Annotated in this window: 52 protein-coding genes (2 of these 52 running past the window's edge); 24 read left to right on the forward strand and 28 right to left on the reverse strand. The window is 50.2% G+C overall.

What is annotated here, in order from left to right; all coding sequences use genetic code 11:
• Together QCB45_RS08315 and QCB45_RS08320 are read right to left on the reverse strand one after the other, a co-directional pair.
• Positions 1-358, reverse strand: the 5' portion of a protein-coding gene (locus tag QCB45_RS08315) for a hypothetical protein (protein ID WP_279420458.1). 167 nt of this gene lie to the left of the window's left edge; only the first 358 of its 525 coding nucleotides appear in the window; the start codon lies at positions 356-358; its stop codon lies off the left edge, out of view.
• Positions 358-1,200 (reverse strand): MipA/OmpV family protein, encoded by an 843-nt coding sequence (locus QCB45_RS08320; RefSeq protein ID WP_279420459.1) that lies wholly within the window; start codon positions 1,198-1,200, stop codon positions 358-360. The genes QCB45_RS08315 and QCB45_RS08320 overlap by 1 nt, the downstream gene beginning before the upstream one ends.
• A gap of 273 nt (positions 1,201-1,473) precedes the next feature.
• Here QCB45_RS08320 and purU point away from each other — a divergent pair, with 273 nt between their 5' ends.
• Genes purU through QCB45_RS08365 form a run of 9 tightly spaced genes read left to right on the forward strand, consistent with a single transcriptional unit; the run spans position 1,474 to position 11,534 of the window.
• Complete coding sequence (purU, locus tag QCB45_RS08325; RefSeq protein ID WP_279420460.1) at positions 1,474-2,325, forward strand: formyltetrahydrofolate deformylase; 852 nt, start codon at positions 1,474-1,476, stop codon at positions 2,323-2,325.
• A 12-nt stretch (positions 2,326-2,337) separates the two neighbouring features.
• Positions 2,338-3,579 (forward strand): FAD-dependent oxidoreductase, encoded by a 1,242-nt coding sequence (locus QCB45_RS08330; RefSeq protein WP_279420461.1) that lies wholly within the window; start codon positions 2,338-2,340, stop codon positions 3,577-3,579.
• Between the two features lie 11 nt (positions 3,580-3,590).
• The gene (locus QCB45_RS08335) at positions 3,591-3,860 is read left to right on the forward strand and encodes a sarcosine oxidase subunit delta (RefSeq protein ID WP_279420462.1); all 270 of its coding nucleotides are present in this window, start codon (positions 3,591-3,593) and stop codon (positions 3,858-3,860) included.
• A complete protein-coding gene (locus QCB45_RS08340; protein WP_279420463.1) occupies positions 3,850-6,744 on the forward strand; it encodes a glycine cleavage T C-terminal barrel domain-containing protein in 2,895 nt (964 codons plus the stop codon). Before QCB45_RS08335 ends, QCB45_RS08340 begins: the two co-directional genes overlap by 11 nt.
• On the forward strand, positions 6,741-7,214 hold the full coding sequence (locus QCB45_RS08345) for a hypothetical protein (RefSeq protein ID WP_279420464.1): 474 nt from the start codon (positions 6,741-6,743) through the stop codon (positions 7,212-7,214). Before QCB45_RS08340 ends, QCB45_RS08345 begins: the two co-directional genes overlap by 4 nt.
• A 3-nt stretch (positions 7,215-7,217) precedes the next feature.
• Positions 7,218-8,552: a type III glutamate--ammonia ligase gene (gene glnT, locus QCB45_RS08350; RefSeq protein WP_279420466.1), complete on the forward strand. Its 1,335-nt coding sequence runs from the start codon at positions 7,218-7,220 to the stop codon at positions 8,550-8,552.
• Between the two features lie 12 nt (positions 8,553-8,564).
• On the forward strand, positions 8,565-9,464 hold the full coding sequence (locus QCB45_RS08355) for a glutamine amidotransferase family protein (protein ID WP_279420467.1): 900 nt from the start codon (positions 8,565-8,567) through the stop codon (positions 9,462-9,464).
• Positions 9,465-9,496: 32 nt separating this feature from the next.
• Positions 9,497-10,174: a protein glxC gene (locus QCB45_RS08360; protein ID WP_279420468.1), complete on the forward strand. Its 678-nt coding sequence runs from the start codon at positions 9,497-9,499 to the stop codon at positions 10,172-10,174.
• Between the two features lie 37 nt (positions 10,175-10,211).
• A complete protein-coding gene (locus QCB45_RS08365) occupies positions 10,212-11,534 on the forward strand; it encodes an FMN-binding glutamate synthase family protein (protein WP_279420469.1) in 1,323 nt (440 codons plus the stop codon).
• An 86-nt stretch (positions 11,535-11,620) separates the two neighbouring features.
• Here the strand turns inward: QCB45_RS08365 and QCB45_RS08370 are convergent, their stop codons facing one another.
• The 9 genes from QCB45_RS08370 to QCB45_RS08410 all read right to left on the reverse strand — a co-directional run bounded on the left by QCB45_RS08370 (position 11,621) and on the right by QCB45_RS08410 (position 20,373).
• Complete coding sequence (locus tag QCB45_RS08370; protein ID WP_279420470.1) at positions 11,621-12,070, reverse strand: GNAT family N-acetyltransferase; 450 nt, start codon at positions 12,068-12,070, stop codon at positions 11,621-11,623.
• Positions 12,071-12,224: 154 nt separating this feature from the next.
• Positions 12,225-13,478 carry an ammonium transporter gene (locus QCB45_RS08375; RefSeq protein WP_279420471.1) on the reverse strand — a complete coding sequence of 418 codons (1,254 nt, stop codon included), beginning with the start codon at positions 13,476-13,478 and terminating at the stop codon, positions 12,225-12,227.
• An 18-nt stretch (positions 13,479-13,496) separates the two neighbouring features.
• Positions 13,497-13,835, reverse strand: coding sequence for a P-II family nitrogen regulator (locus QCB45_RS08380; RefSeq protein WP_279420472.1), 339 nt, complete (start codon positions 13,833-13,835; stop codon positions 13,497-13,499).
• Between the two features lie 219 nt (positions 13,836-14,054).
• A complete protein-coding gene (locus QCB45_RS08385; protein ID WP_279420473.1) occupies positions 14,055-14,654 on the reverse strand; it encodes a helix-turn-helix domain-containing protein in 600 nt (199 codons plus the stop codon).
• Positions 14,655-14,874: 220 nt separating this feature from the next.
• Positions 14,875-15,522, reverse strand: a complete 648-nt coding sequence (gene adk, locus QCB45_RS08390; RefSeq protein WP_279420474.1) for an adenylate kinase — start codon at positions 15,520-15,522, stop codon at positions 14,875-14,877.
• A gap of 95 nt (positions 15,523-15,617) precedes the next feature.
• Positions 15,618-16,511 (reverse strand): fructosamine kinase family protein, encoded by an 894-nt coding sequence (locus QCB45_RS08395; RefSeq protein ID WP_279420475.1) that lies wholly within the window; start codon positions 16,509-16,511, stop codon positions 15,618-15,620.
• Positions 16,512-16,544: 33 nt separating this feature from the next.
• Complete coding sequence (locus tag QCB45_RS08400; protein WP_279420476.1) at positions 16,545-18,956, reverse strand: penicillin-binding protein 1A; 2,412 nt, start codon at positions 18,954-18,956, stop codon at positions 16,545-16,547.
• Positions 18,957-19,144: 188 nt separating this feature from the next.
• The gene (locus QCB45_RS08405; protein ID WP_279420477.1) at positions 19,145-19,360 is read right to left on the reverse strand and encodes a hypothetical protein; all 216 of its coding nucleotides are present in this window, start codon (positions 19,358-19,360) and stop codon (positions 19,145-19,147) included.
• 143 nt (positions 19,361-19,503) lie between these two features.
• On the reverse strand, positions 19,504-20,373 hold the full coding sequence (locus tag QCB45_RS08410) for a YicC/YloC family endoribonuclease (protein WP_279420478.1): 870 nt from the start codon (positions 20,371-20,373) through the stop codon (positions 19,504-19,506).
• 147 nt (positions 20,374-20,520) lie between these two features.
• Here QCB45_RS08410 and rdgB point away from each other — a divergent pair, with 147 nt between their 5' ends.
• Positions 20,521-21,123: an RdgB/HAM1 family non-canonical purine NTP pyrophosphatase gene (rdgB, locus tag QCB45_RS08415; RefSeq protein ID WP_279420479.1), complete on the forward strand. Its 603-nt coding sequence runs from the start codon at positions 20,521-20,523 to the stop codon at positions 21,121-21,123.
• 101 nt (positions 21,124-21,224) lie between these two features.
• On the opposite strand, the gene QCB45_RS08420 is transcribed toward rdgB, so the two are convergent.
• Both QCB45_RS08420 and QCB45_RS08425 read right to left on the reverse strand, forming a co-directional pair.
• Entirely contained in the window at positions 21,225-22,622 is a 1,398-nt protein-coding gene (locus QCB45_RS08420) for an MBL fold metallo-hydrolase (RefSeq protein WP_279420483.1), read from the reverse strand.
• A gap of 87 nt (positions 22,623-22,709) precedes the next feature.
• Positions 22,710-23,108, reverse strand: a complete 399-nt coding sequence (locus QCB45_RS08425; RefSeq protein ID WP_279420484.1) for a hypothetical protein — start codon at positions 23,106-23,108, stop codon at positions 22,710-22,712.
• Positions 23,109-23,381: 273 nt separating this feature from the next.
• Here QCB45_RS08425 and hemW point away from each other — a divergent pair, with 273 nt between their 5' ends.
• Positions 23,382-24,530 carry a radical SAM family heme chaperone HemW gene (gene hemW, locus QCB45_RS08430; RefSeq protein ID WP_279420485.1) on the forward strand — a complete coding sequence of 383 codons (1,149 nt, stop codon included), beginning with the start codon at positions 23,382-23,384 and terminating at the stop codon, positions 24,528-24,530.
• Positions 24,527-26,881 (forward strand): AsmA family protein, encoded by a 2,355-nt coding sequence (locus QCB45_RS08435; protein ID WP_279420487.1) that lies wholly within the window; start codon positions 24,527-24,529, stop codon positions 26,879-26,881. Before hemW ends, QCB45_RS08435 begins: the two co-directional genes overlap by 4 nt.
• 47 nt (positions 26,882-26,928) lie before the next feature.
• Here QCB45_RS08435 and trmB read toward each other — a convergent pair whose 3' ends face one another.
• A complete protein-coding gene (gene trmB / locus QCB45_RS08440) occupies positions 26,929-27,657 on the reverse strand; it encodes a tRNA (guanosine(46)-N7)-methyltransferase TrmB (protein ID WP_279420489.1) in 729 nt (242 codons plus the stop codon).
• A gap of 113 nt (positions 27,658-27,770) precedes the next feature.
• Between trmB and mutY the strand changes: the two genes are divergently transcribed.
• From mutY to QCB45_RS08455, 3 genes are read left to right on the forward strand one after another with little or no spacing between them, the layout of a single operon-like run.
• Positions 27,771-28,850 (forward strand): A/G-specific adenine glycosylase, encoded by a 1,080-nt coding sequence (gene mutY, locus QCB45_RS08445; RefSeq protein WP_279420490.1) that lies wholly within the window; start codon positions 27,771-27,773, stop codon positions 28,848-28,850.
• Positions 28,816-29,085, forward strand: coding sequence for an oxidative damage protection protein (locus tag QCB45_RS08450; RefSeq protein ID WP_279420491.1), 270 nt, complete (start codon positions 28,816-28,818; stop codon positions 29,083-29,085). Before mutY ends, QCB45_RS08450 begins: the two co-directional genes overlap by 35 nt.
• Before the next feature lie 32 nt (positions 29,086-29,117).
• Positions 29,118-30,320 (forward strand): HDOD domain-containing protein, encoded by a 1,203-nt coding sequence (locus tag QCB45_RS08455; protein WP_279420492.1) that lies wholly within the window; start codon positions 29,118-29,120, stop codon positions 30,318-30,320.
• Between the two features lie 68 nt (positions 30,321-30,388).
• Here QCB45_RS08455 and hemE read toward each other — a convergent pair whose 3' ends face one another.
• The 5 genes from hemE to trxA form a co-directional block, all read right to left on the reverse strand.
• A complete protein-coding gene (gene hemE / locus QCB45_RS08460; protein ID WP_279420494.1) occupies positions 30,389-31,453 on the reverse strand; it encodes a uroporphyrinogen decarboxylase in 1,065 nt (354 codons plus the stop codon).
• A gap of 156 nt (positions 31,454-31,609) precedes the next feature.
• Positions 31,610-32,422: a thermonuclease family protein gene (locus QCB45_RS08465; protein ID WP_279420495.1), complete on the reverse strand. Its 813-nt coding sequence runs from the start codon at positions 32,420-32,422 to the stop codon at positions 31,610-31,612.
• Positions 32,423-32,640: 218 nt separating this feature from the next.
• Entirely contained in the window at positions 32,641-32,889 is a 249-nt protein-coding gene (locus QCB45_RS08470) for a type B 50S ribosomal protein L31 (RefSeq protein WP_028485686.1), read from the reverse strand.
• 171 nt (positions 32,890-33,060) lie between these two features.
• Entirely contained in the window at positions 33,061-34,317 is a 1,257-nt protein-coding gene (gene rho / locus QCB45_RS08475) for a transcription termination factor Rho (RefSeq protein ID WP_279420497.1), read from the reverse strand.
• 128 nt (positions 34,318-34,445) lie between these two features.
• Entirely contained in the window at positions 34,446-34,760 is a 315-nt protein-coding gene (gene trxA, locus QCB45_RS08480; protein ID WP_279420499.1) for a thioredoxin TrxA, read from the reverse strand.
• Between the two features lie 394 nt (positions 34,761-35,154).
• Between trxA and uvrD the strand changes: the two genes are divergently transcribed.
• From uvrD to fetB, 3 genes are read left to right on the forward strand one after another with little or no spacing between them, the layout of a single operon-like run.
• Entirely contained in the window at positions 35,155-37,401 is a 2,247-nt protein-coding gene (gene uvrD, locus QCB45_RS08485) for a DNA helicase II (protein ID WP_279420500.1), read from the forward strand.
• Positions 37,402-37,418: 17 nt separating this feature from the next.
• The gene (locus QCB45_RS08490) at positions 37,419-38,030 is read left to right on the forward strand and encodes an ATP-binding cassette domain-containing protein (protein ID WP_279420501.1); all 612 of its coding nucleotides are present in this window, start codon (positions 37,419-37,421) and stop codon (positions 38,028-38,030) included.
• Positions 38,027-38,821, forward strand: a complete 795-nt coding sequence (gene fetB, locus QCB45_RS08495) for an iron export ABC transporter permease subunit FetB (RefSeq protein ID WP_279420502.1) — start codon at positions 38,027-38,029, stop codon at positions 38,819-38,821. Before QCB45_RS08490 ends, fetB begins: the two co-directional genes overlap by 4 nt.
• A 4-nt stretch (positions 38,822-38,825) precedes the next feature.
• On the opposite strand, the gene QCB45_RS08500 is transcribed toward fetB, so the two are convergent.
• Together QCB45_RS08500 and QCB45_RS08505 are read right to left on the reverse strand one after the other, a co-directional pair.
• Positions 38,826-40,073, reverse strand: a complete 1,248-nt coding sequence (locus QCB45_RS08500) for a diguanylate cyclase (RefSeq protein ID WP_279420503.1) — start codon at positions 40,071-40,073, stop codon at positions 38,826-38,828.
• Positions 40,074-40,265: 192 nt separating this feature from the next.
• Complete coding sequence (locus QCB45_RS08505) at positions 40,266-42,002, reverse strand: lysophospholipid acyltransferase family protein (RefSeq protein WP_279420504.1); 1,737 nt, start codon at positions 42,000-42,002, stop codon at positions 40,266-40,268.
• 152 nt (positions 42,003-42,154) lie between these two features.
• Between QCB45_RS08505 and QCB45_RS08510 the strand changes: the two genes are divergently transcribed.
• Positions 42,155-43,438, forward strand: a complete 1,284-nt coding sequence (locus tag QCB45_RS08510) for a TlpA disulfide reductase family protein (protein WP_279420505.1) — start codon at positions 42,155-42,157, stop codon at positions 43,436-43,438.
• Between the two features lie 106 nt (positions 43,439-43,544).
• Here the strand turns inward: QCB45_RS08510 and QCB45_RS08515 are convergent, their stop codons facing one another.
• Positions 43,545-44,456, reverse strand: a complete 912-nt coding sequence (locus QCB45_RS08515) for a patatin-like phospholipase family protein (RefSeq protein ID WP_279420506.1) — start codon at positions 44,454-44,456, stop codon at positions 43,545-43,547.
• A 5-nt stretch (positions 44,457-44,461) separates the two neighbouring features.
• The gene (gene pgm, locus QCB45_RS08520) at positions 44,462-46,102 is read right to left on the reverse strand and encodes a phosphoglucomutase (alpha-D-glucose-1,6-bisphosphate-dependent) (protein WP_279420507.1); all 1,641 of its coding nucleotides are present in this window, start codon (positions 46,100-46,102) and stop codon (positions 44,462-44,464) included.
• A 165-nt stretch (positions 46,103-46,267) separates the two neighbouring features.
• On the opposite strand from pgm, the gene QCB45_RS08525 reads away from it, so the two are divergent.
• The 5 genes from QCB45_RS08525 to sppA all read left to right on the forward strand — a co-directional run bounded on the left by QCB45_RS08525 (position 46,268) and on the right by sppA (position 52,353).
• Positions 46,268-46,561 carry a hypothetical protein gene (locus tag QCB45_RS08525; protein WP_279420509.1) on the forward strand — a complete coding sequence of 98 codons (294 nt, stop codon included), beginning with the start codon at positions 46,268-46,270 and terminating at the stop codon, positions 46,559-46,561.
• A gap of 89 nt (positions 46,562-46,650) precedes the next feature.
• Positions 46,651-48,843 carry a TonB-dependent receptor gene (locus tag QCB45_RS08530; RefSeq protein WP_279420510.1) on the forward strand — a complete coding sequence of 731 codons (2,193 nt, stop codon included), beginning with the start codon at positions 46,651-46,653 and terminating at the stop codon, positions 48,841-48,843.
• Between the two features lie 224 nt (positions 48,844-49,067).
• Entirely contained in the window at positions 49,068-49,985 is a 918-nt protein-coding gene (locus tag QCB45_RS08535; RefSeq protein ID WP_279420511.1) for a J domain-containing protein, read from the forward strand.
• Positions 49,986-50,142: 157 nt separating this feature from the next.
• Positions 50,143-51,258 (forward strand): TRAP transporter substrate-binding protein, encoded by a 1,116-nt coding sequence (locus QCB45_RS08540; protein WP_279420512.1) that lies wholly within the window; start codon positions 50,143-50,145, stop codon positions 51,256-51,258.
• 102 nt (positions 51,259-51,360) lie between these two features.
• Positions 51,361-52,353, forward strand: coding sequence for a signal peptide peptidase SppA (sppA, locus tag QCB45_RS08545; protein WP_279420513.1), 993 nt, complete (start codon positions 51,361-51,363; stop codon positions 52,351-52,353).
• Positions 52,354-52,359: 6 nt separating this feature from the next.
• Here the strand turns inward: sppA and QCB45_RS08550 are convergent, their stop codons facing one another.
• From QCB45_RS08550 to QCB45_RS08570, 5 genes are all read right to left on the reverse strand, one after another.
• Positions 52,360-53,127: an OmpA family protein gene (locus QCB45_RS08550; RefSeq protein ID WP_279420514.1), complete on the reverse strand. Its 768-nt coding sequence runs from the start codon at positions 53,125-53,127 to the stop codon at positions 52,360-52,362.
• A complete protein-coding gene (locus tag QCB45_RS08555; RefSeq protein ID WP_279420515.1) occupies positions 53,127-53,924 on the reverse strand; it encodes a MotA/TolQ/ExbB proton channel family protein in 798 nt (265 codons plus the stop codon). Before QCB45_RS08555 ends, QCB45_RS08550 begins: the two co-directional genes overlap by 1 nt.
• Before the next feature lie 218 nt (positions 53,925-54,142).
• Positions 54,143-55,858, reverse strand: a complete 1,716-nt coding sequence (locus tag QCB45_RS08560) for a methyl-accepting chemotaxis protein (RefSeq protein WP_279420516.1) — start codon at positions 55,856-55,858, stop codon at positions 54,143-54,145.
• 139 nt (positions 55,859-55,997) lie between these two features.
• Complete coding sequence (locus QCB45_RS08565; RefSeq protein ID WP_279420517.1) at positions 55,998-57,017, reverse strand: ChaN family lipoprotein; 1,020 nt, start codon at positions 57,015-57,017, stop codon at positions 55,998-56,000.
• A 32-nt stretch (positions 57,018-57,049) separates the two neighbouring features.
• Positions 57,050-57,540: the final stretch of a malic enzyme-like NAD(P)-binding protein gene (locus tag QCB45_RS08570; protein ID WP_279420518.1), read on the reverse strand. 757 nt of this gene lie beyond the right edge of the window; 491 of the gene's 1,248 nt are visible here — the last part of the coding sequence; its start codon lies off the right edge, out of view; it ends in the stop codon at positions 57,050-57,052.

Consider the following 57,540-nt stretch of genomic DNA (forward strand, 5'->3'; position numbering starts at 1 on the left):
CAATAAAAGACAATGTGTCCAGGTGTTGTGTCAGTTGATTTTCCAGACAGGCCTGTTGAAAAAACAGGGAATCGATTTTGGCGAACAGAATCCACGTCAGCAGCACGACCCACGCCCAGGTGACTTTTCGAGTGTAGTTCAGTTCCTCTTGTCCGATGGTTTTATCCATCAGAATGGCGTAACGGCTGATCAATGGCGTGCTGTTCGGTAACAGGCTGCCGGCAAAGAGTCCGTAGACGATGACCAGAATCATGAGGGTTATGAGTTGCAACAGCCAGTTTAGCCAGCCGGATGAAAAGTTCAGCAGTAGGAGTATCGAGAGAATGACCGTGCCGGAGACGAGTTGTTTTGTCGGCATCACTCCAGTCCTTTGACCGTTTCTTTTGAGGTATAGAAATTCCAGGTGACCACCAGACCGAAAGTCTCCGAGCGCCAGGTTTCCATTAAGGGACTGTCTTCATAAACGGCATTGTGCATATCTTTTAGTCTGTAGAAACCGCCAACCCAAAAGTCGTCGATGTGCCAGTTCATTCCCAACGTATAGGTGAAACCGGACAGACCTCCCTGCGCTTTGTAAGCAGGGCGGGTGGTGGTGGCTTCTGCTTCGGAAACACCATAGAAGTAATCATGGAACCGGTCGGTGCCGAAATTCGCGGCGGCGCCGAAAGTGAGTTTCAGTCTTTGACGTTTGGTGAAGTTCTGGCGGTAGTAATAGTAGATCCCGGGATCGGTCACCCAGCCCTCTTCATGTATCGAGCGAAAGTCGGAAGCGATGACCCAGCGTACAGGCAGCTCGAATTGAACGTCATTCAGTTCATGGCTGTAGAGGCGGTAACTTACGACCGGACCAAGGCCTATGGAGGCGTCCAGGTCGTCCATCCCTTCCCGGAGCCGGTTGTCTTTGCTGGAAACCGGTACGGAACCGGTGGCACTCAGGTCTAGTGTCAAACGTCCGGAACGGAATAGTGGTTTAGTGACCTCTTTCTGTTCAATCGAAAACTCTTCGCCACGATAAGTGATGTACGGAAAAGGCAAAATCAGGTTGTTCTGTTCTTTCGAGCCGGGATAGTCCGGATAGGACAGTAATGACGGCCCCAACCCAAATTCCCATTTTGGGAGGTTTTGTGTCTGCTCTTCGGCGAAACAGGATGTGGAACCGGCGATCAGGAATAAAGCCAGAATTCTCGTAAATACATACATTGAAGGTGAACCTTTAATCGATGCGATTATCTTAGCGTGTTTTGTTTCGATTGAATACGCGTCTGTTTCTCATTGTGCCATTCTTTAGGTTTTTCCTGCCTTGGCTATGTTGAATAAATTTCATCGCTGTCAGTGCATTCCTAGATCGTATTCTGATGCCGAATAAGCAGGCCTGCCCAAAAAACTCTTTGTTCTTTTTATGAATAAAAAGTTCTTCCAAAGAATTTTGAATGCTGATATTATGTGTAAACAAAGTTTCTTGGAGAGAAATAAATGCGAACAGGTTCTTATGTTTTGACCATTTCTTGTCCCGATAAAATCGGGATTGTGGCCAAGGTTTCAAAGTTTTTGGCAGATCGCGATTGCCTGATCACTGAGGCGAACCATCATGCGGATGCGGCGTTGGGGTGGTTCTTTATGCGCAACGAGATTGCCGATATTCATATGGACGAGTCCCAGTTCGAAAAAGAGTTTTCAGTGATTGCCGAAGAGTTTGAAATGGAATGGAAGCTGACCTCTCCGAAACGCAAGAAACGGGTTCTGATTATGGTGAGCAAGCAGGACCATTGTTTGGCTGACTTGCTGTACCGTTGGAAAAGCGGCGAGATCGATTACGAAATTCCGGCCGTGATCTCCAACCACTCCGATCTTAAGGATTTCGTCGAGTGGCACGGTATTCCGTACCACCATATTCCGGTGACACCGAACAACAAACCTCAGGTGTTTGCGGAGATCAATCGCTGGATTGAGCACTACCAAGTGGACACCATCGTTCTGGCGCGTTACATGCAGATTATCCCGCCTGACCTGTGCGACAAATATCCGGGACAGATCATCAACATCCATCACAGTTTCCTACCTTCCTTTATCGGTGCCAAACCATACCATCAGGCTTATGAGCGTGGTGTGAAATTGATTGGGGCGACCTGTCATTATGTGACCAAGGATTTGGATGCCGGGCCGATTATCGAACAGGATGTCAGCCGCGTCAGTCACAGCGAGTCCGCCGAAGAGATGGTGGTGCTAGGGAAAGACGTCGAGAAGAACGTTCTGGCCCGCGGGCTGAAATATCACCTTGAAGACCGCGTTTTGGTACACGGCAACAAGACCATTGTGTTTGCGTAAGGAGCGATCGAGATGCCTTTGAGATTGTTGAAATATGCTTGGAAGAAGCCGGAAGAGGAACCTCGCTTCTTCCCCGACGAAAAGCCGTTGAAGAAGGCATATGATGTCGTCATTATCGGTGGCGGCGGCCACGGTATGGCGTGCGCCTATTACCTTGCAAAAGAGCACGGCATCACCAATGTCGCCGTACTGGAGCAGGGTTACATCGGCGGCGGAAACACCGGCCGAAACACCACCATTGTCCGTTCCAATTATCTGACGGCAGAAGGGGTCAAGTTCTACGATCAGAGTGTGAAACTGTTTGAAGACCTGAGTGATGAATTTGACCTGAATATTTTCTATTCCACCCGCGGACATTTCACTCTGGCACACACTGACAGTGCGATGCGCACCATGCGCTGGCGTGCCGAGGTCAACAAGCATTACGGCATCGACAGTGAAGTGGTGGATGTCGAAACCATCAAGAAAGACATTCCTTATATGGACGTTCAGTGTAACGGTCAACATCCGGTCATGGGGGCGCTTTACCATGCGCCTGGATCGGTGGCGAGACACGATGCGGTGGCCTGGGGTTATGCCCGCGGCGCGCAGATGCGCGGTGTTGAGATTCACCAGAAAACCCAGGTGACGGAAATCAAAACCCAGGACGGTAAAGTGAAAGGTGTGCAGACCAATCGCGGGTTCATTGAGGCGTCTAAAGTGATCTCGATGGTCGCGGGATCGACACCGAGAATCACCAAGATGGTCGACATGCAGACACCGATTGAAGTCTTTCCTTTGCAGGCTTGCGTGACCGAACCGGTGAAGCCGTTTATGAACACCATTGTCGTATCAGGCAGCTTACACGTTTATGTCAGCCAGTCATCGCGCGGCGAACTGGTCATGGGGGCGTCGGTCGATCCGGCCGAATTGCACTCTACCCGTTCAACTTTGGATTTTGTCGAAGGTCTGACCGACCAGATGATGGATCTGTTCCCGTTCACCAGCCGTTTGAAGATTATGCGCCAGTGGGCCGGGATGAGCGACATCACGCCGGATTTTGCGCCGATCATGGGCAAGACCGATCTGGAAGGGTTTTATCTGGATGCCGGTTGGGGAACCTGGGGGTTCAAGGCCACTCCGGTCAGCGGAAAAACCATGGCGTATACGGTTGCCAATGACCGCGATCACGACTTGATCAAACCATTCAGCCTTTCGAGGTTCGAGGAGTTTGCTCTGGTTGGTGAAAAAGGCGCCGCATCGGTCGGTCATTAGGAGGGGATTGCATGAAATTTGTCACTTGTCCGCATATCGGCAAACGAGCGTTGAGCGAATTCACCTATGGTGGCGAATTGCGCGTCGAGCCGGATATCGAAACCGTCTCCGACAAACAGTGGACGGATTATGTGTTCCATCGCCACAGTGAGCCGAAAACCCAGCAGGAGTGGTGGTACCACCGTCCGACCGGCATGTGGTTCATCTTTACCAGAAACACGCTGACCGATCTGATCAGTCAGGTTAAAGTCGCAAGCAGAGGGGCTTTACATGAAGCTTAGATTGTCGCCACAGCCATATGAATGGCTTGACCGCAAACAGATCATCGAATTTGAATTCGAGGGTGAGGTCTACGAGGGATTCAAGGGTGACGTGATCAGTGCGGCTTTATGGGCCAATGGCGTGAAAACGCTCGGCAGAAGCTTCAAGTATCACCGCAGAAGAGGCCTGTTGAGTTTAGCGAACCACGATATCAACGCCTTGTTCCAGTCAAAAGATTATCCGAACATCCGTGGCGACGTCACTCCGATTGAAGATTACATGAGCGTCCGTGCCGTCAATACGTTCGGTTCTTTGAAGCATGACAAGGGAACCCTGGTCGAATGGATCGGCAAGTTCCTGCCCGTCGGATTCTACTACAAGGCGTTCTATTCACCGAAGTTTCTGTTCCCGAAATGGGAGTCTCTAATTCGTACCATGGCGGGATTGGGAACGGTCGATACCGACTGGACCGAAGAGCGTAAACCAAAGCGTTACCTGCATTGCGACGTGGCCGTGATCGGTGCCGGTCCGTCCGGTATGGCGGCAGCGTTGAAGGCGGCTGAACAGGGTGTGGACGTTTGTCTGATCGATGAGAATCCGGTTATCGGCGGTTCATTGGATTACCAATTTGCCAACGAGCCGGATTTGGGTGCAGAGCGTAAACGTCTCAAGAAAGGCATCGCTTCCCACCCTAAAATTCAGGTCATATCGTCTGCATACGTGGCCGGATATTACGGTGACCATTGGCTAGCGGTGAATACCCCGCAAGGGTTGATTAAAGTCTCAGCACAAGCGGTTGTTGTGGCGACCGGTGTGTTCGAACAGCCTGCGGTATTCCGGAACAACGACCTTCCCGGTGTGATGAACGCCAGTGCCGCACAACGTCTGATCAGCCGCTATGCGGTGAAGCCTTGTAATACAGCGGTGGTGTTGACGGCCAATGCCGAAGGCTATCGTGCCGCTCTGGATATGAAGAAGGCGGGCATTGAAGTCAAAGCGATTCTTGATACCGGAGAACGCCATTGCCGTTGTGTGCAAGAAGCCGAAAAAAACGGACTGGTGATCTATCACAACGCCGAGATGGTTGAGGCAACCGGAAAGCAGTCACTACAAGGCATCGTATTTAGGGAAAGCGGCCATGAAAGAGCTTTGGAGTGCGATGGCTTGTTGATGAGTGTCGGCTGGGCTCCGGCAGGTGCACCAATCTATCAGGCCGGCGGAAAGTTTTCTTACGATGAAAGGCTTGAACAGCTTTTACCAAGTCAGTTGCCGGACGGCGTTTTCGCCTGCGGACGGATCAACGGGGTGTTTGATATCGAACATCGTATCCAAGACGGCGAGCAGGCCGGTTTGAATGCTGCACTGTATGCATCGGACGAGCCGGTACCTGATTCGATGGATTTGCGAGCGACACAGGCGCACTCGCACCCGTACCCGATCTGGGAGCATGAGAAAGGTAAGAATTTTGTCGATTTCGACGAAGATTTGCAGCTTAAAGATTTGAAGGGCGCCATCGCCCAAGGGTTCGATAACATCGAACTGATGAAGCGTTTCTCCACCATCGGTATGGGACCGAGCCAGGGGAAACACAGCAATATGAATGGTATCCGCATACTGGCAAAAGCGCGCGGTCAGTCAATCGACGAAACCGGATCGACCACCGCACGCCCGATGTTCCACCCGACGCCGGTATCGCATTTGGCGGGCATGCGTTTCAGACCGGAACGGTTGACGGCGATGCATACGTTCCATCAGCGTTATCAGGCTAAATTCATGGAAGCGGGTCCGTGGCTGAGACCGGAATACTACCGAACAGGCCTGCCGAGAAAGATGTGTATCGAATCCGAAGTCAATTCGGTGAGAACCTCTGCGGGATTGATTGACGTGTCTACGCTGGGCAAGTTGGAGGTGTTCGGTAAGGATGCGGCGGAATTAATGGACCGTCTCTATACCATGCGTATGTCGAACATGAAAGTGGGCGCAAGCCGTTATGCCTTGATGGTCGATGATTCCGGCGTGGTGATCGATGACGGTGTCGCGATCCGCTACAGCGAAGAACATTTTTATGTAACCACAACGACAACCAGTTCCGACAATGCTTACCGAATGATTCAGAAGAAAGTCATCGAATGGGGCTTGAGTGTAACGGTTCTAAACCGTACCGGACAGTTGGCGGCGATGAATCTGGCCGGGCCGAACAGCCGCAAGATTTTGGCGAAATTGACCGATCTGGATTTGAGCAGTGAGGCGTTCCCTTATCTGGCGATGCGCCAGGCGACGGTTGCCGGTTATCCGGTCACGTTGATTCGCGTTGGTTTCGTTGGGGAATTGGGGTATGAGATTCACGTCGACTCCGCTTACGGTTTGCGGGTGTGGGAAGCGATCATGAAAGCCGGCGAAGCTTTCACAATCAAGCCTTTCGGTGTCGAGGCCCAGCGTCTGTTGCGTTTGGAGAAAGGGCACATCATCGTCGGTCAGGATACCGACGGCCTGACCAATCCGTATGAAGCGGATATGGGTTGGGCGGTTCATCTGAAGAAGCCGTATTTCATCGGTAAGCCGAGTCTCGCGAAATTGAAAGAGATGCAGTCGCGTACTCTGGTCGGATTCGAATTTCTTTCGGTGCAGGCGGAAGACGTGCCTTTGGAATCGAATCTGGTCATCGAAGACGGTGAAATGGCGGGCCGCATCACCAGTATCGGTTATAGCCCGGTGCTTGGTAAGCACATCGGCTTGGCGATGGTGGACGTCGCGCTGAAGGAAGTTGGAACGTCGCTTCAAATCCGTTTGAGCAACGGCAGAATGGTGAAGGCCAAAGTGGTCGAAACGCCATTCTATGATCCGCAAGGTTTGTTACAAATACCACAAGATCCAGAAGAATTGTCGCAGGAGAGTGTCGCATGAGCTTGGCCTTGAGATTGAAAAGTTCTGAAAACCTGTTGCACCTTAGAGGTGCGAATCTGTACGAAGTGTTGGCACGTTTTGAGGCGTCGGATCTGGAAATGTTTCGCTATAAAAATTTAGCGAAAGATCAATTTATTGCAAAACTCGGAATGGAAGAACTGTTGATCTGTTCCGAAATCGACCTGTCGGACTCGCTTGAGTCGGGTCAATACGCATTCCAAAGAGGGGATGCCATGTTTGAGCTGTCGGGAGACTGGAAGGCACTGATGTCGGAGGTATGTATCTACGATTTCAGACAGAGTCGTCCGGGCGATTTCCTGATGGCTTCAGTGGCCGGTGTGTCGGTCTGGATGTTGCTACCTGAAGCGGATGAACCGCTGATTTTGGGTTGCGATCCAACTTACGGCCATTACTTGTTGAGTACGCTGCAACGACAGCTGGAAGAATCCCCTTTTTTAAATATGGAGTGAACAATGACAATCGAAGAAGCTAAGGCGTTTTTGGAAGAAAACCAAATCAAATTTATTCTGGCGCAGTTCGTGGATATCCACGGGGTAGCCAAGACCAAATCGGTGCCGGTGCATTGCCTGGAATCGATTGTCGAAGACGGCGCCGGGTTCGCCGGGTTCGCTGTTTGGGGCTTAGGCTTGGAACCGCATCAGGACGATTACATGGCGAAGGCCGATCTGAGTACGTTGAGCATTGTTCCTTGGCAGCCGGGTTATGCCCGCGTCGCTTGTACCGGTTATGTCAAAGACGAGCCTTATGAATACGACACGCGTCATATCATGGAGAAGCAGATCGCACGATTGTCCGAGATGGGCTGGACTTTGAATACCGGTATTGAGCCGGAATTCAGTCTGTTGAAGCGTGACGAAAGCGGCCATGTGGTGCCGTTCGACGACACTGATACGCTCGACAAGCCTTGTTACGACTACAAAGGTATGTCGCGTTCACGCGCTTTCCTGGAGAAGTTTGTTGATTCCCTGCAGCAGGTCGGTTTCGATGTCTACCAGATCGACCATGAGGACGCCAACGGCCAGTTCGAGATCAACTACACCTATTCAGATGCGAAAACCTCGGCGGACCGCATCACGTTCGTAAGAATGGCCGGGGGCGAAATCGCCAACGATATGGGCATGATCTGTTCGTTCATGCCGAAGCCGAATGCCAACCGTACCGGTAATGGATTGCACTTCCACCTGTCGATCACCGACGACAAGGGCAACAACCTGTTCAGTGACGATTCCGACAGCAACAATTTGGGATTGTCAGAAATGGCTTACCACTTTCTTGGCGGCCTGATCCACCACGCCAAGGCGATCTGTGCCTTCGCCGCACCGACTGTTAACTCTTATAAGCGTCTGGTGGTTGGGCGTTCGCTTTCCGGAGCGACCTGGGCGCCGGCATTCATCAGTTACGGCGACAACAACCGCTCGGCGATGGTGCGAGTGCCTTACGGTCGTCTTGAATTCCGTCTTCCGGATTCAGGCTGTAACCCTTACTTGGTGACGGCGGCAATTATCGCAGCGGGTATGGACGGAATCGCCAAGAAGCTTAGCCCGGGTGAACCACGAAACATTAACCACTACGACCTGTCGTTCGAAGAGTTGAAAGAGATGGGTATCGATACCCTGCCGCAGTCTTTGTTTGAAGCGTTGAATGAATTGGAAGCGGATTCCCTGTTTGTCGAACAGTTCGGTGAGAACTTCATCGAAGAATTCATCAAGATCAAACGTATGGAATGGGTCGAGTATCAGAGACACGTATCGGATTGGGAATTGAACCGTTACGTCGAATATTTTTAAAGGAGAGCGAGTATGTGCGGAATAGTTGGACTTTATTTGAAGAACCCGGACATGGAAAGTCAGCTCGGTGAGATGTTCGAGCCGATGCTGCTGGCCATGACCGACCGGGGGCCGGACAGTGCCGGTTTTGCAATCTACGGTGACGAGGTCTCTACAGACATGATCAAGTTCACCCTGCAGCATGCCGACGAGCATTATCCGTGGCATGACCTGGCCGGTAAGCTGGAAGAAGAGTTCGATACGCCGGTGTCGGTACTGCACAACGCGAATGCCGCAGTGCTTAAATTTGAAGCGGAAGAGATGGCGGCCCGTGAAGCGATCGAGAAGTTCGCGCCAGACGTCAAGATCATGAGTGCGGGTCGTTCGATCGAGATTCTTAAGGAAGTCGGTCTGCCGGAAGTGATTGCCAAGAAGTTCAACCTTAAGGGCATGAAAGGCTCGCACATCATCGGTCATACACGAATGGCGACCGAAAGTGGCGTTTCCATGGAAGGGTCACACCCGTTTTCGACCGGTAAGGATTTGTGCCTGGTGCACAACGGCTCTTTGTCCAACCATAACCGCTTGCGTGAAGAACTGAAGAAGAAAGGCATTCACTTCGAAACCGAAAACGATTCCGAAGTGGCGGCCGGTTATCTGACTTGGCGTCTGCGTGAAGGCGCCAGCGTCGAAGAAGCGTTGGAAAGTGCTATCGAGGATTTGGACGGGTTCTTTACTTTCACCGTAGGGACTCAGAACGGATTTGCCGTGGTGCGTGATCCAATCGCCTGCAAGCCGGCGGTCATCGCCGAGACCGATGACTATGTTGCGATGGCATCCGAATATAACGCTCTGTCTACCTTGCCGGGTGTCGAATCGGCGAAATTGTGGGAACCGGAACCAGGCAAAGTCTACTTCTGGGGCAAAGGCTGATAAACAACCCGTTTAAGCAATGAGGAAAAATCATGGAATTCGATTTAAAAAAACAAACCGTTAGAGAGTTGAATCAGGCCTTGCACGATTTGCCTGAAAACTCCCAGGAAACGGTGGTGGTAAATAACTTGAGCGGAGAACACAACGTGGCGGTCGGAATGGACAGGCCTGCTCAGGTGACAATCAACGGTCATGCGGGTTATTTCTGTGCGGGCATGAACCAGAAAGCAGACATTACCATCAACGGTAACGTTGGGCAGGGTGTGGCTGAGAACATGATGTCCGGCCGGGTTCACGTCAAGGGAAATGCTAGCCAGTCGGCCGGTGCGACCGCGCACGGCGGACTGTTGGTGATCGACGGCGATGCAGCGGCTCGTTGCGGGATTTCGATGAAAGGCATTGATATCGTCGTTAAGGGTAACGTCGGCCATATGAGTTCTTTCATGGGTCAGTCGGGCTGTCTTGTGGTGTGCGGAGATGCGGGCGAAGCCCTAGGTGATTCGCTGTATGAAGTGCATATCTACGTTAAAGGCGAGGTGGCTTCCCTGGGTGCGGATTGCATCAAGAAAGAGATGCGTCCTGAGCATATCGAAGAATTGAGCGGGTTGCTTGAAGCGGCCGGTTGCGAAGACAAGCCTGAAGATTTCACCCGATACGGATCCGCAAGACAGCTTTATACCTTCAAGGTGGATAACGCGTCCGCTTATTAATGGCGTTAAATCAAAAGAATACGAAAAGGAGTCAGACATGACTGTTAAACAACCAGGATTGATTGAATCGGCAACCTTCTCCCGTGACGTTATCCATGAAATTCAACGCGCGGCCGAGACCGGTATTTATGACATTCGAGGATTCGGTGCGAAGCGTAAAGTCCCGCATTTCGATGACTTGCTGTTATTGGGTGCGAGTATGTCGCGTTACCCATTGGAAGGTTACCGTGAGAAATGTGGAACCGATGTGGTTTTGGGGACGCGTTTCGCTAAGAAGCCGATCAAGCTAGACATTCCAATCACCATTGCCGGGATGAGTTTCGGGGCGCTTTCCGCCAATGCTAAAGAGGCATTGGGGCGCGGTGCAAATATGGTCGGAACCAGTACCACAACCGGTGACGGCGGTATGACGCCGGAAGAGCGTGGTAATTCAAAAACGTTGGTTTACCAGTACCTACCTTCACGTTACGGGATGAACCCGGACGATTTGCGTAAGGCGGATGCAATCGAAGTGGTATTGGGTCAAGGTGCCAAGCCGGGCGGTGGCGGAATGCTGTTGGGCCAGAAGATCACCGACCGTGTCGCCAAAATGCGTGACCTGCCGAAAGGGATTGACCAGCGAAGCGCCTGCCGTCACCCTGACTGGACCGGTCCGGACGATCTGGCGATTAAGATCCAGGAGCTGCGAGAGATCACCGACTGGGAAGTTCCTATTTACATCAAGATCGGTGCGACTCGTACCTATTACGACGTCAAGTTGGCGGTGAAAGCCGGTGCGGATGTCATTGTTCTTGACGGTATGCAGGGTGGTACGGCCGCGACGCAGGATGTATTTATCGAGCACGTCGGGATTCCGACGATGGCAGCCATTCCTCAAGCTGTGAAAGCGTTGCAGGAAATGGACATGCACCGTAAGGTCCAGCTGATCGTTTCAGGCGGTATTCGCAGCGGTGCCGATGTGGCTAAGGCGATGGCGCTGGGTGCCGATGCGGTGGCGATCGGTACGGCGGCTTTGGTTGCTCTTGGGTGCAACCACCCTAAATGGAGCGAAGAATATCAGAAGATCGGTTCGGATGCCGGTTTCTACGACGATTATCATGAAGGTAAGTGTCCGGCGGGGATTTCAACACAGGATCCTGACTTGATGGCTAGATTGAACCCGGAAGAAGCGGGTAAACGTTTGGCGAATTACCTTAATGTCTTAACGATGGAAGCTCAGACTTTGGCGCGTGCTTGTGGGAAGTCTCATTTGCATAACCTGGAGCCGGAAGATTTGGTGGCCTTGACGGTTGAATCGGCTGCGATGGCTGGCGTGCCTTTGGCGGGTACCGATTGGATTCCGGGGCAGGTTCGTTATTAATTTTTACCTCAGAAGGTGTTTCAGCCGGTAAGTTCCAGCCGGTTTTTTAGGGCGGATAAGCGAAATGTTTTTCCGCCCTTTTTTTGTTATTTAATATTGTATTTAAATACGCCCAGATTGGTGGATTGCCAGCCTAGGTGTTCATAAAAGCCGATGGCCGCTTTGTTATCGAGGTCGTAGACCAGTTGGGCGCGAGTGCATCCTTGGCTTTTACACCATTCCAGAATGCTTTCAAGCAGTTGCTTTCCTACTTGTTTCCCGCGAATGTCGACAGCGACCACAAGATCCTCTATCCAGGCTGACTTTGCCCCTTCCGCCGTTGAATAAACCCACTGCGCACTGCACATACCTACAACGCTTCCATCGTATTCGGCCACCTGAAAACGGCAGTTGGGATCGTCAAGAAGCATGCGTATGCCTTTCATCTGTTTGTCGGCTTCAAAGGTGAAATCTTCTTCCAGTGCAAACAAGGAGCCAAGCAGTCCGACCATTTGCGGTATGTCTCTGGTGTTGGCGGGTCTGATGTTCAAGTTCATGTTTTGTTTTGTATCCTTCTCAAAAATGTTTAATCGACCAATCCGGTTTCGTCAGGCCTGGTTGATTAAGCATATCTGTTGTATAAGTCATCTAAATTAAAAAAGCCGCAATAAATTGCGGCTTTTTCGATTTGCTATTCTCTTTCCAGAGTGATTAGTTTTTATTAGCAAACTCAGGGTATGCTTCCATACCGCATTCTTCAACGTCAAGACCTTCAAGTTCTTGATCTTTTGAAGGACGAAGCCCCATCGTTTTCTTAATGATGTATAGAACAACGAAAGAAGCGATGAACATCCATGCGAAAGTAGCAACCGTACCGATCAACTGACCCATGAAAGTCGCGTCGGAGTTACTGAATAGAACTGCGAAGATACCCCAGATACCCGCTGTACCGTGTACAGAGATCGCACCTACAGGATCATCCAGTTTCATCTTATCGATAGCGATAACAGACAATACTACGATCAGACCACCTACGATACCGATGAACAGAGCCAGACCAGGAGTCGGAGCCAAAGGTTCAGCAGTGATCGATACAAGACCGGCTAGTGCACCGTTGATCGTCATTGTAAGGTCAGTCTTACCGAAGATAGCACGGCCAAGCAATGCAGCAGCGATCATACCACCGGCAGCAGCAGCGTTGGTGTTAACGAAAACAGCCGCTACAGCGTTTGCTTCATCAACGTTCGAAACCATAAGTTCTGAACCACCGTTGAAACCGAACCAACCCATCCATAGGATGAACATACCCAATGTCGCCATTGGTAGGTTAGCACCAGGAATCGCGCGGATTTCACCATTTTCGCCGTATTTACCAATACGAGGACCGACTAGGATAACCGCAGCCAAAGCAGCCGCTGCACCAGCCATGTGTACAACAACGGAACCAGCGAAGTCTTGGAAGCCTAGCTGATCCAACCAGCCGCCACCCCATTTCCAGTAACCTTCCATCGGGTAGATGAATGCAGTCATAACAACCGCGAAGATAAGGAAAGGCCAAAGCTTCATACGTTCTGCAATTGCACCGGAAACGATAGACATCGTAGCCGCAGCGAATACTGCCTGGAAGATGAAGTCAGACATTGCTGAGTAGTAAGGAGCACCTTCACCACCGGCAACAACAGCGTCAACAGTATGGTCAGCACCCAACATGAATGAAATGTCAGGGAAGTATGCACTAACAGGATCGCCAGGGTACATGAAGTTGTAACCGACGATTAAGTACATCGTACATGCAACGCTGTAAAGCAACGCGTTCTTAGTTAAGATTTCAACTGTGTTCTTGCTTCGAACCAGACCCGCTTCCAGCATTGCGAAACCGGCGGCCATCCACATTACAAGCACAGCGCTCATTAAAAAGTAAAAGGTATCCAGTGCGTAGGATAACTGTAATAAATTTCCTTCCATAATTTACTCCAAATTCGCTTATAAAGCTTCTTCCCCTGTTTCTGATGTACGCACTCGAATGACCTGTTCTAATGGCAAAACAAAAATTTTCCCGTCACCGATCTTTCCTGTACGTGCTGTTTCCGCAATGCAAGTGACAACCTTTTCCAAGGCGTCGTCTGACACTGCAACCTCGATCATAATCTTGGGTACATAGGAGATTTCATACTCCGCCCCTCGATAGATCTCTTTTTGACCTTTTTGGCGACCATAACCCTTAACTTCGATCGCAGTAAGCCCGTAAGTACCTAATTCAGACAGGGCATCACGAACATCGTCCAACTTATAAGGGTTTATGATCGCTTTAATTAAATTCATATACGATCTCCTCCGACAAATGAAAATAATGAAAAAGAGCCAACTTACTGATTGAAAAAGTAATTTGGCTCTAGATGGGTATGGAACAAATACCCGCAACTGACAAGATAATTTAATGCCAGTAAAAAAATATCTATAATAAACAACAGGTTGTTGTTATTTGGAGGGGATTTGCGTATTGAGGAAGGATTTTATGCACCAGAATGACGGGTATAAATATTACTCTGGTGCATTGTTGTCATAATGAATGATATTCAAAAAACGGATTGGCACTTCGATCAGTTCTTCCGGTCCGTGTGAGATTTGTGCGTTATAGGTTAAAGAGTCGCCGGGTTTCATGTGATAGGTCTGTTTACCGTGACGATAGATCATTTCACCTTCGAGTAGGTACATGAATACCGTTCCTTCATGACTGAAAGCGGGAAAGATTTCACTTTTGTTGTCGAGAGAAATCAGGAAGGGTTCGAAGGTTTTGCGCGGACCGGTGTCATAAGCCAGTAACTGATAAGTATGCCCGACTTTGGTGCCTCTGCGAACTACTTCCAATGCTTCGTCAGCTTTGACTAGTTGGGCACCGCCTTCTTCTTCGGAGTCGAATTCTTTGAAGAAAGATGAAATGGGAACACCAAGGGAGCGCGAGATTTTTAGTAATGAGTCCAAACTTGGAGAGACTTGAGCGTTTTCGATTTTGCTTAACATTCCACGGCTGATACCGGATTGATCCGAGACTTCGGCGATGGTTAGGCCTTGTTTTTTTCTGACTTTATTGACGACTTTACCGATGTAGACATCGAGAGATTGATTCTGCTTTACGCTCATAGAGTAATTGCCTTAACACAGTTTTTTGTTATTAAGTTAAGTGGGATTATACAGAAAATGACGCAGGGGCTTAATAAAAGATACTTGAAAGATGCTTGAAGGGTAAACCGGAACCGGTTAGTTGTTTGATTTAGAGAGAATAATGGTGTTTTGAGCGGATACAGGGATGGAATAATTTGGTCGTAACCTGTATGAGATAGTTACGACCAAATTTAAGGAATTAGTCTAAAGCGGTCAAGATCGCTTTTTCAACATCCGCAATGCTTTGGGTGCCGTCTACTTTGACGTATTTCAAAGAGGCATCAGCTTCCGCCATTTTGGTGTAGTAGTCGATCAGAGGCGCAGTCTGTTCATGATAAACATTCAAACGGTCTTTCACGACTTCCGGCTTGTCATCATCACGTTGAACTAGCTCTTCACCGGTAATATCGTCTTTACCTTCCTCTTTAGGCGGGTTGTAAACGACGTGATAGGTTCTGCCAGAAGCCAGGTGTGCACGACGACCGGACATACGGTTAACGATCTCTTCATCCGGTACGTCGATTTCAACGACGGCATCGATGTCCACGCCTGCTTCTTTCAAAGCGTCGGCTTGAGGGATGGTGCGAGGGAAGCCATCCAGTAGGAAACCGTTTTTGCAGTCGTCTTCAGCGATACGGTCCTTAACCAATCCGATGATGATTTCATCCGTGACCAGCTTACCGGCGTCGATAAATTCTTTTGCCAGTTTACCCATTGGCGTGCCCGCTTTGATCGCGGCACGCAGCATGTCGCCAGTCGAGATCTGTGGAATATTGAATTGTTTGGTTAAGAATTGAGCCTGAGTGCCTTTACCGGCTCCCGGTGCGCCAAGAAGAATGAATTTCATTGGAATTTCCTGAGGTTAAGTGAATAATCGGTTCAAAATATGCGGCATATTATACGGCTATACGACGAGAATTAAAGTGCCGTAGATCATGTGTCCTAAACGGCTGACGGATTTGATGACAAGAGTTGCGTAATCATCTTTTCTGCCTGGTGTTCGTAATGGCCGCCGAATAGGTTGAAGTGGTTCAGAATGTGGTAGAGGTTGTAGAGCGGTTTTCGCTGTTGATAGCCTTCGTCGATTGGAAAGACTTCGTTGTAGCCAATGTAGAACTGGCTTGAGAATCCACCGAACAGTTCGGTCATAGCCAGATCGGTTTCACGGTCACCGTAATAGCAGGCCGGATCAAAAACCACCGCATCGCCCTCGGTGGTGAAGGCGCTGTTACCACCCCATAAGTCTCCGTGTAGCAGTGATGCTGCAGGTTGATAGTTGTGGAACCACTCCGGAAGTTTCTCAATCAACTGAACCCCTTGGTCGTACAAAGAACGGGATGCGCCGCGTAATTGCGCCAGTTCAAGTTGTGGGCGAAGACGTTGTTCGCCGTAGAATCCGATCCAGTCTGAGTGCCAGTGGTTGGATTGTAGGGTATGGCCGATGTAGTTGTCTTCAAACCATCCGAAAGGTTGCGGTTTGTGATTGATATGGTGGTGCATCAGTGCCAAATCGCGTCCCCGCTGTGCATCGTCACCGTGCGATGTAAGTTGCAGATGTTCCATTAATAACCAGGCCTGTTCATTATGCAGTCCATAACCGATTGGCTTTGGGCACAGAAAGCTGTGGGAGTGTGTGATAGCTTCGAGGTTGTGCGCTTCGGTTTCAAACATAGGCAGGGATTGAGCGCGATTGAGTTTGAGGAAATAGTTGCCCTCGGAGGTATGCAGCTGATAGGCCTGGTGAATATCACCGCCGGCCACTGGCGCGGCGGTTTGAATTTGGATTTCACGCTTTAGGGTTGTGCTTAAGGTGTTGGAAAATTCGGACCAATCCATCTGCTTGTCTCCCTTCTGGTGTGTTTGGCTTCGCTACTCGAAAAGTTCTTCGGTAATCTGACGAATCTTGGTTTGGGTGATGTCCGGAACCTCAGGGGCGTTGTCCGCTTTGAACACCTCGAAGAACGCACCCGGAGTATCCGCCGGAACCGCTTCACCGGTATCCGGATTGATCGGCACATTGACCAGTCCGTCCGGACGGGCAAACGGCACGTTCGGGGAATCGGCCAAGGCGACTCGCATATAGTCGATCCAGATAGGCAAGGCCGCGCGTCCGCCGACCTCGCGGCGTCCCAATGTCGAAGGCTTATCGAAACCTACCCAGACCGTGGTCACGACATCGGGATTGAAGCCGGAGAACCAGGCGTCTTTCTGCTCGTTGGTGGTTCCGGTTTTACCGGCGATGTCTTCACGTTTTAATACGTTTGCTTTGCGGCCGGATCCGTAACGGATAACGTCTTGCATCAAAGACGTGGTCAGATAAGCGGTTTGCGGACTGATGACGCGCGGTGCGCTGTTCGGATCGTCTTCCATGCACTGTACCGCACAAGCGGTTTTCGGTTGTGCTCGGTAGATGACGTCGCCGTTGAAATCACGCACTTCTTTGATCAGGTATGGCGTGATCTTATAGCCGGTATTGGCGAAGGTCGCATAGGCCTGCACGATTTGCCAAGGCGTGAACTGTGCGCTTCCCAAGGCCAAAGACAGATCGCGGTGTTTGTTCATTTCTTCCTCTGGCAGCCCGAACCGTTGGACGTAATCGATGGTGTAGTTGATACCGATACGTCTTAATAGTCGGATAGACACCAGGTTACGTGAATAGGCCAGCGCTTTTCTCAATCGGGTCGGGCCATAGAAACGCCCCGAATAGTTTTCCGGACGCCAGACATCTTCAAGCGCCCGGTCATGGAATACCACAGGCGCATCGTTGATGACGGTCGCAGGTGTCAGACCCTTATCGAAAGCAGCCGTGTATAAGAAAGGCTTAAAGTTCGAACCGGGCTGACGCTGTGCCTGAACCACGCGATTGAATTTACTGCGGAAATAGTCGAAACCGCCTACTAGGGCAAGAATCTGCCCATCTTTAGGTGCTACGGAAATCAAAGCTGCTTCCGTCAGCGGATCCTGAGCCAACTGCCAGCGGCCATCTAGTTCCTGTAGGTAAATAATGTCGCCGACTTTCAGGACATCTTCCGGTTTGCTCGGTTTGGGCCCCATTTTATTGACGTCAATATAGGGGGAAGCCCACTCCATTGTTTCGAAAGGAATGCTGACGATCTTGCCGTCCTGCATCATTACTTCGGTATCGGTTTTGGCGAAACGGGTGACGATTCCGGTTTCCAGGTGCCCGTATTTCGGAATTTCGTTGAGCGTGTCCAGCATCTGAGTCTGATCCGTCATTTCAGTCGGTGTCAGGTGTTTGACCGGCCCGCGGTAACCGTGGCGACGCTCGTATTCCTGTAAGCCGTTGCGAACCGCCTGGTTCGCTTCGTTTTGCAGACGGCTGTTGATGCTGGTGACGATGGTCAAACCTTGTTTGAGTGCATCTTCCCCGAAGTGTTCGATTGCGAAACTGCGGGCCATTTCGGCAACGTAACCGGCTTCAATGTCAATGCGTGCGCCGACGCGTTTGGCATGGACTTCGACGTTTTGGGCCTCGTTCATCTCTTCTTCAGTGATGAATCCTTGTTCATACATGCGGCGCAACACATAGTTGCGGCGAAGCTTGGCGCGTTCGGGATCGGCAATCGGGTTGTACGCGGAAGGTGCTTTTGGCAACCCGGCGATCATCGCATATTCGTCAAGCGATAGTTCGTTGATAGGTTTTCCGTAATAGGTCTGTGCCGCGGCCGCTACTCCGTACGAACGGTAGCCTAGAAATATCTTGTTAAGATAGAGCGCCAGGATTTCCTGCTTGCTGATCTCATGCTCGATTTTATAGGCGAGAATGATTTCGTTGAGTTTACGTAAATAGGTCTTTTCCTTGGTCAGAAAGAAGTTTCGTGCAACCTGCATGGTAATGGTCGAGCCCCCGGATTTCTTGCTTCCGGTGGTGACTAACTCATAGACGGCTCGCGCCAAGCCTTTGAAATCGACCCCGCCGTGTTCAAAGAAGCTCTCGTCTTCGGCAGAGATAATAGCTTGGGTCATGCGTTCCGGAATTTCGGTATAGTCAAGCGGGATTCGTTTCTTGGTACCGATTTCGCTGATTAATTTGCCGTCTTCACTGACAATACGAAGCGGTACCTGGTAGGTAACGTCTTTCAGGGAGGTGGCATCCGGAAGGGTTGGATAGACTGTGAACACATAGAATGTCATCGCCAACAAAGGTGTAACGATGAAGCTGAAAAAAGCGGATAGCCAAAGGAAGCGTTTGAGTTTACGTTTCGGTTTTTTTGGGGCTTGCTGCTGTGATTCAGGTGGTTGAGGGGTCGTGTCGCTCATAAGTGCTCTGGTTGTGGCGTTTTAGCTTGGTTATTAATTAGTTAGACCTTTAAACAAGTCGTCATTATACCTATTTATTGCCCGAAAAGGCATTTGCGGCGCTAAAAGTAATCCTTTGCCAGAACGCAAAAACCCAGCGTTTGCTGGGCTTTTTAAACTCGACTTGGCTCTGTTACAGAGCTGGGTACTTAAGAGTTTTTGCTGTAACGACCGGTTTTGATGTCGCTCCACATCATATATAGGTTTCCGACTACGATGAAAGCAATAGCAGAAACGACACCGATCACACCGATAGCAACCTGTAGGGATTGAGGAAGAATATCAGCCCAAATTCCTAGTAGGACAGCCAAAGGAATGACAACCGCTACAACGATGGTCAATAGCATTTTTGTTAAATTACTCATAGTAATGCGCCTCAGATAAATATTATTGGTTTTATAACAGTTGGAACTATACTTTTCTTAAGGTCGAATTTCAAATAAAAATGATTGATTTCAATCAAGAAACGTTACTGATCAAATCTTGGTTTTGAAAACAAATTATTTGATTATTCAATATTTTGCACCTGTTCTCTCATCTGTTCGATCAGCACTTTGAGTTCGACGCTGATTTGTGAGGTGCGGCTGTCTGCAGACTTGGAACCCAGTGTATTGGCTTCGCGATTGAGTTCCTGCATCAGGAAATCCAATCGGCGGCCGATGGCGTCTTTCGATTCCATCACGTGGCGGACTTCGGTCAAATGCGTGCGCAGGCGATCCAGCTCTTCTTGCACGTCCAGTTTCTGGGCCAAAATGGCAACTTCCTGATGCAGTCGCATTTCGTCGAATTCTTCCACTAAGGTTAAGATGCGTTCCCGTAGCTTTTCGGTCTGGGTTGCGATGATTTCGGGTAATAAGCGTTGAGCTTCGTCGACATAATGGGCGATGGCGTCGCAGCGTTCCAGAATGATTGCTTTCAGGGCGGAACCTTCTCGCAGGCGGTTTTCGTTCAGAGCGTTCAGGGTGTTCTGTAAGCCTTCGAAAAGTTCCGCTTCCTGTTGCTCCAGAGCGGATTCATCCACTAGTTCACTGCCGAGCACGCCGGGCCAGTTCAGAACTTCCAAAGGATTGACCTGAGTGGCTTCCATTAGAGTCTGTTGCACTTCACATATTGCTTGGGAGAGGGGCTGCAAAACCGATTGGTTCACCTTAAAGGCTTGTTGGGATTGATTGTCGGAAACTCTAAGGGTGACTTCGACTTTGCCTCGGTGCAGATTGTGTTTAATCTGCTCGCGGATTTTCATTTCCAGATGACGCTGGTTCTCCGGCAGCTTGAAATAGGTCTCCAAGAATCGTTGGTTGACCGAGCGGATCTCCCAACTGAAATTGCCCCAGTCTGCTGTATTTTGCGTGCGTGCGAAAGCGGTCATGCTTTTCATCGGATAGACTCCATCGTCTTACTCACGAATAACTCGTTGGTTTATAATGCGATTCATTCTACCGCTTATCGGGGGAAGTAAACAGTGGTAGCGCTTATCGAAACCGGTAATCGTTTTAGGGTTAATGTGAACAGGCAGGAGTAGTGAATGAATCAGGTGGTGTTGGCGACCGGTAATGCGGGCAAGATCAAAGAGATGTCGGAAATCCTTCAGCCTTTGGGCTGGGGTGTGAAGCCTCAATTTGAGTTCTTTGAAGGTGAAGCGGACGAAACAGGCCTTTCGTTCATCGAGAACGCGATTTTGAAAGCGCGCTTTGCCTGCGAACAGACCGGCTTGCCGGCAATCGCCGACGATTCCGGTATTGAGGTTTCGGCGCTACAAGGGCGTCCAGGTATCTATTCCGCCCGTTATGCGGGAGCGAAAGCCAGTGACGAAGAGAATCTTCAGAAGTTGTTGGCTGATATGGATGAGGTGCCGTCGTGTATGCGTCAGGCGAGTTACTATTGCGCGATGGTGTTCTGCCGTCATGCCGCCGATCCGACGCCGTTGATTGGTCTGGGTCGTTGGAAGGGTGAAATTGGTCACGAACCGAAAGGCGATGGCGGATTCGGCTACGACCCGATATTTGTACTGCCGGAATTTGGAAAAACGGCGGCGGAAATCTCCAAGGAAGAGAAAAACAGTGTCAGTCATCGAGCCCAAGCGTTGAATGCGCTGGTGGAGCAGATTAAAGAGCTGGGGCATTATTAGGATTTGATCGGGAATCTGTTTTCAAAACTGAACAGGCCTGGTCGGAATGATTCCGACCAGGCCTGTTTGTTTTTACGGATTTTTTGTCTTCGTTTTTTCGTCTATACCCAAACTTCTTCGGCGTATTCGACGATGTGCACGGTTTTGCGCATCTGTTCTTCGATGACTTGTTTGAAGATCTCCTGTTTGTCGCGTTCACCGTGAATCAGGAATACCTTGCCAAGGTGTTCGAATCCTTCCATCCATTGCAATAGTTCGCTTTGGTCGGCGTGCGCGGAGAAACCGTTGATCATGTGGATCTTGGCGCGTACCTTGATCTTTTCATGATAGATTCGGATCTCTTCCGCTCCGTCGACCAGAAGCCGTCCAAGAGTGCCTTCTGCCTGATAACCGACAAACAGTACACTATTTCGCTGGTTCCACAACCGGTGTTTGAAGTGGTGAAGGATGCGTCCGCCACTGCACATACCGCTGCCGGCAATGATGATGCAACCGCTCTCTTCGTCGTTGATGCGCATGGAATCCGCCGCTTTATGGCTGTATTCCAGATAAGGAAAATCGAAAACCGATCCATCACGCATGAAAAGTGCTTGGGCAGACTCATTAAGATCGTCATGGTATCGGTTGTAGATTTCAGTGGCGCGGATCGCCATAGGGGAATCCACATAAACTTTGCAAGGCGGCAGTTCGTCGTTGTAATACATCTGCTTGAGCGTTACCAGAATCTCTTGAGTTCGCTCAATCGCGAAAGACGGAATCATCACGTTGCCCTGGTTGATCAGGGTTTCGTTGATCGCCTGTTTGAACTCTTCGAGGCTGGATTCCAGACTGCGGTGGTTGCGGTCACCGTAAGTCGATTCGATGTAGAGCGAATCGGCGTATTTAACGTTTTGCGGAGCTGGCATGACCATATCTTTTTGGTTTCCTAGGTCACCGCTGAAAACCACGGTTTTGGACTCTCCGTTTTCTTTGAAATCAATCTGGATGCTGGCGGAGCCTAGAATGTGTCCGGCATTGCGAAAAGTTACTTCCACGTCTTTGGCGACCTGAATCGACTTGCCGTATTCGGCGTATTGGATGTTGAGATCGAACACGTCGCGAACGTCCTCGCTGGTGTAGAGAGGGTCCTTAACTTGATCTTCCTCGCCGCGACGTTGGGCTTTTTTCAGTGCGGTCTTGTAATCTTCTTCGGCAATCTTGGCGCTGTCGAGCAGAACCACTTCCGCCAGTTCCATTGTGGAACGCAGGGCTATGATACGACCGTCAAAGCCGTCCTTGACCAGTTTCGGAATGCGTCCGACATGGTCTAGGTGGGCATGGGTAATGAGAAGGATGTCTACGTCTTTGGGATTGAAATCGAATTGTTCGAAAGATCGTTTTTCGGCGCGGCCCTGAAACATGCCGCAGTCCACAAGAATCTGCGGCCCTTGCTTTAGTTGCAGAAAGTGGCAAGAGCCCGTCACGGTCTCCGCCGCACCGAAAGATTGAATGGGTGTCATAAGCTGTTGTTCCTGACGTTAAGTGATATAGCGTCACTATACCATTAGCCTTTGTATCAAGTCTTGAGCTAAATCAACCGGTTTTATTTATTGGTAATCCAGTGTGACGCTAACCCCTTTGTTGGTGATTAGGTAGTCACGACCCATACCGCTGTTGGCCATGGTGCCCTTGATGTTGTGCTGTCCGCGGACGACATGTCCGACCGGGATGGTCTGGCCGTTTTTGACGCATTCTGTTGAAGTTAGATTGTATTCGTAGCGTAAGCGACGTTGGTTAAGAAAGGCGTCGGCTTCGAAGATGCATCCTTCTGCCTGGCCTTCTGTGACCATTAATGAGACTTTTTGCGGGTTGCTCGGACTGATCTCGCCTACTACGGGATTAAGCAGGACGGCTCTGGTGGCCTGGTCTGCGTATGCAGGTAGAGTGGCGGTTGCGATCAGTGCTGTGAAGATTGGCTTTAAGGGCCGGATACGTAGATTCATCATTACTTACCTCCGCTAAATTCGTTGGCTGTTATGACAATTCAGCAAGACTTATCGATTGTCTTGCATGAGGCAATATATGGAGAGATCTTTTTCTCTTTAACCATATATTGATTGTGAGTATCTCTTAACATCTTAGTAAAAACAAGAATTAATTTTTATTTTGGGGTTATAAGTATAAATAATAGCTTTTTAAAATAGGGTTATTGCCCTTATGAAAGGGGGTAGAATATCGGCATAAACGGCAGGCCTGTTGATTTTATTTGAGAGTGTTTTGTGAATTTTACCCAGCCCATCCCATTGAGTTTGTATGTGCATTATCCGTGGTGTATCCAGAAGTGCCCGTATTGTGATTTCAATTCCCACACTTTGAAACAGAATGTGGACGAAGTAGCCTATATCGAGGCGCTATTAAAGCAGTTGGAGCAAACTTTACCGCAAATCTGGGGGCGGCCGATCAAATCGATTTTTTTTGGCGGCGGTACGCCAAGTCTGATTTCCGAAGCCGGTTTGAACCGTTTTCTTTCCCAAGCGCGCGCCTTGTTGGGATTTGGGCCGGAGATTGAAATCACTTTGGAAGCCAATCCAGGTACGGTCGATTTCAACAAGTTCGCAGGGTTTCGTGACGCGGGCATCAATCGCCTCTCAATGGGCATCCAGAGTTTTGCGGATGACAAACTTCAGGCACTGGGAAGAATCCACAGTTCCGCGGAGGCTCGAAAAGCAATCGAGGCCGCTCGCAATGCCGGATTCGAAAACTTCAATCTGGATCTGATGTTCGCCTTGCCAAACCAGAGTTTGGAAGAAGCGATCGCAGATATCGAAATCGCTATCGATTTTGAACCCCCTCACCTATCCCATTATCAGCTGACTTTGGAACCGAATACTCCTTTCTATAAACAGCCACCGGTTTTACCGGACGAGGATTTGGCGTGGGAAATGCAGCAGGCCTGCCAGAAACGTCTTGCGGATGCCGGATATGAGCATTACGAAGTTTCCGCATACGCACAACCTAATCGCGCTTGCCGACATAATATGAACTATTGGCAGTTCGGCGACTACATCGGTTTGGGAGCGGGGGCGCACGGTAAAATTACTTCACCGCCGGAAGGCAAGATTTGGCGAACCCAGATGCCGGCCTCGCCGGGTGGCTACATTGAGGAGATGGCTCGACCGAATCCCGGACGTACGACCTTGGTCGGTGATGAGGATGCGGTGTTTGAGTTCATGCTTAACGCGCTGCGTTTGCAGGATGGCTTTGATCTGGATTTATTCAATCTGAGAACCGGGTTGCCGTTGAGTTTGGTCCAGACACAAGTGGATGAGATGAAATCGAAAGATTGGGCGCGGATCGAAAATAACCATTTGCGATTGACCTCATTGGGTCAACAATATTTGAATGATGTGGTAGGGTTGTTTCTATGAGTTCACACGATGATACAAAACCAATTTCTTCCGAAAATATGGTTGATACCGAAGCGCCTGTAAAAGCGAACCACACCGCCAAGCTACTCAAGTGGTCGAGCCGCCTGACGATGGTGGGGGCGATTATTCCGATTTTGTTGTTTCTCGGGTTCGCCGCTGCAATCAGCCTGATCGATTTTAATCAGTACAAGCCACAGATTGAGCAGGAAGTGGCTCAACGGAGTGGGCATGAACTGAAAATCGACGGATCGATTGAAGTTTCGATGTTCCCTTTCACTTTTAGCATCGGCGACGTGGCTTTGAAGAACGAACCGGTTTTTGCCGAGGAGTTCGGTCAGCCGAACCTGATGTCGATCAAGCAGGTACGAGTCGAAGTTTCGTTATGGGATCTGTTCATTCATAAGCAGTTGTCGATTGTTGGTTTGGAGTTAGTCGAACCAAGTGCGGTGTTGCTGATTGATAAACATGGCAATAATTGGCATCGTCTGGCACAACGTATTGTACCGGGTTCCAAATTTGCAGAAGCGACTGTTCAGCGCCGTTTTGCGAATGCGACTTTAGAGGATCTGCCGAAGCTGTTTCGAGTGGCACAGGATCCGGCTATTGGAAACGCTCAAAAAAAAGCCGTTCCGACAGCAGAGGATTTAACGGGTGATGCAATGACCGGTGCGACGCCATCTGATTCGAACGCAAAAACGGCATCGATGACCGATACGGAAACCGGTGATGAAGAGGGGTTGTTCCGTTGGCATTTCGACAGTGTGGTGGTTACGAAAGGGCATTTTGAAGTGCAGGATTCGGTCGTTAACCATCAGGCGGTTATTTCCGATCTGAATTTGATGGCGTTTGACGTGACCCTTGGCAAGCCCTTTCAGGTGCGTACCGACTTCGCTTATCACAATACACTTCGTGAACGTCATTACGAGTTTGATCTGACGACGTATTTGGATATTAACAAGGAGTTTTCACGTTGGCGGGTGACCGATTGGCAGGGGGTTTTCAAATTGAAATTGCCTGAAAAGTACAAGGTGCCTGAAATGCGATTGGTGACCAAGGGGAAAGAGTTCAGTTTGAACTTGATTGATAATCAGATTCAAGTGAATCAGGCGCAATTAGACGCTTTGGGGTCGAGAATCACCACTTCGTTTTCAGGACAATATGGCGGCGAAGCGAACCTATACGGCGCGATGACCGTTAACGGCATCAATGTGCAGAGTTGGGGGCGACACCTAGGCGTGAAAATGCCTGAATTTGTCAATCCAAAGGCTTTAACTCAGGTTAAAGGTCAGGTTGACTGGATGTTGTCGGAAGATAAGTTGGATTTGAATAATGTTGAACTGACTTGGGACAATTCGACCCTGAAAGGACAGTTGTGGCATAAGTCTTCACCGGAGTCCGAATACGCTTTCGATTTTACGCTTGATAAGCTTAATTTGGATGATTACCGAGCTTATTCAACTTTGCTCCCAAAACAGCCGAAAGCATCTGCGCAAAAACAGGTTCCGGCCGATAAGTCCGAGTCACCAGCGAAGCCGGTTGAAGGTGATGTTTCGAAGAGGGAAACCTACTTGCCTCTGGCGGTGCCGATTTCCACACTTAGGGCTTTGAAAGCCGACGGTAAACTGGTAGTTGGTGAATTGGTGGCTTCGGGTGTGAAGATGCAAGACCTGACTATGGAACTGCATGCTGAAAAAGGTAAGCTGCAGTTGGCACCGTTCGATGCGAAATTGTATCAGGGACAGCTGGCTTCCAAGCTGGGGGTGGACGTGAATGGTTCGACTCCGGCATTCAGATGGCAGGGCAAGCTCCAGCAAGTGGATGTGGCCGCACTGTCGCAGGATGGTTGGCAGAAACGCCCGTTGGACGGGCGGATGAGTTCAACTTTCAATCTGGGGACACTTGGTAGTAACCCTCAGGCCTTGACCCAGAATATGAACGGCGATTTGAACCTGACTTTGAATGACGGTCATTTTTATGGTGTTGATGTCGACAAACTGTTGGCAGGTCAGGCGGTGAGTGAGAATGACAAGATGCCTTATGACAATATTCAGATTCAAGGATCCGTTCGTCAGGGAGTCTTCAAGAGCAAACAACTGTCCGTGAAAACGCCTAATTTCAAGGGAAGCGGTTCCGGAGCTTTGGACTTGAACAAGTCGACCATCGATACCAGCCTCAAAGTTTTGGTGACAAATCCACCGAAGTCTTTGCGGCATTTAAAAGGGATGAGGGTGCCGATCCGCTATCAAGGTCCTCTGGAGCAGGCGGAGTGGAGCGTAAATCTGCAAAGTTTGCTGAACGATCCCGGAAACCAACAGAAGCTGGTGAACCAGTTAAAGGCTTTGTTGCAGTAAGAGGGGGCTGACGGATTCAGGAGGGTGAATCCGTCGTTAGGAATGGGTTAATGCTCTTCGCTGATTTTCTCAAAGATCAGATCCCATACACCATGTCCTAATCTGTGACCACGCTGTTCAAACTTGGTCAGGGGGCGATAGTCCGGGCGAGGGGTAAACTTTCCTTTGGCTTGGGTATTCTGGAAATCTTCCGCTGAGTTCATTACTTCCATCATGTGTTCGGCATAATCTTCCCAGTCAGTCGCCATGTGGAAATGCCCGCCTTTTTTCAGATGGCCTGCAATGGTTTTGACGAACTGCGGCTGTACGATGCGGCGCTTGTTATGACGCTTTTTGTGCCATGGATCTGGAAAGAACAGGTAGACAGCCGCAAGGCTCGATTTCGGGATGCGCTTTTCCAGAACTTCAATTGCGTCGTGATTAAAAACCCGAACATTCGTCAAAGCTTTTTCCTCGACCAGTTTCAGTAGCGCACCGACACCCGGTCTATGTACCTCGATACCGATGTAATTTTGTTGAGGGTTGGCTTCTGCCATCTCGGCTAAGCTTTTCCCCATTCCGAAGCCGATTTCAACGATTGTCGGAGCTTCGCGGCCGAAAACTTCGTTCAGATCCAGCAGTTGATTGGTGACTTCCAGTCCGTATTTGGGCCAGTTGTTGTCCATGGCGCGCTGTTGCGATTGCGACATGCGACCTTGGCGTAACACGAAGCTTTTGATGCGGCGTTGTTCCGGATTTACGGATGGATTTTGGGTATCGTTTGTGGAATCTGTCATGGGATGGGTCTATCGGCTATCTAAATAAAAGTAAAACGAAAAATCCGGTATAGTATACCGTATCTTTCAGGCCGCAGTTGCGGCTCTTTTTTTGAGTTGAACAACATTTCAAGATGCAAGAATTTTCCGAAAAACTGTTGGCCTGGTTCGACGTATACGGACGTCATGATCTGCCTTGGCAACAGAATAAAACCGCATACCGTGTTTGGGTTTCAGAGATCATGCTCCAGCAAACCCAAGTGAAAACGGTTATTCCGTATTACGAACGTTTCATGCAGAGCTTTCCGACTTTACAACAACTAGCGGATGCTTCGCAGGAAGAGGTGTTGGCTCATTGGTCGGGTTTGGGCTATTACGCCCGGGGGAGAAATCTTCATAAAGCGGCGCAGCTAATACAGCAAGAATATGGCGGGGAGTTTCCGGACGAATTTGACGAGATCGTTTCTCTACCTGGAATCGGGCGTTCGACGGCCGGAGCGATTCTGTCGATAGCGCATAAAAAGCGTTATCCGATTTTGGACGGTAATGTAAAACGGGTTTTGAGCCGTTATCTGGCCGTGGAAGGTTGGCCCGGTGAGAAGCCGATTGAAAACAAAATGTGGGAACAGGCTGATCTGTTTACGCCGGAACGGCGTTTTGACGACTATACTCAGGCAATCATGGATTTAGGGGCGACGTTGTGTACCCGTTCCAAGCCCGGTTGCGATGCCTGTCCTCTAGCATCGGATTGTGCCGCATTGAAACAGGATCGTGTTGCGAATTTCCCTTTTTCCAAGCCAAAGAAAACCAAACCTGTCAAACAGGCCAGTCTATTGATGCTGTTGAATGAGCGTAATCAGATATGGTTGGAGCAGAGACCGCAAAACGGGATTTGGGGAGGCCTGTGGAGTTTGCCGCAATACGGTTCACTTGAAGAGTTGGAACAGGCTTTAAAACCGGCATTGCAAAGTCATGCAGGAGGCGGTCAGAGTTTGGTAAAATGGGAATCATTCCGCCACACTTTCAGTCACTATCATCTGGATATCGAGCCGGTGAGTGTCGGGGAGGTGCAAGAAGCCCCCGCAGGTTGGTGCGGAGAGTGGTATAACCTTACGCAGACCAATGAATTAGGTCTGCCAGCCCCAGTGAAAAGTCTGCTGGGCCAACTGGAGAAAGAATATGTCAAGAATGGTCAAATGCGCAAAAATGGGTGAAGAGCTGGAAGGATTGGATTTTCCTCCGTTTCCAGGTGAACTTGGTCAGAAGGTTTTCGAAAACATCTCTAAAGAAGCGTGGAAGCAGTGGTTGGCTCAACAGACCATTTTGATCAACGAATATCGTTTATCAAGCTTGGACCCGAAGGCGAGAAGTTTTTTGCAGGAAGAAATGCAGAAGTTTCTGTTCAGCGATGAAGACATCGATATGCCGGACGAATTCAAAGCGTTATAAACCGCCCCGATCACTTTCGGTTCGAACGTATCATGGACGATTTGGTTGATGTTTTTGTCGGACGGCAACCCATCTTCGATAAAGAGATGCAGTTGTTCGCCTATGAGTTGCTGTTTCGTGAAAACGGTAAAGACAACCAAGCCGTGGTACTTGGAGGCGATCAAGCTTCCGCCCAGGTGATGCTAAGTGCTTTCGGCGACATCGGCCTTAAAGATGTCGTCGGCGAGCAAAAAGCCTTCATAAATTTCACTGAGGGATTGTTAAATCCCGACTACGAATCCTTTTTCCCCCGCAAACATATCGTCATTGAAGTGCTCGAAGATGTCGAGGTGACGCCTAAATTAATCCACTGTCTTAAGCTGTTGCGTGACAAGGGCTTTGTCATCGCTTTGGATGATTATGTCTTCAATCCTGAACTCAAGGTTCTGGAGGATTTTGCCGACATCATCAAGGTCGATATCCTAGAGGTCGGTGCCAAACCGCTGATTCAACACTGTGCCAATCTCAAAGCCAAAGGCATTCGTCTGTTGGCGGAAAAGGTTGAGACCCGGAATCAGTTCGAATACTGTAAAAAACTTGGCTTCGATTACTTTCAGGGATATTTCTTCGCCAAGCCTAAAATCATTCAAGGCAAGCGGTTGCCGACCAATAAGTTGGGCGTTCTGTCTCTTTTGACGAATGTTTATGACCCCGACGTGGACATGCGCAAATTATCCGATCTCATCAGCCAAGACGTGAGTCTTAGTGAAAAGTTGCTCAAGTTTGCTTCAGAAACCGGTCGAAGCGGGCATGAAGTGACCTCGATTCATGATGCCGTGATGCGTTTTGGGCTGGAACGGTTAAAGAGCTGGGTCAGTATGCTGATGCTGTCGGGAATGGACGATAAACCGGTTGAGCTGTTTAAAACCGCTCTGACACGAGCCAAGTTTTGTGAGCTGATTGGTAGTAGGATGCAAGGGTTTTCAGCAGATACCTACTTTACCGTTGGGTTGTTCTCAAGCCTGGATGCAATTATGGATAGTGACATGCAGGATTTACTGGAGAGACTGAATCTGAGCATGGTGATGCGGAACGCTCTCTTGAATCAGGAGGGAAGTTTGGGGCATGCGTTGGTGATTGTGAAAGGAATCGAGCAGGGAGAGACTGATTTTGAAGTCCCGGCAGGCCTGTCGGCAACCGAACTGTCCGGTTTGTATCTAAAGGCGATGCAGTTTTCAAAAGCGATTTCAGTTTAAGTTGAGCGGTATGTCCTAATAATAAAAAAGCCCGTATTTACGGGCTTTTTTGTATAGGTCTTAACGTCTTATTTGTGATACTGAGGGCTCAGCTCCACAACGGCGTTGATAAAGGCGCCAGCATGTTCCGGATTAACTTCCGGGTGGATACCGTGACCCAAGTTGAAGACGTGTCCGGAACCTTTACCGTATTTTTCCAAGATGGTTGCCACTTCCTCACGGATGCGTTCCGGCTTGGCGTATAGGATGCTCGGATCCATGTTTCCTTGCAATGCAACTTTGTCACCGACACGAGCACGAGCTTCGTCGATGTCGGTTGTCCAGTCCAGTCCTAAAGCATCCGCACCGGTCGCAGCCATTTTCTCAAGCCATTGTCCGCCACCTTTGGTAAACAGGATGACCGGTACCTTGCGGCCTTCGTTTTCACGCTTCAAACCGTCGACGATCTTATGCATGTAGCGCAATGAGAATTCCTGATAGTCTCTAGGAGTCAAGACGCCACCCCAAGTGTCGAATACCTGAACCGCTTGCGCACCCGATTCGATCTGGGCATTCAGATAAGCGATGACCGAGTCCGCCAGTACATCCAGGATGTGGTGCAGGGTGGCCGGTTCATCGTACATCATCGCTTTGATTTTCGAATAGGTCTTGCTGGAACCGCCTTCAACCATATAGGTCGCCAGGGTCCAAGGGCTGCCTGAGAAACCGATCAAAGGCACGCGGCCGTTTAGGTTCTTACGGATGGTGCTGACCGCATCCATGACGTAGCCCAGGTCTGATCCCATATCCGGAACGAACAGTTTTTTGGCGTCAGCCATGGTACGGACCGGTTTATCAAAGACTGGTCCTTCACCGGTTTCAAAACGCAGACCAAGTCCCATCGCATCCGGAATAGTCAGGATGTCAGAGAAAAGAATCGCCGCATCCAACGGGAAACGTTCCAAAGGTTGCAGGGTCACTTCGCAGGCCAACTCCTTGTTACGACAAAGATCCATGAAAGATCCTGCCTGTTTACGGGTTGCGCGGTATTCTGGCAGATATCGACCGGCTTGACGCATCATCCATACAGGGGTGCGGTCAACGGGTTCTTTAAGAAGTGCACGTAAAAAACGGTCGTTTTGAAGATCTGCCATTGAAAATTCCTTTGTTCCTTTAGAGTGCGATTAAACCTATGATAATTATTAGGATGTTCAGGTTTAATGCGAATAAGTTAATCGCACTATTTTAACGGAAATGGGCGCCCTTCGAAACTAAAAAACGCCGAGCAGAGGTATTTAGCCGAAGGTGGCTTATTTACGGTTCAATGGATTAAGCAAGTTGATTGCGTTGGGATTATCGATCACAACGTACATGGCGCCTTTGTAGAAAAAGGATTGCCCGCGTACTTCTATTCTCTTGCCTTGCAAGGCTTGCAGGGCACTGAAGTCGAACCTGTTCCAGTAATCTTTGGGAACCCGTATGCCGGTGGTATCAAGATTAACGATGTAGTTGGTGCTGGATTTTTCCACCTTGTCGACTACGCCGCTAATGATTCGAAAGCCGTCGTCCTGCTTGCGGAGTTCTGAGCTTTTGACAATCGGAAAATGGAATTCAGGGTGTTTTTCGGCAACATCCCAGAGTCCGTAGCCCTTGCTGCGTGCTCTTTGTTCGGCTTCGAAATAGCAGCGTGCGTGGCGGGTGTTTTGGTGGCTGGTGAGAGCCAGAACATAACCGTTTTCCAGTATTTTTTCCTGGACGTTAGTACCGTCTCTAAGGAAAAGGTGCGCGAGTTGATGGTTGAAGGGGTCTACTTTGGTGGTGTCGTATTCGACGCCGACTTCCATGTCGTTGTTGGCGAGTAGCTTGTTAAGAAACAGTTGGGATTCTTTTGCCAGTGGCTGGCCGGGTGTATTGAACTTCTGTTTTTGTTGAATTTGCGGTGCTTGGACGCCAATCAATCGGAAACGTTCGCCTTGGATGATGACCATGTCGCCGCTTTCCGCATAGGTTGCTTTGACCCAAGTCAGCTTTGATTCAGGTGCACAGTCGTCCGCCAGACTGGCGTTGGAAGCGCCGATCAAACCGACGAGTAAATTTAGGACGATGAATAGTTTCGTTTTCATATCGAGTAATTGTATGGTTATTTTGGGTTAAATACAAAAGCCCGTAGGACCGGTTTCAAGAGTATGAATTTGAGTAGCAATTACAAGGCCAGAGTCGGCGGAAATGGGTTTTTATGCTTGGAGGGCAAAGTTCGGGCATAAAAAAAGCGCTGTATCCAAATCTCGAAAGACTGGATGACAGCGCTTTAGCTGAAAAGCAAACTTTAAAAAAGTTTTGCTTATCGACGTGCGTACTTTTGTTTGAACTTCTCAACACGCCCTTCAGTATCAACAAGTGTTTGCTTACCTGTGTAGAAAGGGTGAGAAGCGCTAGAAACTTCTACACGAACTAGCGGATATTCTTTACCGTCTAAAGTAATTGTATCGCCAGAAGTTTTTTCAATGGTAGAACGAGTCAAAAAAGTTTCGCCAGTAGAGATGTCCTGGAAAACGACTTCGTTGTATTCTGGATGAATGTCTGCTTGCATGATGACGGTCCATTAATTAGTTTTTCAAAAAAAATGAATTATAGTGATAAAAATTGAAATTGCAAATTTCTTTTCAGAATTATTTTAAGTTTCTGTTTGAATTTATTGCAAAAATCAGTCGTTAATCCGGTGGGAAGAGGTTTTTTGGAACCTCTTCGTCCGCCGGTTTGTTTAGCGTTTCATTGCGCTGAACAGGTCGTCGTTGGTTTTAGTCACCTTCATCTGGTCGATCAGAGTCTCGATCGCCTCGACTTCGTTCATGGACTGTAGGAAACGACGAAGAATCCAAATGTTCTGTAGTTCGTCCTGAGTTGTAAGTAACTCTTCCTTACGGGTACCGGATTTCTCCAGGTTGATTGCAGGGAAGACGCGCTTCTCGGCGATGTTACGGGACAAGTGAAGTTCCATGTTACCGGTTCCCTTGAATTCCTCGAAGATAACCTCGTCCATCTTGGAACCGGTATCGACCAACGCCGTAGCGATGATGGTCAATGATCCGCCTTCTTCGATGTTACGTGCCGCACCGAAGAAACGTTTCGGACGGTGCAGGGCGTTGGCGTCCACACCACCGGAAAGGATTTTTCCGGATGCCGGAGTCACGGTGTTGTAGGCGCGAGCCAGACGCGTGATGGAATCCAATAGGATGATGACGTCGGTTTTGTGTTCGACCAGTCGCTTGGCTTTTTCGATAACCATTTCCGCTACCTGTACGTGACGGGTTGCCGGTTCGTCGAACGTAGAAGAGATTACTTCGCCGCGTACCGTACGCTGCATTTCGGTTACCTCTTCCGGACGTTCGTCGATCAGAAGAACGATCAAGTAAGCATCCGGATAGTTTTCGGCAATCGACTGCGCCATTTGCTGCAGGATGACAGTCTTACCAGACTTAGGCGGTGCAACGATCAGACCACGCTGACCTTTACCGAACGGCGCAGCGATATCGATGATTCGCGGCGTGATGTCTTCCGTACTGCCGTTACCGATCTCCATCTTCAAACGCTCTTGAGCATGAAGCGGCGTCAAGTTTTCGAAGGCGATCTTCTTACGTGCGACTTCCGGTTCTTCGAAGTTGATCTTCTCGACTTTTAACAGTGCGAAATAGCGTTCACCTTCTTTCGGCGGACGAATCTTACCTTGGATGGTATCCCCTTTGCGCAGTCCGAAACGTCGAATCTGGCTTGGAGAAACATAAAGGTCGTCCGGTCCGGCTAGATAAGAGCCGTCTGCCGTTCTCAGGAAACCGAAACCGTCAGGTAGGATTTCAAGAACCCCCTGACCGTAAATGTCTTCGCCCTTTTTCGCGTGTGCTTTTAGGATTGCGAAAATGATGTCTTGTTTGCGCAAACGAGCCAGGTTATCTAGGCCCATGCTGGCGGAAAGTTCAATTAAGGAAGAGACGGATTGTTGTTTTAAATCAGTTAAATTCATATTGTTAAATCTGGGTCTTTATTGTGAATAAGGATTATTCAAAGGGGTTAAAGAAAGAAGGTAAAAATGGGAAGGAATGTGAATTTGGAAAATCCGGCATCCCGAGGTTTGTCAGGATGCCGTCAATCTTATAGGTTTCCGTCTAGGAAAGCGCAAAGTTGAGATTTTGATAGAGCGCCTACTTGAGTCGCATCAACTTCACCATTTTTGAATAACATTAGAGTCGGGATACCACGTACACCATATTTAGGAGGTGTTGCTGGGTTTTCATCGATGTTTAATTTTGCAACTTTGACTTTACCGTCATATTCGCCTGAAATCTCGTCAAGGATCGGGGCGATCATCTTACAAGGTCCGCACCACTCAGCCCAGAAATCTACTAGAACTGGAATGTCAGATTGTAATACTTCAGCTTCAAAATTCGCATCGCTGGTTGAAATCATGTTTTAAACTCCTAATTATTTTCTATTCTATACGAGTAGGCTGACTCATGCCGTGCTGCCCTCGGCAGTCATGGAGAGGTCAAATTGGATTCGTATGGAAATTATCTGAATCGATGATGGATGTCCATTTTTTAAATTCGAGCTTTAAAAAAGAGGAATGAGGCACCCATATATGTTTTTTGAATTTTTAGATTGACTAATTATTACATTAATAGAATTTGAATTGCAAGGGCTTATTTAAGTAAATATTAATATTTTTTAGGTCCTCTTTTTTGTAAAGAGGGCTTTGCTTACCAAAACGACTTTAAATTAGCGTACGATATGGACAATCGAAAATTTTGACTGGAACAGGAATAAGAAGGGCCATTATTAACGGCCTGGAATGGCAAGATTTATGGATATCTCCTATATATTAAATGATTTGAATGATGCACAGCGTGAAGCGGTCACCGTCGATGATCGGCACGCCCTTATTTTAGCCGGGGCGGGAAGCGGAAAGACCCGGGTTTTGGTGCATCGTATCGCCTGGCTGATTGAAGTGATGGGCATGTCGGCCTATAACATCATGGCGGTCACCTTTACTAATAAGGCGGCTAATGAGATGCGCGGCCGTATCGAAGCCTTGATCGGGCAGCAGGCTCAGGGATTGACGATGGGAACCTTTCACGGCATTGCCTACCGTCTGTTACGCCAGCATTATCAGGAAGTAGGGCTGCCTCAGAATTTTCAGATTCTGGATTCTGACGATCAGAAAAGAGTCATCAAACGCTTGCTAAAAAGCATGGAGTTGGATGAGGCGCAATGGCCGCATCGCCAGGTTCAGTCTTTTATTAACAGCGAAAAAGAGGAAGGTCGTCGCCCGCAACATATTGATCCGGGTCACAACCCGTTTGTGGCGAAAATGGTCCAGATTTATGCCGCCTATGAAGAGCAGTGCAAGCGTTCGGGTCTGGTCGATTTTGCTGAATTGCTGCTACGCGCTCATGAACTGTGGTTGAAAAACCCCGAGGTGCTGGCGCATTATCAGGCACGTTTTAAACACATTCTGGTGGACGAGTTTCAGGATACCAATACCTTGCAGTATGCATGGCTAAGGGTGCTGGCGGGTGGAACCGGTAAACTGTTCGTGGTCGGTGACGACGACCAGTCTATCTACGGCTGGCGTGGCGCCAAGGTGGAGAACATCCGCCAGTTCGACGAAGACTTCGCCAACGTGAAGATCGTTCGTCTTGAGCAGAACTACCGTTCCACCGGCACCATACTTAAAGCCGCCAATGCCCTGATTTCCCACAACACCACCCGCATGGGTAAACAATTGTGGAGTGCGGGAGAAGAAGGCTCACCGATACGCATCTACGAAGCTTTCAACGAAATGGACGAGGCCAACTATATCTGTAACCAGATACAGGCCTGGTGCGAACAGGGAGGCTCCCGAAGCGACGTGGCGGTGCTGTATCGCTCCAATGCTCAATCCCGTGTGATAGAACAGGGATTGATGCATGCGCAGATCCCTTACCGGGTCTACGGCGGCCTGCGTTTCTACGACCGTGCCGAGATTAAGGACGTATTAAGTTATCTGCGTTTGATTTTGAACCGTGAAGACGACGCGGCTTTCGAACGCGTATACAACCACCCGCCACGTGGCATAGGCCAGAAGACGGCAGACGGCATCCGTGATGTGGCTCGTGACCAGCAGATTTCGATGTGGGCAGCCGCCAAGCTGTTGACGGAGAAGGGATTGACGGCTCGGGCCAAGACATCGGTCAACGGCTTCCTGGATTTAATTGAAAATCTGGCGCAAAGTACAGCCGATCAGGATTTACAGGATCAGGTCATGCAGGTCATTTCACGTTCCGGTTTGCAGGCACATTTTGAAAAGGATACCTCCGAGCAAGGGCAGAGCCGCCTTGAGAACATCGACGAATTGATTAACGCCGTCAGCCAGTTCAAGGCTTCCAAACCGCAGGAAAGCGTCGAGGGTGTAGAGAGCGAAGAGCAAGCGAATCAGGCGGCGGCCGGCGTCACCATTGGCGATCAACCCGAGCACGCTGATCCGTTGTCGGAATTTTTGGCTCAAGCAGCATTGGAAGCAGGCGAACAGCAGGCGGATGCCTGGGAGTCGTCAGTACAGTTGATGACGCTGCATGCCGCCAAGGGTTTGGAATTTCCATTGGTGTTCATGATTGGCGTCGAAGAAGGTTTATTCCCGTCGCAGCAGTCTTTGGAAGATCCGTCCCGACTGGAAGAGGAGCGTCGCTTGGCGTATGTGGGGGTGACGCGTGCCGAACAGCAGCTGATTATCACGTTCGCCAACCGTCGCCGTTTGCATGGTTCGGAGTTTTATCCGGCGCCGTCGCGTTTCATCAAGGAGATACCTTCCGAATGCGTCGATTTCGTGCGTCTGTCCGGGTCGGTTCGTCCGACTACCGAATCCGCCATGAACAGCAACATCAGTGCGGCTTTGGCGGCGGAGAACCAGAGCGGTTACCAGATCGGCGACCGTGTCCGTCATGCCAAGTTCGGTGAAGGGATTGTGCTGACGATTCAGGGCAGCGGTGATCACGCCAGTGTCAATGTGCATTTCGATGACGTCGGCTCCAAATGGTTGGTCATGGCTTACGCCAAGCTGGATAAGTGTTGAGTGGGATGATGAATGCCATGTTGAAAGTGAATCGCCTCAAAGCATTCGGTATGAAAGCCGAAGTCGACTTCGAATTGGTCGCAGAAGAGTGGGTGATCCTGTTTGGCCCGTCCGGAACCGGGAAATCGGTTTTGTTGCGGGCTTTGGCCGATCTGATTCCGCACAGCGGAGACGTGTTTCTGGAAACGGAGGCGCAGGATGACATGTGTCCGGAAACATGGCGGCGGCAGGTGATGTATTTCCCGGCCGAAACCGCCTGGTGGCGGGAATCGGTCGAAGAGCATTTTGACACTCAGCCAACGGCCGAGCAGTTGCAGTCGGTCGGCTTGAAAACTGAACATTTAAAGCGCACCATCAACAGTCTGTCCAGTGGCGAAAAGCAGCGGTTGGCGTTATTGCGGGGACTGCTCTACCAGCCCAAAGTCCTGCTATTGGACGAAATTACCGCGAACCTCGATCCGGAGAGTACAGCTCAGGTGGAGCAGTTACTTAAAGAATATGTGAACGAACATCGTGCGACGGTGCTTTGGGTCAGTCATGACGAATTGCAGAGCAAACGTCTGGCATCGGACGGCAAGCGCTGGAACATCCTTGAATTGTACGAAGGACTGAAGGGAGAGAGCCGATGATTTTCCTGAGTTATGTCGATCTGGCAACCCTCTCTGTTTTGATTATCCTGCTGGGCGGCCTTCTTTGGTTGAACGGTTTTACTCACGTCAAACAATTTTGGTGGGCCAACCTGCGCATGGTCGCCCAGTTGCTCTTTATGGGCGTTTGGCTGAGTTGGGTGTTCTATGCGGATAACTGGATTTGGGTGGCTCTAGTCGGTCTGGTGATGCTGTTGGCCGCCGCCTACGAAATTGCCAAGCGTCAGCATTATAGCTTCAAGGGCGGGTATAGTCTGTGGATCGGATTGTTTTCGATTTCCATGACGTCGCTGATCCTGCTGGTGGGGGTGTTGACGTTGGTCATCGAGCCGCAACCCTGGTATCAGCCGCAGTATGCGATTCCTTTATTGGGAATGCTGTTGGGTAACAGCATGACCGCAATTGCTTTGGGAGTCGATAGCCTGACGCGAAATGCCGTGCAGTTCAAGCCGCAGATTGAAGCGCAGTTGGCGTTGGGTAAAACCGCCAAACAGGCCATGCAGTTCGTTCGAGAACAGAGTCTGCATACCGCAATGATGCCGGTGGTCAATATGCTGGCGGCGGCGGGCATCATCTCCCTGCCGGGGATGATGACCGGTCAGATTCTGGCTGGAACCGACCCGTCGGAAGCGGTGAAGTATCAGATCATGGTGATGTTTTTGATCGCAACCTCGACCGGTCTGGGGACACTGATCGCCATCAATCTGGCCTGCCGGAAATTGTTCGATCAGCGCCAGAGACTGATTCTGGATCAGTTGGATAAAAATCACTAAATTTTTATAGAGTGATTTGATTGCGGCCTTTGTTTTTTGATCTGTAGAGTGCACTATCTGCTCGGTCGAGCAGTTCAGAAATACTTTCCGATTTTTGCATGCAGGCGATTCCGCCGCTTATGGTCACTTGTTCAACCTCCGGAAAGCGATGGTTTTCCACTTTGCCGCGAAGTTCTTCCGCTAAACGCACCATGAAATCTTTGTCGGAATGTTCGAGCACGACAATGAACTCCTCGCCCCCCCAGCGTCCTATGTAGGCGTTATTTCTGAAAGTCTGTAGCAGCAATTTGGCGAAATCTTGCAGAACCTGATCTCCGGCCTGGTGCCCGAAATTGTCGTTGATGGCTTTGAAGTTGTCCAGATCAACCAGTAGCACACAGGTATTGGTTTCGCTTTTTTCGAATTCAGCATGGCAGTTTTCAAGCACGCGTTCGATTTTGAGACGGTTGAACAGCTGAGTCAGTGGATCGGTGATGGATAAACGTTCCAGCATTTTGTTCTGTTGCAGTAGTTCATCCTGGGCGGCGGTTAATTCTTGGGTGCGGGCTTGTACTTCCTGTTCGAGGTTGTCGTTTGTCTGGCGAAGTTTGTGATTGATGATATTGAATCGGCGTCCAAGAAAAACCGAGAACAACATGCTGACGATGATCAGGGTTGTCGCCAGCAGAATGATCGATTGCATCAGCTGGTCGACCTGTTGTCTGGCTTGGCCGATCGACTTTTTTATTTCGGTGGCCTGGTCTAGCGAGAACTCGTTGACCTTGTGACTGAAACGGTCGAGTTTGGCGAAACCTTCTTCAGTCAACAGTTGTTTGGCGGCTTCCGTTTGCCCGGCCATGGCCAGGTCGGCAATGCGGTTGTGTAACGGCCCGGTCTCTTTACCCATCGCCCGGATCTGGTTGAGCCAATCAAGTTCATGTTCGTTACTTTCCACCAGTGCTGCGAGTTGGTCGCGGTAGTGGGTGTAGTGCATGCCATCTTCGTAGAGGCCCATCAGAGCGGCATCTTTGTCGAAAGGGTCATCGGAAAGGAGAATCCGTTGGATATCGACCGTGCGCTTCTGACCGGCAATATGCAAATTCATCAGGTTATGCTGTTTTTGGTATTGGTTGTCGACGACCTGAGTCGCGCTACTGAGTGTGGTGGCGGTGATTTGTTGAGCGGTGATGACCAAGGTGCTGACCAGAAGCAGAGTCAACAGAAATGCGACCAGAATGATGTTATTTGAGCGAAACCTGAAGTACTTGACCATCGTTGCCAGTTGGATGCTTTGAAATAATCCTTATCAATATAGTGGATATGGCTTTACGGTCAAGCGATTTGGCTTGGTTTCGCTATCAACATTTTTTGGTCAGGCATTGATAATTAAAACCCGACAGGCCTGTTCAAATTGAAATCGAACAGGCCTGTCGGGTTTGTAGACGGTTTTTGGTCAAAGCAGGGACTAAATTCCGATCGGATTCAGATAGCGTTCCCGTTTTTTGGGTTTGAGTTTGTCGAGTTCGACCAGAATCAAGGCGTCGATGCAGGCATTGAAATCCGGGTCAATACTGAAGTCGATAAAACGACAGCCTTTATCGTCAGCCACTTCGGCATACTGCTTGAACAGAGTTGGCACTTTGACGCCTTCCAGTTCCAGCAGGGCGTTCAGTTTCTTGAAGCTGTCTTTGTAGTCTTCGCTGAAGACCGTCTTGGCGATTTCCTGATTTTCCTTTCGCAGTTTAATCGGACGTTTGGCAACCGCCAGATCCTGGTTGGAACCAAGCTGCTGTTGATAGAAACCGATAATCAGTTCTTGGGCGTTTTGCGGGTAGGCATCGCTCAAGGAGACCGGGCCAAACAGGTATTTGATTTCAGGGTGCTGGGCGACGTAAGCCCCGATTCCGTACCAAAGATAGTCCAGGCTGCGTTTTCCCCAGTAGCGCGGCTGCACGAAGCTGCGTCCCAGTTCAATGGCATTCGGTAAGTAGTCTTCTATTTCCGGTTTCAGGTCGAACAGGGTGCTGGTATAGAGACCTTCGATACCGTATTTATCAACCAGGTTTTTGCATTCGCCGATACGGTAAGCGCCGACGATCTCCAGTTCTTCTTCGTCCCATAGCACCAGGTGTCGGTACTGGCTGTCGTACTTGTCAAGATCCATTGGCGTGCCGGTGCCTTCTTCAACCGAGCGGAAAGTCAGTTCGCGCAGGCGGCCGATTTCGTGCATCACCGGAGAATCGGGTTCGAAGTCGTAGAGGTAGATTTTTTTGCCGTCCTGGGTCTGACCAAGCAACTGGGCTTTCTTGAGCGTTTTTTTGAGTGCTTTGGGATCGACCGGATGGGCGATGGTCTCAACGGTTTCAAAAAGCGGTTTCTTGCCTTTTTTGGCGGCTTTGGCTTCTTTGTCCAGTTTGTATAGATGTTTGCGGAAACGGTTGGCCAGAGCCTTGGCTGGCATGTCGAGTTTGGCAACCGCTTTCCATGGAATCGCTTTTCCGATGTGGAACTGGATTTCCTGATGATCTTTGTTGAACATTTCCTGCACCAGCATCAAGGTTCCCAGTGGCTTGTACAGCGCTGAAAGGCTATAGAACAAAGCGGAGTTGCGTGCGTCGACATAGATCGGAACGATCGGCGAATTCGATTTCTCCGCCAGCTTGAGGAAGCCCGCTTTCCATTTGCCGTCGCGGACTCCATTAGGACGAATGCGAGAGACTTCGCCTGCCGGGAAGATGATGACTGCCTCGTCGTTGTCCAATGCTTTTAAAATCGCCTTGAACTGGGTTTTGTGCGAGGCTTTGCCGCTGATGTTGTCAACACCGAGAAAGAGGGATTGCAATGGATCGATGTGGTTCAGCAGGTCGCTGGCGACGATGCGCACATCCGAACGGACGCTACGGACCATTTTCAGCAGAGCCAGTCCGTCAAGTGAACCGATCGGGTGATTGGCGACCAGAATGGCACGACCTTCCGACGGAATTCGGTTCAGTGAACGCGAGCTGACACGGTAACTGAAATTGAAATGGTTCAATACCTGATCCAGAAACGCAAACCCGCGAAGGTGTTGGTGGGTCAGGATGAATTGGTTGATTTCATCTTCGTGGGTCAGGGCTTTGATCAGCTTGATAATCAGTTTTCCGCCCTTTTTGTTCGGTAGGTCAGGGAACTTTTCTGTCAGGGCTTTTTCTAGGTTAAGCATCGCGTTTTAGTCATCTTCTTGTTTGGTTTACTTCACTGTGCATTATCCGAGCGGATTTTGAAGTTAAGATGACATCACAATGATATTTTTTTGACAGATGCTCAATGCCCTTATAATCTGCGTAGATTCAAATAACGGTGATGGGCGGAAAAATGTTCGGTATCGATAAGAAGTGGCGTAATCCAAACTTTAAATCCTGGTTGGTCGCATTGCCGTTATGGCTCTGCCTGTCATTCACGCCATTGTTCGCTGCTGACTCCGTTCTGGAACTGGACGATGCCAGCTTAAATATCCACGTTGTCGAGGCCCAGAAAACCACACAGGCACGACTGTTGTGGCTGCCTTCCGAATACGGCATCCTTCCCCAGGAAAAACGCGCCGCTGCGCAACTCGCCAAATATGGCATTGAAAGCTGGTTTGTAGATGTCTATGAGGCTTTGTTTCTGCCGCCGACACCAAGCGCCGTGGATGCGGTGCAGAGTGACTGGATCGAACAGTTAATCGCCAAAGCCAAGCAGGACGGTCGTCCGCTATGGGTGGTTGCGCCAAATAAGGCGGCGCAGTTGGCGGTCAGAGGCTTGTCGAAGTTTCAGCGTGAGGAGCATAACGGTTTGGGGTTGATCCTGATTAACCCGAACCTTTATCTGAATACACCGTTGCCCGGTCAGGACGCACAATATTGGGCGGAAGTGACCAGCGTCAATTTGCCGATCAGTATTTTGCAGGCCGAACTTTCCCCTTGGCGCTGGCGGGTCATGAAGCTGGCCGATAAATTGGCGAACAGCGGCAGTGACGTATTGGTCAAACTACAGAACAAGGTCAGGGACCGTTATTACTTCCGTCCGGATGCCTTGCCGATCGAAAAGCAGATTGCCACCCACTTGGCAGACGACCTTCGCAGGTTGATGCAATGGCAACTGGCTTATCTTTCGGAAACCAGAATCGGTGGTGAACCTGCCAAACAGGTCGAAAACAAGGTCGAAGCGACCCGCTCCACCGAGTTGCAAGTCTATCGTGGCGATCAGAATCGCGGTTTGGAGCTGCAGGATTTGGGTGCCCGTTCGGTTTCGTTGACAGACTATAAAGGCAAGGTAGTGTTGCTTAATTTTTGGGCAAGCTGGTGTCCGCCTTGTGTGCATGAGATGCCGTCCATGGCTCGTCTCAAAGACAAGCTGGCAAACCAGCCGTTTGAAATCCTGGCGGTGAACCTGGCCGAGGAACAAAGGGCGATCAAGGCTTTCCTGATGCAACACCCTGTCAATTTCCCAGTCTTGCAGGATCCGTCCGGTTCGGCGGTTAAGACCTGGCAGGTGTTCGCCTATCCAAGCAGTTATCTGATTGATAAGCAGGGCAAGATACGTTTTGCCCTGTTCGGGGGTACCGAGTGGGACCAGAAAAGTCACTTGGATAAGATTGAAGGGTTGCTGGCGGAGTAAGTCTTGTAAAAACAACGGGTTAACTCGAAAGGAATAAGCTGTGGATAACTCGGTGAACTTTTGGGTAACCTTCGAACAAGGATATTTAAAAGCGTTTGCCCGTGGTTTATTCCCCTAACGTTTCCTGAGCCATGCGATAGCCTAGAGCGATCATCTCGTTGACCTTGGTGAACTCCATCATGCCGCAGGCGTTGCGCGGAATCTCGATGGTGATGTCCGGCGGATAGGCGGCCAGTTTCTGTCGGGCGATGGTGTTCTGCATACTGTCGAACGCCATGTTACTGACTTCATAAACATCCAGATTGAACGATCTGCCCAGATCCGTTTTGTCTTTGGACAAAAACCGCTCTTTAAGCGAACCGAACAGGCCTGTGATGTCGTTCAGCCAGGAATCCTCTTCAATGTCTTCTTCTGACTCCATTGGCTTGGCACTGTCAAAAATCGGCGTGCCTGCGAGATCGACGGCAATGCTCAGATCATTGTTCTGGCTGAACGTCGGCGCGATTGGCATCGGGTTGAGTACACCGCCGTCGATCAGGGTCATGCCGTGCAGGTGATAAGGGGTGAAGATCATTGGCAGTGAGATGGAGGCGCGAATCGCCTTCAACAGCGAGCCGGTCTGAAGCCACACTTCTTTCTCATTTTCGATGTCGGTCGCGACGGCGGTGAACGGAATCGGCAGGTCTTCAATGTTCGGATCGCCGATCAAGTCCTTGAAGGTCTCGAACAGCTTGTCACCTTTAATCAGGCCGCTTCGATCCCACGCTAGATCGGTTAAGGCGAGAATATCGGTGTTGGTGAGTTTCTTGAACCAATCGACGAACTCGTCCAGTTTACCGGCGGCATAGACGCCCCCAACCAAAGCACCCATCGAGCTGCCGGAAACGAAGCGGATTTCATATCCCTGTTCTTCCAGCCATCGGATGATGCCGATATGTGCCAGACCACGCGCACCGCCGCTTCCCAAAATCAGGGAGACGCTTTTCTTGTTTTTGAGTTTGTCGTGCGCTTTGGTCATGACATTTATTTCAATGCTTCGGCGACAATGGCTTTGGCCTCTTCCAGAATCATATCCAGATGGGCCTGACCGATGAAGCTTTCGGCATAGATCTTATAGATGTCTTCGGTACCGGAAGGGCGTGCTGCGAACCAGCCGTTTTCGGTGGTGATTTTCAGGCCGCCGATCGCCGCGCCGTTGCCCGGTGCATGGGTCAGTTTGGCGGTGATGGTTTCGCCCGCCAGCGTATCGGCCTTGACCATATCCGGAGAAAGGTTGCTTAGTATGGCTTTCTCTTCACGGTTGGCAGGGGCGTCGATACGGCTGTAGATCGGGTTGCCGAACTCCTTGGTCAGTTCAAGGTACAGCTCTCCAGGGTCTTTACCGGTCACTGCCGTGATTTCCGCGGCTAATAAGTTAAGGATGATACCGTCCTTATCGGTACTCCATGGGCCGCCGTCGAAACGCAGGAACGAAGCTCCGGCAGACTCTTCGCCGCCGAACCCGAAAGAGCCGTCTTGCAGGCCGTCCACGAACCATTTGAAGCCGACAGGCACTTCGTTAAGGTTGAGGTTGAGTGCCGCAGCCACGCGGTCAATCATGGAGCTGGAAACCAGCGTCTTACCGACGGCGGCATTTTCCGGCCAGTCCGGACGGTGGGTAAATAGATATTGAATCGCCACTGCAAGATAGTGGTTCGGGTTCATCAGTCCAACCGATTTGGTGACGATGCCGTGACGGTCGACATCTGGATCGTTACCGAACGCAAGATCGTAGTTGTCTTTTAAATCAATCAAGCCCGCCATGGCGTAAGGCGACGAGCAGTCCATGCGGATTTTTCCGTCCTTGTCGACGTGCATGAACGAGAAGGTCGCATCCACTTGTGGATTGACGATTTCCAGATCCAATCCGTAGTGGTCGGCAATCGGCTTCCAGTAGTGGATGGCTGCACCACCCATTGGATCGATCGCCAGTTTCAGGCCGGCGTCTTTGATTGCTTTCATGTTGATGACCTTATCCAGGTTTTCAACATAAGGTGTGATCAGGTCGGTCGGGCTGACGTATTCCGATGCCATGGCCTCATTCAGAGGCATGCGTTTTACCTCTTTCATACCATCGCGGATCATGTGGTTAGCACGCTCTTGAATCCATTTGGTCGCATCGGTGTCAGCCGGTCCACCAGTCGGTGGATTGTATTTGAAACCACCGTCCTGAGGCGGGTTGTGCGACGGTGTGATGATAACGCCGTCTGCCAGGCCGCCCTGGCGACCTTCGTTGTAGGTCAGGATGGCGTTGGAGACGACCGGAGTCGGCGTATAACGGCCGTTCGACTGGATGATGACGTTGATCTTGTTGGCGGCAAAGACTTCGATGGCGGTCGCGTGTGCCGCTTCCGAAAGAGCATGGGTGTCCATGCCGATGAACATTGGCCCGATGGTGTTCTGAAGATGGCGGTATTCGACGATGGCCTGACAGATGGCGGCGATGTGATCCTCGTTGAACGTAGTCTTGCTTGAACAGCCCCGGTGCCCCGAGGTTCCGAATCCGACAGCCTGTTCCGGGATGTCGACGTCCGGTTTCAGGTTGTAATAGTCCGCCATCAGTAACGGGATGTTCTCTAATAGTTCAAAAGGGGCTTTTTTGCCGGCATAAGGGGAAAGGGCCATGGGAATACTCGCTTTTTGCTTCGTAGTTTTAATCATCTTTTAAAAAGATTATATACAGTAAAAACAGGGAAAAAAGACAAAAATATGAAAAAACGGCCCGACAGGCCGGTTGAAAAAAACGTTTTATAAGCCTACCCTTTTAGAGAAGATTCCCTATAATCAAAAATGATGAATCCAAGAAAAGCAATCCATTCCATTCGCCTTATCGCGAGTTTTATCCTCCTGTTTGCGTTCACGCAGACGGTCGGGTTGCTACACTCTGAAATTCATCCATTCCATACGCACACCGCCGAGTGTGACCTGTACGACCAATTTGCCCAGCCGATTAATGAAACCGTCGACAGCGTTGCAGTTGTGTCGACCGTCTGGACAAGTAGTCGCCAGCCTGAATTTTCGTTTGCCGAAATTTCTCTGGCCGAAGTTCCGCCTTTCTGGGGACGCGCCCCGCCTTCTGCCTGATTGACTCCAACTTTACTTAACTTTCGATGCACCTTTCCCACGTGGTGAGGTCGTGTCCTTGTATACGTTGATTACAATCAGGTAACAAAATGAAATTGAAAAAAATCCTAGTGGCCTTATGGGCGGCCACTTCTGTGCATGCAGCACAGGCAGAAACCCAAGTAGAATCCGATTCCCAGACTTTGCTGGCTCCGGTGACCGTCTCCGCCTCTCCGATACACGAACATGAGTCGTTTGAAGTGCCTTCACAGGTGGATAGCTTGGCGGGACAAGAGAAAATGGCTCGCGATAGCGGTTCCCTTGGCGAGATGCTGGAAAGCGTTCCGGGCGTGAACAATATGTCCGCCGGTGCGCAATCCGGTAAGCCGGTGATTCGTGGTATGACGGGTAACCGGGTCAAAGTACTTTCCAACGGTCAGAGCACCGACTATCAAGCTTACGGAACACGTCACAATCCAAATGTCGAACCTTATCTTGCGGAGCGTGTCGAAGTCATTCGTGGCCCGCAAAGTGTGCTTTACGGTTCTGAAGCGATGGGCGGCGTGGTCAATGTTCTGCAGTCGGAAATACCGTATGACGAACCGATTTCGGGACAGCTGGCGGGTGAATACAACAGCAATAACCGAGAAACTATGGTCGGCGCCAAGATGGGGGCGGGTTCTGAGAAGTTCGGTGTCACCGCCGGATTTGCAGTGCGCGAAGCCGATAACTTCCGCGTACCGGATGTGTCCTCTTCACAAGGTGCGACACCATCCAGTCCTGTCAGCGACAAACCTTTGTTTGTCGGCGAAATGCCTAACACCAATTTCGAGAACCGTGCCGCGAACATCGGCCTCGGTTATCAGGACGATTGGGGTAAGGTCGAGTTGCGTCACACTCAATGGATTTCCAAGCAGAACTATCTTGGTGTTGAAGCCGAAGACAAGGATTCGCCCTATGAAGCGGTCGCGGCCGGTCAGAAGTTGCAGAATGACGAGACTCAGTTGAGCGCGGAGTTTTTCCTCAACGACGATTGGATTCTGAAACCGAGTTGGACACACACCCGCAACCAGCGTGAAGCGACCCACGATTTGCCGTTTGAGACCATGGCGGAAGACAAGGGTACCGAGCACTATCTGGACTTAGTAGTGCATCGTGACGATGTCAAATTGGCGTTGGAGCATCCGGCTATTGGCGATTTCAACGGTGAAATTGGTATGGAACTGACCGAGAAGCAACAGACATTGCGTTCCGGTCACCTATCGCCATCGGCCGATGTCAGTAAGCGAGCGGTCTACCTGTTCGAGGAAGCCGATTACGACAAGTGGCTGGTGCAGTTCGGTGCGCGTTACGACACTCATAGCGTCAAGGCGCCTTTGAGTGCCGAGAACGAACATTTCTATAATGAGATGGGCGTGTTCGATGCCACCAATAATGAACGCGATTTCGATGTCTTCACCGGATCGGTGGGCGCGACTTACCGCCTGGACGGTAACTGGAGTCTTGCCGGTAATGTTGCCCGCGGTTTCCGTGCGCCGAGCATTTTCGAACTTTATGCCGGTGGCGAACACGGCGGAGTACAGGCGTTCCAGCTAGGAAATCCGGATCTGGACGCGGAGACCTCTCTGAACACCGACCTGTCTCTGCGTTGGCAGACGGATAAGGCGCAGATGACCGCCACCGTTTATCAGAATTGGGTGAATAACTATATCTATCTGGCCAATACCGGTTACTACCGAGCGTCGGAAGGTTCGCCAAACGAAGGCGAGCGTGTGGATGCGGATGCGCCGGGTGCGATTGTCGAAATGCAGTCACAGCAGACCGATGCCGAAATCCGCGGGTTTGAATTCAGCTACGCACAGCAGTTCAATGCGCGTTGGTCGGGTGATGTGGCGTTGGAGATCATCGAAGGGCGAGATGTTAAAAACCATCAGGGACTGCCGTTGATTCCAGCTAACAACCTGGCTCTGAACGGACATTATCATCCGGCCGATCGAGGCGCTTGGAAGAATCAACGCGTGAGCCTTGGCGTGAAGTTGGTGGCCGACAAGAACGCTGCGGGCACCTATGAACCTTTCTCGCAGTTCGACAATCTGCCGATCGGAACCGCTTCGACCGATGCTTATGCCGTCTGGAACCTGGGGTATGTCGCCGACGTTAAATTGGACAAGCGTACTGTACAGTTAGGTGCAGCGGTTGAGAATCTGTTTGATACCGCTTATGTGGATTTCCTCAATACCTACAAAGGCTATACCCTGAATACAGGACGTAATTTTAAATTGAGCGCACGCCTGAATTTCTAACAGGCCTGTTCACTTTAAAATCGATCTGTTCAGGTAGTTAATCAAGGCTTCGGACTCGTTTATCGGGTTCGAAGCCTTTTCATTTTCGGTTACGAAAAGAAGGATTCGGCTTGGTATCACTCCGGTGTGTAGTAAAATGCCACAAAACGCCCGGGGGAGACTTGAAAATTTTCAGCAAAGTCCCTAAGTAACCGGCATTAAACGAATTAAAGAGAAAGGTGTTCATGAGCAAAGATTATTATGGAACTTTAGGTGTAAGTCGCGATGCGAGCGAGGCTGAGATCAAGAAAGCCTACCGTAAAATGGCGGCGAAATACCATCCTGATAAGCCGACCGGCGATGAAGCCAAATTCAAAGAGATTAGCGAAGCTTACGAAACATTGAGCGATTCCGAAAAACGCGCCATGTACGACCAGTTCGGTTCGGATTATGGCCAGCGTCATACCTCCGGGTTTGGCGGGTTCGACGGTCAGGGACCGGATTTTTCCGACATTTTCGGTTCCATGTTTGGCGGCGGCGGTGGCGGCGGATTTGAAGGATTCGGCGGTCATGGCGGCGGTTTCGGTGGTCAGCGTCAGGCGCGTCCGCAAAAGGGTGAAGATCAGAACGTGGCCGTTATGGTGTCGTTGGAAGAGGCGATTGAAGGGGTCGAGAAAACCATCAACGTCCAGATCGGTGATGCACGCTCGGCGAGCCACTCTTATGATACCAAGCCATTGAAGGTGCGCATTCCGGCCGGTGTGATTCAGGGCCAGAAGATCCGCGTCAAAGGCAAAGGGTTTAACGGCTTTAACGGTGGGCCGAATGGTGATGTGATCATCGAGATCAATTTGCAGAAAGATTCGCGTTTCCGCGTTGAAGGCAAGGACGTTTTTGTCGACCTGCCGATCACACCTTGGGAAGCGGCCTTGGGATCCAAAGTTGAGATTCCAACCGTCAAAGGCAAAATCAGTATGGCGATTGCTCCGGGTACCCAGTCGGGCACCAAATTACGCATCAAAGGTCGTGGTTTGGGACGCGAACCGGGCAACCAGTATGTAATCGTACAGATTCATACGCCGCCTGCCGAGACCGATGAGCAGAAAGCGCTGTACGAACAGATGGCCGAACAGATGCCTTTTAATCCGAGAGAGCATCTGTAAAACGATTTAGTGAATCTGTTATTAATGCTTGACCCAGTCGAAAGGCTGGGTTTTTTTATGCCCGGAAACCGAGGCATTCAAAAAAATTCCACGGCGCAGACGGTTTTGCATAAAATGGCCTGATAAAAATTAAAAATGGAAGTGAACGAGGAATCCGATGAAAGAGACCCTTAAGCGAAGAGAATTGTTGGGTGCGGTAGCCGGTGCGGCCGCGGCGACCACTTTAAGTGCTTGTGGACAGGATAGCGAGAGCCCTGCGCCAGTCAGCTCAGAACCACAGAAAACCTATGAGTGGAAAATGGTCACCACTTGGCCTAAGAACTTCCCGGGATTGGGAACCGGTGCCAACAACGTCGCCAGACTGATCAATGAGATGTCCGGTGGGCGCATCAACGTTAAGGTGTACGGTGCGGGCGAGATGGTCAGTGCGTTTGAGGTCTTCGATGCGGTTTCCCGCGGTAACGCCCAGCTTGGGCATGCCGGAGCTTATTACTGGAAAGGCAAGATTCCATCGGCGCCGTTCTTCTCTTCGGTTCCATTCGGTCTGACAGCTAACGAGATGAACGCCTGGTTCTACTACGGCGGCGGTTTGAAATTATGGGAAGAGGCTTATAAGCCGTTCGGTTTGATTCCGAACCCGGCCGGTAACTCCGGTACGCAGATGGGCGGTTGGTTCAACAAAGAGATCAACAGCCTGGAAGACCTGAAAGGTTTGAAAATGCGTATGCCTGGATTGGGTGGTGAAGTTTTGAAGCGTGCCGGTGGCATACCGGTGACTTTGCCTGGTGGAGAGTTGTTCCCATCGATGCAGTCCGGTGCGTTGGATGCGACCGAGTGGGTCGGTCCATACAATGACTTGGCGTTCGGTTTCTACAAAGTGGCCAAGTTCTACTATACGCCGGGCTGGCATGAGCCGGGCACGACCATGGAATGTATGATCAACGAAAAGGCATTCAACGAACTGCCTGCCGATCTGCAAAGCATCGTGCGTAATGCCATGAAGGTCGCCAACTTGGAAATGCTGTCGGAATACACCGCGCGTAACCAGCAGGCGTTGCAGACGTTGGTCAACGAACACGGCGTTCAGTTGAAGAGCTTCCCTGACGAAGTTCTGAAAGAGTTGAAGTCGCTGTCTGAACAGGTGGTGGAAGAGGAAGCCCAGAAAGACGAACTGTCGAAACGCGTCTGGGCATCTCAGAAAGCGTTCCGTGACCAAGTGGTCAAATGGACTGACGCTTCGGAAGGCGCTTATACCCGAGCGCGCAGCCTGTAAGCGGCGAGCGGATGCTCAACGGATAGCAAAATCAAAAGCACGGCCAAGACCGTGCTTTTTTGTTTGTGGAATAGGAAACGTAGGATAGTTAGGAGACGGACGATGCAGCGAATGAAGTCTTTTCTGAAATGGACAGGCCTGTTGGGTTTGGTTTTGGCTGTAGCCGGTTTGAGCGGTTGCGCCACCATTAAACTCGGGCCTTCCTATGACAAACCGTTTAAGGAACAGGTGGTGGAAGAGGCAGACGGTGCTCAGGCCAAGGTGTTGCTGATCGAGATCAACGGCAATATCAGCGACGAGCCTAAATCCGGTTTGCTGGGCAAGGCACCGAGCCTTTTGGATTCGGTGCTGATGCAGCTTAAAAAAGCTGAGGACGACGATGACATCAAAACCGTGCTGCTGAAACTCAACACCCGTGGCGGTGGCGTCACCGCAAGCGATATTCTGTATCACGAACTGTTGGCTTTCAAAGAAAGAACCGGCAAGAAACTCTATGTTCAGATGATGGATGTCGCGGCATCCGGCGGGTATTACATCTCTATGGCTGCGGACCATATTCAGGCGCATCCGACCTCGGTCACAGGTTCCGTCGGGGTGATTGCAATGACGCCGGACCTGTCCGGCACCATGGAGAAGATCGGTGCGGGTGTTAATGTGTATAAAACCGGCGTGAGCAAGGATATGGGGTCACCGTTCCGTGCCGCGAATGACCGCGATAAGGCTTTGTTCCAGAATCTGGTCGATGAGATGGCGCAACGTTTCTATGGTGTGGTCAAAAAGAACCGAAAATTGTCCGACGATAAGATGAAGGAAGTTGAAACCGCGCGAGTTTACACCGGTGAAGCCGCAAAACAGGTCGGCCTGGTGGATTCTCTGGGGTATCTTTCGGGGGCGACCAAGGCCGCCTGTGAACTGGGGGGCGAGAAGAAGTGCAAAGTGGTGACCTACCGTTACCAGAAGAACCCGAACGCTTCCGTGTATTCGCCGAACATGTCTTCCGTAACGCCGCCTGCGTCGATGAGCCTTGTAGACGTTCCGATTCTGGAAGGGGCGTTGAACTTGCGTTCCGGGTTGTATTACCTCTATCTTCCTTAGGAAGTGTTAATTCAGAATTTTGGAGACGACGATTTCAACCCGGCGGTTCTGAGCCTGATTTTCGGGAATCGGCTCGCCGTATTGATCCCGGTTTGGGCGTTTTGGATGGGTGTCGGCGTAACCGATCGCTTTCAAACGATTCTTGTCGATACCCGCAGCAAAGAACACCTGCAAAACCGAGATTGCGCGTCCCGAGGAGAGCTGCCAGTTGGACGGAAAACGCTCGGTGCTGATCGGTACGTCGTCGGTATGCCCTTCGATTTCGATGCTGTAGTTTTTGAACGGGAACGCTTTTATTCTCTTAGCCACATTGGTCAACAAGCCGGCGGAGGTTTCGCTCAGGTCAGTCGAACCGGTACCGAACAGCAACTCCCCGGGTAGATCGAGTTTCAGGGTGTTGTCGGAGACCGTTATCGAATCGATCGGGCTGATATCGTAGGCGTTGAGTACGCCGGAAAGAGAGCTCTGCAGGTCTTTAAGCGGGTTCTTGACCGTCTCTTTCTTAAGTAGCGTCTGACCTAAAGATTGGTTCAGGTCCTCAAACTTGGACTGTCGGATCTCGGAGACCGAAAAAATCAGAACGAAGAAAGCCAACAGGATGGTCACCGCATCCGCATAGGTGATCAGCCAGTCGCTGTCGTTCTCATCTGACGGTTTTCTCTTTTGCTTGCCCGCTTTGATTTCCGCCTGATGCTTCTGCATCAGCAGTTCTTGCATTTCAACCGATGGTATTGGCGGATCGAGCGGGCTTTTGGTTTTCTCCGGTACGCTCATTATCGAGTCGCTCTGTTGAACTGGTAGTTCGGTTCCAAAAACGCGTTCATGGCGTCTTCGATGTGCGATGGGGAAACACCTTCCGACAGCAATACCACTCCTTCGGTCAGAACCTTGTTACGGTAGGCTTCCAGTTCCTGCTTGTGTTCGACCTTACGTGCGGCCGGTTTGAAAATCAGTTGCGCCATCAATACGCCGTAAAGAGTCGTCAGCAAAGCCACCGCCAATCCGGCTCCGATCTTGGAAGGATCGCCGTTCATGTTGTTGAGCATGATGACGAGTCCGACCAGGGTTCCGATCATACCGAAAGCCGGCGCGGCCGAAGCCATGGTCATCAATACTTTGGACTGTACCATCTTACGTTCGTAGATTGACTGTTGGACGTTTTGCAGAAGGATGCGCAGTTTCTCGCCCCGGTAACCGGAAAGCAGGTAGATAAAAGACTGACCGAGAAAGTTCTTGTCTTCTTCTGCCGAGAGTTCGACACTGTTTTCAAGTTTCAGCAAACTCTCGCGACGGATGATTTGTGCCCAGTCGATCAGGACGCCGACATCCTCATAGAGTTTTCTCGGGTCGACGCGGTTGCTTGCTAAAGTCGCCAGGATTTCCCGGAAAGCGAGCAACACGTTACGTCCTTCAAATGAGATCATTGCCACCGCCAAAGTACCGCCGAAGACCATCAGCAAACTGGAGAGGCTGAAGAACATCAGATAGTTTTCGGTGTTGACGTAGACCGCCAGGGCGAAAAGCCCAAGGCCAAGAAAGAATCCCATTAAAGCAGAGAAAGAAATTCGCATTTTACATCCTACTGTTTACACGACGAATCGTTGTATCGGTCATGGTTAATCAACATGGTTCGGAAAGCTTCATTAGGGTGATTCGGTGAGAGCTATGCCGGATATTTGTTGTTTTAATATAACCTGTAACGACGCTGGGAATTAAAACTTTACCGATAAGATTTTAAATCGCTGCCGGTAAAGTTTTTATGATGGGAGCGGCGAGGGTGCCGCGAGGTTTAATCGACCTTGAAATAAGTCATTTCTTTGTGCAATATCAAGGCCTGTTCAGAAAGGCTTTTTGAGGAGTTTGCGGTTTCCTCGATCAGGATCGCGTTTTGCTGGGTTGTCTCGTCAATCTGGTCCACCGCCAGATGTACCTGACGAATGCCTTCAAATTGCTGGGTCGAAGCTTGTGCAATCTGTTCGATCATGTCACTGACACTGAACACCGCCTTGTTGATCTCTTCAAGCACCTCTCCGGAATTCGTCGCCAAGGTATTACCGTGATTGACACGTTCTACCGTGACTTCGATCAAGGTTTTGATGTTCTTGGCCGCTTCCGCCGACTTTTGAGCCAAAGCGCGCACTTCTCCCGCCACGACGGCAAAGCCTCGTCCGTGATCGCCGGCACGGGCGGCTTCCACCGCCGCATTCAAGGCCAACAGGTTGGTCTGGAAAGCGATGCCGTCGATCAAGGTGATGATTTCAGCGATTTCCTGACTGGATTTCTGAATAGCGTGCATCGCCTGAATGGTCTCTTCCATTACCTGTGTGCCCTGCTGGGATTTCTGTTGTACCTGCGCGGCCACTTGAGAGGCCTGCTGGGCATTCTCAGCATTGGCTTCAACGGCTTCGTTCATCTTCAGCATGGTCTGGTTGGTCTCTTCCACGGCCACGGCCTGTTCGTTGAGGCGTTGATTCAGGTTCTCAGCGCTTTCCGACACTTCTGCGGTTGCCTGAGTGACGATCGTGGCGGCCGCCGAGGCGTTTTCAATCACTTCACCCAAACGGTCGGCCATGTGCACGGTCGCGCTTGTGAGGGAATCGACGGCGTCACGGAACAGGGATTCCTCGTCGGGCTTCAGGTGTTGCCCCATGCGAACGGTAAGGTCACCTTGGGCAAATCCAGTGAGAACGCTGGCGGCGTCTTCGACGACGTTTTGCAGCAGTTTCATGTTGGCGTTGTTGCCGACGTCGGTGCCGTACTTTACGACCTTGTAAACCTGTCCTTCACTATCGAAGATCGGGTTGTAACTGGCTTCAAGCCAAATGGCGTTGCCACGTTTATCGAGTCGCTTGATGGTGCCCGAAAAATACTTTCCGGTCGCCAAATCCTTCCAAAGCTGGCGATATTCCGCCGAATCGCGGTATTCAGGCGTGACGAACATTCTGTGGTGGTGGCCGACAATTTCATCAAGTCGGTAACCCATTGCCTGTAAAAAGTTGTCGTTGGCGTGGAGGATGTTGCCTTCCAGATCAAATTCGATCACCGCCATGGCTCGGTTAATCGCGTCGATTTGCGATTGCGCCTCTCTCTCTTTGGTGACTTGAGCGGTGATGTCCGTGGCGAACTTGACGATTTTGGTGACTTGACCGTCGCTGTTCAGAATCGGGTTGTAGCTGGCTTCTAGAAACAGTACACGGCCGTTCTTATGCAGGCGTTCGATGCGTCCCGCTTGATATTCACCGCGGCGTAGCTTTGCCCAGAAATCTTCATATTCCGAGCTGGCTGCATAATCGGGCTTTACGAACAAACGGTGGTGTTGGCCGATGATTTCGTCGGCGGTGTAACCCAGTGTGCTCAGAAAGTTGTCGTTGGCTACCAGAATTTGTCCATGCAGGTCGAATTCGATGACGGCCATGACACGGTTCAAAGCACTGAGAATTGATTGGTCGTGTTGTAATTCAGATTCGATTTGTCGGATTTTGTCTTTATAGTTGTTACAGAACATTGTTGTCCTTAGTTGTTGGAAGCTTCAAAACAGAAGCTTAACATCCGTTTGTAAACAAAGTACTAACAGTTGTTTATGCAAACCATTTAGGAATGTTTTCAAACTACGACATTTTAAGCATGTGAAACCGTGTAGACAGTTACAAGCATGGCTTGGAATCGGCCTGTTTGAAGATTCGCTTCATGATTTTGTTGCGGTAGGCGGCGTCGACGTATTTGGCCGGTTGAGCTTGGAGCAGATAGATGTAATCGCCCTGTAGAAAATCCTCGGGAGCGGGTTGCGGATGTTGGGGTGTGTCGGTATGGATCGGACTGATGACGCTGATCTTGAGGTCGGGCGCCATACGGTGCAAAGCTGCTACAGTGCCTAGATGGTCGTTGCTGTGGAATGCGCCGTTGGTGTGTATAACCTGATAGCCCGGATTGTCCCGTAATGCTTTGAGAATGCTTTCCGCCATGGTGTTGTCACGGACGATTTGCGCCTGATAACTCTTTTTGGCGTCTTTGGTCGAAAGGTGGCGGACTTGTTGAATCCAGTCCTGATACTTTTGTTTGTAGTCGGCAATGTCGGCGAAAGGTTCGTCGGCAATCCAGCTACGTTGCTCTTTCGGAAGCTTGTTTACATAGCCGCCGCCCTGACGACCGATGCAACGGACAATGTCGGTCGGAGCATTGGCGGCTACGACCGGCAACAGGCGTTGTTTGGCGAATTCAATCAGGGGGCGGTAGGAACCCGCGTAGTTTTCCCAAGCCGGGGCTTCATTGATCAGGTAGGTCTCGCCGATTTCGTCGTCCAGATAGCGGTCAAGAATCGTCTGCTGTTGGCGTTCGAATTGCTCCATCGACAGAATCTGTTTCGGGTTGAGTTGATACAGTGCGTTTTGGAGTTGCGATTCAAGAAGGTGCGAAGCTTGGTTGCCGTGAAATTCACCAATGAAAACCACGTCGCTGTCTTTGAGTAGATCCGCTAATGCCGTTACTGAAATCGGCTGTTGTGTACGACTATCCAGAAGATCGTAGTCGTAAGCGGTATTCAATGGCGCCAACGGTTTGGGGGCGGAGTTATCCGGCAGAGTCGCGCAGGCACTGAGCAGGCCTGTCAGGCAAAGAGCCATGAACAGGTTCAGTGAGTTTGTTGCGTGCGACGTTATTTCCTTCATTCAGAATCACCAGGCCTGTTAGGAATGTTCGTTCAAATGAATTCTTCCACTTTGGCGTGCATCGGCAGTCTCGCCACGCCGGATTTGACCGCGGCTTCACTGACAGCGTTGGAAACCACGTTGAAAAGACGCGGGTCATTCGGTTTTGGGATGATGTATTCCGGTCCGAACTCCAACGACTTCAAACCATAAGCCTTGATGACCTCTTTAGGCACATGGGTCTGCGCCAGTTTTTGCAAAGCGTGGACGGCTGCGATTTTCATCGGCATATTGATTTCAGTCGCGCGTACGTCCAAGGCGCCGCGGAAAATGTATGGAAAACCGAGGACATTGTTCACTTGATTAGGGTAATCGCTGCGTCCGGTCGCCATAATCAAATCCTTACGGGTATGCATGGCAAGGTTCGGATTGATTTCAGGATCCGGATTCGCCATAGCAAAGACAATCGGTTTTTCCGCCATGCTCATCAGCATTTCCGCAGTAAGGATGTCTTTGTCTGAGACACCGAAAAACACGTCCGCGT

Origin of the sequence: Thiomicrorhabdus sp. ZW0627, assembly GCF_029767005.1 — a bacterium.
In the GTDB taxonomy this organism is placed as follows: domain Bacteria; phylum Pseudomonadota; class Gammaproteobacteria; order Thiomicrospirales; family Thiomicrospiraceae; genus Thiomicrorhabdus.

What these genes read in the sequence shown, in the direction of transcription:
- purU (WP_279420460.1), top strand. Translation starts at nt 1,474, where the DNA reads ATGCGAACAGGTTCTTATGTTTTGACCATTTCTTGTCCCGATAAAATC.
- QCB45_RS08400 (WP_279420476.1), bottom strand. Translation starts at nt 18,956, where the DNA reads ATGAGCGACACGACCCCTCAACCACCTGAATCACAGCAGCAAGCCCCA.
- QCB45_RS08470 (WP_028485686.1), bottom strand. Translation starts at nt 32,889, where the DNA reads ATGCAAGCAGACATTCATCCAGAATACAACGAAGTCGTTTTCCAGGAC.
- QCB45_RS08385 (WP_279420473.1), bottom strand. Translation starts at nt 14,654, where the DNA reads ATGAGCGTAAAGCAGAATCAATCTCTCGATGTCTACATCGGTAAAGTC.
- QCB45_RS08540 (WP_279420512.1), top strand. Translation starts at nt 50,143, where the DNA reads ATGAAAGAGACCCTTAAGCGAAGAGAATTGTTGGGTGCGGTAGCCGGT.
- pgm (WP_279420507.1), bottom strand. Translation starts at nt 46,102, where the DNA reads ATGGCCCTTTCCCCTTATGCCGGCAAAAAAGCCCCTTTTGAACTATTA.
- adk (WP_279420474.1), bottom strand. Translation starts at nt 15,522, where the DNA reads ATGAAATTCATTCTTCTTGGCGCACCGGGAGCCGGTAAAGGCACTCAG.
- QCB45_RS08490 (WP_279420501.1), top strand. Translation starts at nt 37,419, where the DNA reads ATGTTGAAAGTGAATCGCCTCAAAGCATTCGGTATGAAAGCCGAAGTC.
- QCB45_RS08345 (WP_279420464.1), top strand. Translation starts at nt 6,741, where the DNA reads ATGAGCTTGGCCTTGAGATTGAAAAGTTCTGAAAACCTGTTGCACCTT.
- QCB45_RS08455 (WP_279420492.1), top strand. Translation starts at nt 29,118, where the DNA reads ATGGACGATTTGGTTGATGTTTTTGTCGGACGGCAACCCATCTTCGAT.
- sppA (WP_279420513.1), top strand. Translation starts at nt 51,361, where the DNA reads ATGCAGCGAATGAAGTCTTTTCTGAAATGGACAGGCCTGTTGGGTTTG.
- rdgB (WP_279420479.1), top strand. Translation starts at nt 20,521, where the DNA reads ATGAATCAGGTGGTGTTGGCGACCGGTAATGCGGGCAAGATCAAAGAG.
- QCB45_RS08370 (WP_279420470.1), bottom strand. Translation starts at nt 12,070, where the DNA reads ATGAACTTGAACATCAGACCCGCCAACACCAGAGACATACCGCAAATG.
- QCB45_RS08500 (WP_279420503.1), bottom strand. Translation starts at nt 40,073, where the DNA reads ATGGTCAAGTACTTCAGGTTTCGCTCAAATAACATCATTCTGGTCGCA.
- QCB45_RS08380 (WP_279420472.1), bottom strand. Translation starts at nt 13,835, where the DNA reads ATGAATTTAATTAAAGCGATCATAAACCCTTATAAGTTGGACGATGTT.
- QCB45_RS08355 (WP_279420467.1), top strand. Translation starts at nt 8,565, where the DNA reads ATGTGCGGAATAGTTGGACTTTATTTGAAGAACCCGGACATGGAAAGT.
- trxA (WP_279420499.1), bottom strand. Translation starts at nt 34,760, where the DNA reads ATGATTTCAACCAGCGATGCGAATTTTGAAGCTGAAGTATTACAATCT.
- QCB45_RS08450 (WP_279420491.1), top strand. Translation starts at nt 28,816, where the DNA reads ATGTCAAGAATGGTCAAATGCGCAAAAATGGGTGAAGAGCTGGAAGGA.
- QCB45_RS08420 (WP_279420483.1), bottom strand. Translation starts at nt 22,622, where the DNA reads ATGACACCCATTCAATCTTTCGGTGCGGCGGAGACCGTGACGGGCTCT.
- QCB45_RS08365 (WP_279420469.1), top strand. Translation starts at nt 10,212, where the DNA reads ATGACTGTTAAACAACCAGGATTGATTGAATCGGCAACCTTCTCCCGT.
- rho (WP_279420497.1), bottom strand. Translation starts at nt 34,317, where the DNA reads ATGAATTTAACTGATTTAAAACAACAATCCGTCTCTTCCTTAATTGAA.
- glnT (WP_279420466.1), top strand. Translation starts at nt 7,218, where the DNA reads ATGACAATCGAAGAAGCTAAGGCGTTTTTGGAAGAAAACCAAATCAAA.
- QCB45_RS08360 (WP_279420468.1), top strand. Translation starts at nt 9,497, where the DNA reads ATGGAATTCGATTTAAAAAAACAAACCGTTAGAGAGTTGAATCAGGCC.
- QCB45_RS08395 (WP_279420475.1), bottom strand. Translation starts at nt 16,511, where the DNA reads ATGGATTGGTCCGAATTTTCCAACACCTTAAGCACAACCCTAAAGCGT.
- QCB45_RS08565 (WP_279420517.1), bottom strand. Translation starts at nt 57,017, where the DNA reads ATGAAGGAAATAACGTCGCACGCAACAAACTCACTGAACCTGTTCATG.
- QCB45_RS08435 (WP_279420487.1), top strand. Translation starts at nt 24,527, where the DNA reads ATGAGTTCACACGATGATACAAAACCAATTTCTTCCGAAAATATGGTT.
- QCB45_RS08550 (WP_279420514.1), bottom strand. Translation starts at nt 53,127, where the DNA reads ATGAGCGTACCGGAGAAAACCAAAAGCCCGCTCGATCCGCCAATACCA.
- QCB45_RS08405 (WP_279420477.1), bottom strand. Translation starts at nt 19,360, where the DNA reads ATGAGTAATTTAACAAAAATGCTATTGACCATCGTTGTAGCGGTTGTC.
- fetB (WP_279420502.1), top strand. Translation starts at nt 38,027, where the DNA reads ATGATTTTCCTGAGTTATGTCGATCTGGCAACCCTCTCTGTTTTGATT.
- QCB45_RS08505 (WP_279420504.1), bottom strand. Translation starts at nt 42,002, where the DNA reads ATGCTTAACCTAGAAAAAGCCCTGACAGAAAAGTTCCCTGACCTACCG.
- QCB45_RS08410 (WP_279420478.1), bottom strand. Translation starts at nt 20,373, where the DNA reads ATGAAAAGCATGACCGCTTTCGCACGCACGCAAAATACAGCAGACTGG.
- uvrD (WP_279420500.1), top strand. Translation starts at nt 35,155, where the DNA reads ATGGATATCTCCTATATATTAAATGATTTGAATGATGCACAGCGTGAA.
- QCB45_RS08425 (WP_279420484.1), bottom strand. Translation starts at nt 23,108, where the DNA reads ATGATGAATCTACGTATCCGGCCCTTAAAGCCAATCTTCACAGCACTG.
- QCB45_RS08530 (WP_279420510.1), top strand. Translation starts at nt 46,651, where the DNA reads ATGAAATTGAAAAAAATCCTAGTGGCCTTATGGGCGGCCACTTCTGTG.
- QCB45_RS08320 (WP_279420459.1), bottom strand. Translation starts at nt 1,200, where the DNA reads ATGTATGTATTTACGAGAATTCTGGCTTTATTCCTGATCGCCGGTTCC.
- QCB45_RS08560 (WP_279420516.1), bottom strand. Translation starts at nt 55,858, where the DNA reads ATGTTCTGTAACAACTATAAAGACAAAATCCGACAAATCGAATCTGAA.
- QCB45_RS08335 (WP_279420462.1), top strand. Translation starts at nt 3,591, where the DNA reads ATGAAATTTGTCACTTGTCCGCATATCGGCAAACGAGCGTTGAGCGAA.
- mutY (WP_279420490.1), top strand. Translation starts at nt 27,771, where the DNA reads ATGCAAGAATTTTCCGAAAAACTGTTGGCCTGGTTCGACGTATACGGA.
- QCB45_RS08510 (WP_279420505.1), top strand. Translation starts at nt 42,155, where the DNA reads ATGTTCGGTATCGATAAGAAGTGGCGTAATCCAAACTTTAAATCCTGG.
- QCB45_RS08340 (WP_279420463.1), top strand. Translation starts at nt 3,850, where the DNA reads ATGAAGCTTAGATTGTCGCCACAGCCATATGAATGGCTTGACCGCAAA.
- QCB45_RS08375 (WP_279420471.1), bottom strand. Translation starts at nt 13,478, where the DNA reads ATGGAAGGAAATTTATTACAGTTATCCTACGCACTGGATACCTTTTAC.
- QCB45_RS08515 (WP_279420506.1), bottom strand. Translation starts at nt 44,456, where the DNA reads ATGACCAAAGCGCACGACAAACTCAAAAACAAGAAAAGCGTCTCCCTG.
- trmB (WP_279420489.1), bottom strand. Translation starts at nt 27,657, where the DNA reads ATGACAGATTCCACAAACGATACCCAAAATCCATCCGTAAATCCGGAA.
- QCB45_RS08555 (WP_279420515.1), bottom strand. Translation starts at nt 53,924, where the DNA reads ATGCGAATTTCTTTCTCTGCTTTAATGGGATTCTTTCTTGGCCTTGGG.
- QCB45_RS08535 (WP_279420511.1), top strand. Translation starts at nt 49,068, where the DNA reads ATGAGCAAAGATTATTATGGAACTTTAGGTGTAAGTCGCGATGCGAGC.
- hemE (WP_279420494.1), bottom strand. Translation starts at nt 31,453, where the DNA reads ATGGCAGATCTTCAAAACGACCGTTTTTTACGTGCACTTCTTAAAGAA.
- QCB45_RS08525 (WP_279420509.1), top strand. Translation starts at nt 46,268, where the DNA reads ATGATGAATCCAAGAAAAGCAATCCATTCCATTCGCCTTATCGCGAGT.
- QCB45_RS08330 (WP_279420461.1), top strand. Translation starts at nt 2,338, where the DNA reads ATGCCTTTGAGATTGTTGAAATATGCTTGGAAGAAGCCGGAAGAGGAA.
- QCB45_RS08465 (WP_279420495.1), bottom strand. Translation starts at nt 32,422, where the DNA reads ATGAAAACGAAACTATTCATCGTCCTAAATTTACTCGTCGGTTTGATC.